Raw genomic sequence first — 57,417 nt, 5'->3', positions numbered from 1 at the left:
CCCACGTCGTCGCACGGCAGCTCTCGATCGGAACCGCCTTCGGAGCCTCCTCCGGAGCCTGGTCCTACGCCGTGAGCGCCTTCTCCGCGGGCCGGCTTACACCGCTCGAACTCCTCACGCACGAGCTGGGCATCGACGAGTTCGAGCGGGCCATGGAGCTCACGGGCGGTGGCGATCCCCGAGTCGGGCGGGTTCTGCTCCGGCCTTAGAGGGCGCGACCAGCCCGACGATGCCGACAAGGCCTGCGGCTCCGCTCGCGGAACTCAGCGCGCCGAGATCGCGTTCGCGCCGATGGTTTCGGCGTACCAACCGGCGCTCGCCTTCGGAGTGCGCAGCTGGGTGGCGTAGTCGACGTGGACCGCGCCGAAGCGCTTCTCGTACCCGTACGCCCACTCGAAGTTGTCCAGCAGGGACCAGAGGAAGTACCCGCGCACGTCGGCTCCGTCGGCGATGGCCCGGTGGACGGCGGCGAGGTGTCCGTGGAGGTAGTCGATCCGGTCGCGGTCGTGGATCCGGCCGTCCGCCGTGGGGACGTCGGGGAAGGCGCCGCCGTTCTCGGTGATCGCCAGCGGGAGCCCGGGATGGGCGCGGGATACGGCCATGAGGAGGTCGTACAGGCCGGTGGGGTCGATGGCCCAGCCCATCTCGGTGGTGTCGCCGGACGGGAGGTGGAAGTTGACGTCCTCGGAGCCGGGCCACGGGGAGTGGTCGCTCTCGCCGTGGGCGTGGTTGACCGCGGCGGCTCCGGGAGTGGGGGCGGAGACGACGGTCGGGGTGTAGTAGTTGATCCCCAGAAGGTCGACGGGTGCGCCGATGGCGGCCTCGTCCCCGGGCCCGACGAGGGCGTCCCAGTCGACGAGGTGGGCGGTGTCGGCGATCAGGTCGGCCGGGTAGCCGCCGGAGAGCATCGGCCCTGTGAAGATCCGGTTGCCGACGGCGTCGATGCGCCGGGCCGCGTCGAGGTCGGCGTGGTCGGAGGTCAGCGCGCGGACCTGGTGGAGGTTGAGGGTGACGGCGACCTGGGCGTCGGCGGGCAGTGCCGCACGGAGCGCGGCGGTGGCGCGTCCGTGGGCGAGGTTCAGGTGGTGGGCGGCGCGGAGCGCGAGCGCGGGGTCGGCGTGGCCGGGGGCGTGGACGCCGGAACCGTAGCCGAGGAAGGCCGAGCACCAGGGTTCGTTGAGGGTGGTCCACAGGGCGACCCGGTCGCCGAGTGCCTCGGCGGCCAGGGTCGCGTACTCGCCGAAGCGTTCGGCGGTCTCGCGCTCGGCCCAGCCTCCCTTGTCCTCCAGGGCCTGGGGGAGGTCCCAGTGGTACAGGGTGGCGACGGGCTGGATCCCGGCGTCGAGGAGTTCGTCGACGAGCCGGCGGTAGAAGTCGAGGCCGGCGGGGTTGGCGGAGCCCTGGCCGTCGGGCTGGACGCGGGGCCAGGACAGGGAGAAGCGGTAGGCCTGGAGGCCGAGCTCGGACATCAGAGCGACGTCGGACCGGTACCGGTGGTAGTGGTCGCAGGCGATGTCTCCGGTGTCGCCGGCCGCGACCTTGCCGGGGGTACGGGAGAAGGTGTCCCAGATGGAGGGGGTGCGGCCGCCCTCGGAAACGGCGCCCTCGATCTGGTAGGCGGCGGTGGCCGCGCCCCACAGGAAGCCGGGCGGGAAGTGCAGTCGGTCGACGGCTGCGGGGATTCCGGCGTTGACGGGCGTTGCGGGCATGACGAGGTGTCCCTTCGTTCGATTCGTTCGATTCGTTCGACAGAGGGTGTGAGGTGGTGGGGAGAGGAGGAGGTCAGCCCTTGACCGCGCCCTGGGTGATGCCGCCGACGATGTGACGGCCGAAGAGGGCGAAGACCAGGAGGAGGGGCAGGGTGCCCATGAGCGCTCCGGCGGTGATCACGGACCAGTCGGTGGACCAGCCGGTTCCCAGTCCGGCGAGGGCGACCTGGACGGTGGGGTTGGTGGAGCCGTTCATGACGATGATCGGCCACAGGAAGTCGTTCCAGGACTGGACGAAGGTCAGCATGCCCAGCACCGCCATCGCCGGGCGGGCGACGGGGAAGACGACGTGCCAGATGACGCGCAGGGAGTTGGCGCCGTCGACACGGGCGGCTTCCAGGAGTTCGGTGGGCAGCGCCTGCGAGAGGAACTGGCGCATGAAGAAGACGCCGAAGGCGGTGACAAGCACGGGCAGGATCAGCGCCCCGAGGTGATTGCCAAGACCCAGGTTCCTGGTGAGGATGAACAGGGGTACGACGCTGAGCTGCGCGGGTACGGCGAGGGTGGACAGGACCAGGCCGAGCATGACCTTCTTTCCGCGGAAGCGGAGTTTGGCGAAGGCGAAACCCGCGAGGACGGAGAAGGTCACCGTGCTGACGGTGACGGCCGCCGCGACGAGCGTGGAGTTGAGCAGGGCGACGCCCATGCCCCGGCCGCCGGCGTTGTCCCACACGTAGGCGAGATTCTTGAACAGGTTGCCGCCGGGCAGCATCGGCGGCGGGCTGGAGACCACCGCGTGGCTGTCGGTGGACGCCGCGACCAGCGTCCAGTACAGCGGGAACAGCGAGGCCAGCGCCGCGAGTCCGAGGACGACGTGGGCGATCGGCCCGGCCCGGTGCTGGCCGCCGGCCTTGCCGGCACGGGCGGGTGGGCGCGGCACGGCCCGGTGGGATCGGCCGGAAACGGGTGTGGTGGTGGTCATGAAGTACTCCACGTCACTGGGAGGCGCGCAGGCGGCGGGTGATCAGCGCGTTGACGAGGCCGATGAGCAGCAGCAGGGCGAACATGATCCAGGCGACCGCGCTGGCGCGCCCGAGCATGCTCGAATGGAAGCCCTGGTCGTACATGAGGATGCCGAGGGTCTCGTACTGGTGGTCGGCGCCGCCCTGGTGACCGCTCTGGCCGCCGAACAGGTACGGCTCGCCGAAGAGTTGGGTGGCTCCGATGGTCGAGACGATCACCGTGAAGAGGATCGTGGGGCGCAGGGCGGGGACCGTGACGTGCAGGAACTGCTGCCAGCGGCTGGCGCCGTCCAGTGCGGCGGCCTCGTACAGCTCGCGCGGCACGGCCTGCATGGCGGCGAGGTAGATCAGGGCGTTGTAGCCGGTCCAGCGCCAGGTGACGATCACGGAGATCGCGAACTGCGAGGTCCAGCGGCCGGCCTCCCACTGCACGGGGCCGGCGCCGAACAGGCCGAGGAGCCAGTTGGCCATGCCGCCCTCGGGGCTGAAGATCAGGGCGAAGACGAGCGTGGCGGCGGCGACGGAGGTGGCGTACGGGGCGAGGAGTGCCGTGCGCAGGAATCCACGGGCGCGCAGCCGGTAGTTGAGCAGGTGGGCGAGGCCCAGCGCCATGAGCAGCTGCGGGATGGTGGCCAGGGCTCCGAGGGTGACGGTGTTGAGGAGCGCGTTCCAGAAGTAGTGGGCGACCTGGCCGGTGAAGAGGTCGGTGTAGTTGCGCAGGCCGACCCATTCGGCTCGGTCGACGTTGTACAGGCTCACCCGGTGCAAGGAGAGCCATCCCGTGTACAGCAGCGGGAAGAGGCCGAAGGCGGCGAAGACGAGGAAGAACGGGGCGACGAGGGCGTACGGCGTGCCCTTGGTGTCCCAGCGGTGCAGGCGACTGCGCCAGGCGGAGGACCCGGAAGGGCGGGCCGGGGGCGGTGGGGTGTCCTGCGGGCCTGTGGGGCCGGTGCGGCTGGGTGCGGTCGTGGAGGCCACGGGCGGTTCCTTCGGTGGTCACGGCCGGTCGCGACGGCGGGGAGAGGGGCGGCCGGCTCCCCGGTGACCGGCCGCCCCCTCCCCCACGGCGGCGGCCGGGGAGAGGCGGGGCGGGGAGCGTTACTGGATGGTGCTGTCGATCTGGCGCACGGTGGCGTTCCACGCCTCTTCCGGGCTCTTGCCGTTCTGCTCCATGAGCAGGACGCCGGTGCCGAAGGCCCCGGTCAGGTCGCCCGCTCGCGGGCCGGTCTCGGCGGGCTTGATGGCCTTGGCCGCGGTGGAGAAGATCAGGCCGGTGGCGGCGTCCGGGCCGATGTAGGCGTTCTTGTAGTCGACGACGCCGGGAAGGTCGTAGGCGGCCTGGTTGGCCGGGATGTTGCCGACCTTCTGGAAGACCTTCGCCTGCTGCTCGGGCGCGGTGAGCCAGGCGACGAGCTTCCTGGCCTCGTCGACGTTCTTGCCGGAGGACGGCACGGCCAGGAAGGACCCGCCCCAGTTACCGGCGGCCGGGGGCTGGGCGATGTTCCACTTGCCCTTGTTGGCCGGGCCGGAGAACTGCTGGATGTTGGCCTGCTGCCAGGAGGGGCAGACGGTGGTGGCGAAGGTGGACTTGGAGAACGCGGTCTGCCAGGGGGTGTCGAACATCTTCAAGCCCTGGCTCGTCTTGCCCTGTACGGCCTTGGCGGCCAGGTCCCAGGCGTTCTTGACGCTCGGCGAGTCCTTGTAGGCGAGCTTGCCGTCCTTGTAGTACTGGACGGCACTGCTGGAGACGACGGCGTTGAACAGCCCACTGGCGCTGTCCATGAAGAAGGTGCCCTCGGGCGCCTTGGCCTGGTACCGCTGGGCCACCTCGACGAACTTCGCCCAGTCGCCGGCCCACAGCTTGCCGACCGATTCCGGGTCGGAGGGCAGGCCCGCTGCCTTGAACAGGTCCTGGCGGTAGCAGATGGCCATCGGGCCGACGTCGGTGCCGAGGCCGATCGTCCTCCCGTCGGCGGTGGTGGCCTGGTCCCACTTCCAGGGGAGGTAGGCCTTCTTGTCGACACCGGGGGCGTCGGAGAGGTCGACGAAGGCGTCGGCCAGGTCCTCGGAGGTGGCCAGGGATATACGGCCGACCTCAAGGGCCTGGACGTCGTCGAGGCCGCCGCCGGAGAGCCGGGTCTGCAGGGCGGTCCAGTAGTTGCCCTCGACGGTCGTCGGGTTCTCCTTGATGGTGATGCCGGGGTTCTGCTTCATGTACGCGTCGTACAGCCCGGCCTCCTGGTACCCGAAGGTCCCGAAGGTGCCGACGGTCAGGGTGGTCTTCCCGTCGGCGGAGGGGGAGCCGCCGTCGCCGGAGGACGAGCAGCCGGTCAGGACGAGCGCCGACGCGAGGGCCGCGGAGGCGAGTACGCCGGAGCGGGTACGGACGCGCGGCAGGGACGGACGGGGCATGGCATCTCCTCGATGCGTCAGGGGGAAAGGCGCGGAGTGCGGAGTGAGAGGTGCGCCGGGCAGGGCCTCGCCTCGGGGGCGGATCGGCGCGGGGGGGCTACGGAGGCCGGGGGGCCTTCGGAAGCCGGGGGGAGGGCGGCACACCCGGAGTCATCCCGATTTGGGAGCGCTCCCAACTGGTGGCATCCGGAACCCTGCCGCCCCTTCGACCGCCTGTCAAGCTCGACGGGCGGGGGCGGCCGGGCGCGGCCCACGGGGGTCCCCGAGGGCATGCCGTCCCGTCACGCGCTGGCGCGGACGACCAGGCGTGTGGGCAGGATCAGCGGAGTGGGGTCCTGTCCGTCGATGAGCGCGACCAGCATGCGCGCCATCTCCCGGCCGAGACCCTCTATGGGCTGGTTCACCGTGGTCAGCGGCGGATCGGCGATCCGGGCCACGTCGAGGTCGTCGAACCCGACCACGGCGACGTCGCCGGGGACCGTCCGGCCGGCTGCGCGCAGCGCGCGCAGCGCGCCGACCCCCATGTTGTCGCTGGCGGCGAACACCCCGTCCAGGTCCGGCTGCCGCGCCAGCAGGGCGGCCATGGCGGCGGCTCCGCCGGCCTCCGTGAAGTCACCGGCCTCCGGCGGGTACGGATCGAGACCCGCCGCCAGCATGGCGTCCCGGTGACCGCGGTACCGGGCGCGCCCGACCTCGGTGTCGAGCAGCCCGCAGATGGTGGCCACCCGGGTCCGCCCGGCCGCGAGCAGGTGCTCGGTCGCCGCGCGCGCTCCGCCGACGTTGTCGACGTCCACATACCACCGGGGGTCTAAACCGACGGGCCGCCCGCCGAACACGACGGGCATGTCCGCCTCCTGGGCCATGCGGGCCAGCGGATCGTCCTCGCGCAGCGCCATCAGCATCACCCCGTCGGCCCCCTTGGACCGAAGAAGCTGTTCCACGCGTTTTCGGCCGCGGTCGGAGGCGGCCAGGCACAGCATCAGGTGGAGATCGGCCTCGTCCAGGGCCGCCGAGGCCCCCACGATCACCTGGGCGAAGAACGGATCCGCGAAGATCGACGGGTCCTCCCCCGAGACGACCAAGGCGGCCGCGCCCGTCTGACGGGTCGCCAGCGCGCGGGCGGTCGGGTTCGGCACGTAGCCGAGCCGGTGGACGGCCCGTTCGACCGCCTCGCGTTTGGCGCGGCTGACGTGGGGCGCGTTGTTGAGTACGCGGGAGGCCACCGACCTCGACACACCGGCCAGTTCGGCCACTTCGTCGAGCGTCGACTGCCGGCGCGGCACACCTTCCGCCATGTTCTGCCTTCCTGTGACGAGCAGTACGCGAAAAAACTGGAAGCGCTTCCAGTTTCAGGACTGTAAAGCTTTCCGGCCATTGTGTGAAGTGCTGGTCAAGAAGCGCTACTTGACAGGCGGGCAAGCGCGTCACACGATACCGGCCACACCCCGAGGCCGCCGGAGAGTCGACTGGGACCGCTTCCAGTGGGAGCGCTTCCACGGACTCCGCAGGTCCAAGGGCACCCCGTACCACCGCACTTCCTCAGTGCGCCGCCCCCTCAGGACGAGAGTGGGCGGCGCGTCCGCCGTCAGGAAACCGAGGTACCGTCATGCGCCGCCGAATCCGCGCCCTCGCCGCAGCCTTCCTCGCGCTGCCGCTGGCACTCACCGCCGCCCCGTCCGCCCACGCGGCCGACCCGACCACCATGACCAGCGGGTTCTACGTGGACCCGAACTCCTCCGCCAAGCAGTGGGTCGCCGCCAACCCTGGCGACGGCCGGACGCCCGCGATCAACGGGTCCCTCGCCAACACCCCCCAGGCCCGCTGGTTCGGCGCGTGGAGCGGCACCATCGGCACAGCGACGGGCGCGTACGTGGGGGCGGCCGACCACGCGGACAAGCTGCCCATCCTCGTCGCCTACAACATCCCCCTCCGCGACTCCTGCGGCGGGCACTCCGGAGGCGGTGCCTCCTCGCCGTCCGCGTACGCGAGCTGGATCGCACAGTTCGCCGGCGGGATCGCCAACCGCCCGGCCGTCGTCATCCTCGAACCGGACGCCCTCGCGGACTCCGGCTGCCTGAACCCGACCCAGATCCGCGAACGACAGACCATGATCAGCGGCGCCGTCTCCGAGTTCAACCGCCAGGCACCCAACGCCTGGCTCTACCTCGACGCCGGCAACCCCGGCTGGGTGAGCCCGGCGGACATGGCCCAGCGCCTCCACGCCGGCGGCCTCCGGCAGGCCCACGGCTTCTCCCTCAACGTCTCGAACTACTACACCACCGCCCAGAACACCGCCTACGGCAACGCCGTCAACGGCGAACTGGGCGCCCGCTACGGCTACACCAAGCCGTTCGTCGTCGACACCAGCCGGAACGGCAACGGCTCCAACGGCGAGTGGTGCAACGCGGCGGGCCGCCGCATCGGCACGCCCACCCGGCTGGGCGGCGGCGCCGAGATGCTCCTGTGGATCAAGGCACCGGGCGAGTCCGACGGCAACTGCGGCGTCGGAGCGGGATCCTCGGCCGGACAGTTCCTCCCCGAGGCCGCCTACAAGATGATCTACGGCTACTGAGCCGCGGCGCACCCACCCACCCCCCATCCATCGACCAGGAGCCTCCATGAAGCCACGCACCCTACGGCGTCGCGTGACCGCCGCACTCGCGGCGGCCGCCGCCTGTGCCGCCCTGACCGTGACGCAGGGGCAGGCGCAGGCCGCACCCACGCGGGACGGTGTGCTCACCCCGGCCACGAAGTTCTACGTGGACCCGCTCAGCAAGGCGGCCAAGCAGGCTGTCGTCGACGCCAGGAACGGCGACTTCGCGAACGCCGCGAACATGGCCAAGCTCGCGAGCCACCCGCAGGCCGAGTGGTTCACCGAGGGCACCCCCGACGAGGTCCGCGCGAAGGTCGACGGGCTCGTCCGCAAGGCCCGAGTGGTCGGCAGGACCCCCCTCCTGGTCGCCTACAACGTGCCGGGCCGCGACTGCTCGCAGTACTCCAGCGGCGGAGCCGCGTCCTCCGCCGCGTACCGGAAGTGGATCGACGCCTTCGCCGCAGGGATCGGCGACCGCAAGGCGGTGGTCGTCGTCGAACCCGACGGCCTGGCCCTCCTCCCCCGGGACTGCGGGCCCGCCGTGGACCCGACCGGTGAGCTCACGGCGACCCGTACCGCCGACCTCGCGTACGCCGTCAGAACGCTCAAGTCCAAGCCCCGCACAGCGGTCTACCTCGACGCGGGCAACGTCCTGTGGCGACCCGTCGGTGACATGGCCCAGCGACTCCTCGACGCCGGCGTCCGGTACAGCGACGGCTTCTCCCTCAACGTCTCCAACACCCACCCCACCGACCACAACACCAGGTACGGCACCTGGATCGCGAAATGCATGTGGCTCGCCACCGAAGGACCCGACTGGGCCCGCGGCCACACCGACTGGTGCGCCACGCAGTACTACTCGCCCGCCGCGCCCAACGACGGCACCCCCGGCAACGCCGTCGACTCCGCCGACCCCACCACCTGGCGCTGGACCGACGCCTGGTTCGACCAGAACGCGGGCACCCCGCCCACCGACGCACTGCACCATTTCGTCATCGACACCAGCCGCAACGGACTGGGCGCCTGGACCCCGGAGCCCGGCAAGTACAGCGGCGACCCGGAGATCTGGTGCAACGCGCCCGGCCGCGGCCTCGGCCCGCGCCCCACCGCCGACACCGGTGCACCGCTCGTCGACGCCTACCTCTGGATCAAGATCCCCGGCGAGTCCGACGGCAGCTGCACCCGCAACACCGGCGGCACCATCGACCCCGAGTACGGCATCGTCGACCCGCCGGCCGGCGCCTGGTGGCCGGCCCAGGTCCACTCCCTGGCCCGTAACGCGGCACCGCGGCTGACGTTCAACCGCTGAGCTCCGTCCACGCCCGCCCCCGCCCGGCCACGAGAAGGCGCTCACTCGTGGCCGGGCGCGACTCGCACGCCGGGTCGGGAAGTGTCGCGACTGGCCTTTGTCACTTCTCCCGGTACTTCTCGTCGGCCACGAGCACCGAGGTGAAGTGGACCGGCAGGCCGCTCTCGTCCCGCGGGACCTCCTGGGAGGTGTCCCGGGTGAAGGCCAGGGTGACGCCGGGGATGTAGGGCGCTCGCGGGTCGTCGTTGTTGACCTGCCAGCCCTTCCGGACGGCGTGGGCCAGGATCTCGTCGGCGGGCGTACGGAAGACGTCGAGGCCGTCGAGGAGGACCTGGACGTCGGGGTCCTCGTCCTCGTCGGGGCCCCAGACGGTGACGGCGGTGACCCGGTGGTCGTGTTCGAGGGCCGCCTGGAAGCCGATGCCGTCGTACTCGGCGGAGACCAGGTCGAAGTCGCGCACCGCGTCGGCCGGGTACACCCGGGGCGCGCCCCAGGCCGAGACCGCGGCGACCGTTTCGTCGAGCGTCATGCCCAGCTGGACGGGGGCCACGCCGCGGGGCGGGTCGAGGACGAACTGCATGAGGGGGCCTTTCTGGTGGGTTGCGGTCATTTCAGTATGTCGTAGTCGATCGTCCAGCCCCGGCTCTCCAGCATCGCCTGGAACTTCCTGTTGTCCTTGAGGCTTTGGACCATGTCCGTGATGTGCTGGTCGTACTTGTCGCCGTACTTGGCGCGGACCTCGTCGATGTCCATCTTCATGGCCAGGTCCCAGCGTCCGGCGTCGATGTGGGCGCGCTGGTCGGCGCGCCACTGGACGGAGTGGGCCCACGAGCCGGTCGAGGACATGTCCCGGTGGTCGGCCCTCTCCATGCGGATCGCGGGGCCCATCCCGGCGTCGTTGATGAAGCCCTCCTCGTCGAGGTGCGCGTAGGAGGCCTTGGCCGGGATGTGGTTGATCTCCATCTTGACCGGGTACTTCGGGTCGCCGTTCTCGTCCTTGAGGTTGGCCGGGGTCATGCCTCCGTACCAGCCGCCGTCCTCGGTGCACCCCTTGGCGATGAGGCCCAGGGGGTCGGTGAGGGTCCAGGGGTTGGTCACGTAGGCGAGGGGGTTCGCCGCGGGTGCCAGGCCCAGGGGGTCGGGGCTCGCGTACCGGGCCGTCTCCGGGTCGTAGTGACGCAGGTAGTTGTAGTGCAGGCCCGTCTCGGGGTCCTCGTACTGGCCGGGGAGGCGCAGCGGGGTGTGGGCCGTCGCCGTGCGGTTCCACCGGGTGCTGCCCCAGGTGGTCCTGCGGGACTGCCACGCCACTTCGCCGGCCTCGTCGACCAGTTCGGTGGGGGCGCCGACCAGGTCGGTGACGATGGCGAAGAACCGGGTGTCGTAGGCGTCCTGCTCGGTGCCGGCCGAGCGTCGTTCGAGCTGGCTGAGGGGGCGGTGGTCGTGGGCGTCGTACTCCCAGGTGACCGTGGTGGCGGTGGCGGTGTCCGTCTGTTCGGCCAGCCGGGTGCCGTCCCAGGTGAAGTACACCGACTGCGCGACGCTGCTCCCGTCGGGCGCCATGCGGTGTTTGGCGGTGCGCCGGCCGAGCGGGTCGTACGTGTAGCGCCAGGTGACGCCGTCGGGGGTCCGGCAGGCGGTGAGCCGGTTCTCCCCGTCCCAGGTGTAGTGCCAGGTGTCGGGCTTGCGGGAGAGACGGGTCCGCTGCCGCAGCACCATGCGGCCCGCCGTGTCGTACTGGTAGCGGAACCGGCCGGCGCGGAGCAGGCGGTTCCCTTCGTAGGCGCGCTCGCCCCGGGCGTCGTCCCTGAGCGCGCGGTCCGGCCAGTCGGCCTGGGCCTGGTTGCCGACGGCGTCGTACGCGTACGTCTCGTTCCAGTCCTCGGCCGTGACCCGTAGCGGCCGTCCGACCGGGTCGAGGTGGAACGTGACGTCGGTGTCGGCGAGCCGGTCGGTGATCCGTTCGAGGTGGCCGTCCGCGCGGTAGCCGTAGCCGCGGGAACGCACGACCCGCTCCCCCGCGGTCACGGTGCGGGAGGAGAGCCGGCCCATGCGGTCCCAGGCCGACGCCAGCGTGACGGAGGCCGGGTCGTCGCCCAGCGCGCGGGCCACTTCGCGGCCCCGCTCGTCGCGGGTGACGAGCATGTCGTACCCGTCCGACGTGAGCCGGGTACGGCGCCCCGCCGCGTCGTGCGTGTAGCGGGACCGCGCTCCGCTCGGCGTGGTCCGGGACACCAGGGCTCCGGCCGGGTCGTACGCGTACCTGGTGGTGCGGCCGTCGACGGTCTCGGCGAGCAGCAGTCCCACCGCGTCCCGTTCGAGGACGACACTCGACGTCGGGGACGTGAGCGAGACCGGCCGGCCGGCCGGGTCGTAGCCGTACCGGGTGATCTCACCGCCACAGTTCTTCTCCACGACCCGGTCCATCAGGTCGTAGGCGGTGGTGATGCGCTCCCCGAGCGCGGTCGTACGCGCGGTCGCGCGTCCGGCGGCGTCGAGCTCGTAGTGGACGGTGCGGCCGTCGAAGTCGGTCTCGGCGACCAGCCGGCCGGCCGCGTCGTAGGTGTAGGTCCAGGTCAGGCCCTGGGGGCCGGTCACGGAGGTCAGCCTGAGTTCCTTGTCGTAACGGAACTCGTAGCGAGCGCCGTCCGCGCCCGTCCGGGCGGCCAGCTTCCCGAAGTGCGTGTACTCGAACCGGGTGGTCGCACCCGTGGGGTCCGTGTGGGAGGTCCTGTTGCCCTCGGCGTCCCACGTCCAGGTCTCCGTGCCGCCGTCCGGGCGCGTGGCGCGGGTGGCCCAGCCTTCGGTGTTCCACTCCGTGGTGTGTTCCGCGCCCAGCGGGTCGGTGCCGCGGACGGGCCGGCCGAAGGCGTCACGCGTGAGGCGGTAGGTGTGGCCCAGCGGATCGGAGTGGCTGAGGGTGAGGCCCGCCGCGTTGTGCGTCATGTGGTGCGTGGCACCCGAGGGGTCCGTGCGCGAGGTGAGAGCGCCACGGTCGTTGTAGGTGGAGCGGGTGGTGGCGCCGTCGGGGGCGATGACGGCGGTGCGGTTGCCCCGCGCGTCGTACTCCTGCCGCCAGACGCTGCCGTCGGGGCCGGTGACGGTGACGGGCAGGTCGAGTGCGTTGTACGAGGTCAGGGTCCGGGTCCCGTCGGGGCGGACGACGGACGTCAGGTTGTTGCGCTCGTCCCAGGTGAACGCCGCGGTGCGGCCCAGCTGGTCGGTCCGCGAGAGCAGGTTGTCGTACGCGTCCCACTGCCGGTACACGGTGTGTCCGAGCGGGTCGGTCTCCGCGACGACCTGCCCGAGTTCGTTGAACCGGGTGGTCGTGACCGCTCCGGTGGCGTCGGTGAAACGGGTGACGCGCTCGGCGGCGTCGTAGGAGAAGCGGGAGGAGAGGAAGCCGTCGGGGCCCACGGTCTCCACGACGCGGCCGTCCGGGTCGTAGACGTAGCGGTACGTGGAGCCCAGGCGGTCGGTCCACGAGGTGACCCGGCCCGCGTCGTCGTAGGTGAAGCGCAGTTCGGCGGCCTCGCCGTCGCTGCCCCGGGCGTCGGAGACGGCGGTGAGCCGGTCCTCGGAGTCGTAGGTGAACTCGCTGAGCTTCTGGGGGCCTTCGGCGGTCCGCAGGGCGAGTCCGGTCACACGTCCTTGCTCGTCGGAGGTGACGTCGACCCGGTAGCCACCGCTGTGCACGACGTTGACGGGTATCCCGTCGGCGTCCCGCTGGATGCCGATGCTGTTGCCGTTGCGGTCCTCGATACGGCTCAGCCAGTAGAAGCGGTCGCCGTGGTACGGGTTCCCTTCGAACAGCCGTGTCTGGCCGGTGTGCGGCTCTTCCAGCGCGTAGGTGACCTGCCCGAGGCCGTCCCGGGCGCGCAGGCCGAGGGTGGCCGTACGGTTCGCGGTGCTCGGCAGCAGGGTCTCGTCGCCGTCGGGGAGCCGGGGGTAGAGGAGGAGGGAGCCGTCCTCGCGGGCCCAGGCCGCCGTTCCCGCGGCGTCGAGGGAGATCTCGAGGCGCTCGTCGAGCGTGGACGCCCAGCCCGCTCCGAAGCACCGTCCGTAGTGGTACCCCGAGACGTGGGTGCGCCGCAGGACGAGGGGCAGGGTGCCGGGGAGCGTCAGGTCGGTCTGGGGGAGCAGCATCTCGCCGCTGGCGATGTCCACGGGGTCGGTCTTGCAGCGACGCTTGTCGAGGCTGACGCCCTTGCCCCGCGGATCGCCGAGGACCTCCCGGGTCGAGTCGGGGGTCCGGCTCCCGTTCCCGCCCTTGCCGCGCCCCTGGCCGGTGTTGCCGCCGTTCCCGCTGCCGCCGTCGCTGTCGTGGTCGCCCTTGCGCTGGCGGGCGATGCGGGCCGCCGTGTCGTCGTCGTTGTTCTTGTGGTCCTTGGAGATCTGCCTGACGGCCTTGGGGAGGGTCTCGCCGATGTGGTCGCCCATGGTTTTGGCGGACTTCACCAACGCGCCCATGGCCTTCTCGATGACCGGGTCCAGGGCGTCGGCGATGTCGTCCCGGCCCTTGTTGCGTCCCTGGTGACCCTTGGCCTTGGTCAGCTTTCCGGCGGTCTTGCCGTGGATGCCGGCGCTGACACCGTTCAGCCTGGTGGTGGCCTGCTCGTGCTCGTCGTGCTCGATGTGGAAGCCCTTGCCCTTGCCGCCCCCGCCGCCTCCGCCCCCTGCCGAGGCCAGGTTCAGGCCCTCCTTGCCGGCCTGCTTGGTCTGGTCGAGGTTCACACCGTTCTGGACGCCCAGCGCGTCCATGCTCACCTGGACGACGAGGTCCGCCGCCATGTTCTCCAGCGCGGCCACGACCGGCTCGGTCATCACCGCGACGACGTGACCGACGGCCTCCTCCATCGCGCTGGTGATGAGCTTCAGGAGCTGCTTCTTGGTGAGGGCGATCGCGCCCGCCCCGAGGAGCGCGGACAGGCCTCCGGTGACCGGGATGAGCGCGAGGGCGAGGCCGGTCTGGCCCGCCAGGATCCCCAGTTCCGCGACGGCCTTCCACTTCATGGCCTCGATCGCGCCCGCCGCGAGGTCCAGCGCGTCCGCGATGGTACGGGCCGCGGACACCATGTCCTTGAGGTGCTTGTCCTTGACCTTGGCCCAGTGCTCGTTGAGCGCGTCCATCGCCTCGCCGTGGCCCGAGGACAGCAGGCGCTGCACATGGTTGTTGGCGAGCTGACCGTCGTCGGCGAGGTCGTCCGCGAACTCCCGGAGCGCGTCGGCCATGTCGCGGTAGGCGTCCTCGTCGACGTTGGGCCAGTTCACCCCCACGAGGTCCAGCAGCGAGTCCGCCCAGTCCGGCACCGTGACAGCCACGATTCGTATCCCCCGTTGACATAGATCGATGAGCCCGAACAGTCCTACCACGGCGGTCGACTGACAGGTAATCCGCGCGCTCGGAGCCGGCGGGGCCCGTCCGTCAGGCCCGTACGCGACGCAGGGCGCCGTCGGCGCGGAGGTCGGCGAGGTTGGGGTAGCCGTCGACGGCCATGATCAGGTCGGCCTCGGCGAGGAGCGAGCGGAGGACGTGGACGACGCCGTCCGTACCGCCGAGGGCGAGGCCGTACGCGTACGGGCGGCCGACGCCCACCGCCGTGGCCCCGAGGGCGAGGGCCTTGACGACGTCGGCGCCGGTACGGACGCCGGAGTCGAAGAGCACGGGGAGGCCTTCGGCGGCGGCGACCACCTCCGGCAGTGCGTCCAGGGCGGGCAGGCCGCCGTTGGCCTGGCGGCCGCCGTGGTTGGAGCAGTAGACGCCGTCCACACCGCCGTCCCGTGCGCGGCGGACGTCCTCGGGGTGGCAGATGCCCTTGAGGACGATCGGCAGGTCGGTGAGCGAGCGCAGCCAGGGCAGGTCGTCCCAGACCAGCGGTTTGCCGAAGACGCCCGCCCACTCCAGGACGGCGGCGCGCGGGTCCTCCTCGGGGGGCTTGGCGAGGCGGGCCCTGAAGACGGGGTCGGAGGTGTAGTTCGCGAGGGCGTGGCCGCGCAGCTGGGGGAAGTTGCTGGTGGCGAGGTCGCGGGGGCGCCAGCCGGTGATCCAGGTGTCGAGGGTGACGACGATGCCCCGGAATCCGGCCGACTCGGCCCGGTGCACGAGGCTTTCGGCGAGGTCGCGGTCGGTGGGCGTGTAGAGCTGGAAGAAGCCCGGTGTGTCGCCGCACGCGGCGGCGACCTCCTCCATCGGGTCCTCGGAGAGGGTGGAGGCGATCATCGGCACGCCGGTGCGGGCGGCGGCGCGGGCGGTCGCCAGGTCGCCGTGGCGGTCCTGGGCGCAGAGCCCGATGACCCCGACGGGGGCCATGAACAGCGGGGACGGCAGTGTCAGCCCGAACAGGTCGACGGACGGGTCGCGTCGGGCGGCGCCGACCATCATGCGCGGCACGAGGCCCCAGTTGCGGAAGGCGGTGACGTTGGCCTCCTGGGTGTACTCGTCGCCCGCGCCGCCGGCCACGTACGACCAGAGCGAGGGCGGGAGCGCCGCCCTCGCCTTCGTCTCCAGTTCGGCGAAGGTCATCGGGAGCGTGGGGAGCACCCCGAAGAGCCCGTCGAAGTAGATCTCGTGCTGGTAGTCGCCGTAGTGCTGGGGCATGGGGAGGCTCGTCCCTTCCGATTGCTGTCGGCTGCCTCGGCGCGTGCTCGTCTTCCCGCCGTGGTGGCCCCCCATCGTGCCCGCCACGCGTGCGCGTGGCCATGCCCCGGCCCCTCTCGGCCGGCCCCGGTCCACGGGACGGTGACTACGAACGCGTCGCGGTCCTGCAGCCGTCGCCGCCGGTGTCTCTTCCCTCGAAGATCGCCGTACTGCGGTCGTACGGGTCGACGGTCTCGCCGTCGGTCGCGCCGGTGCCCGTGCCGTTCGTGCCGAACTCAGGGGTGAAGTAGCCGGTGTTGTTGTCGCAGCCGCCGTTGGTCATGTCGACCTTGTACGAGACGAGGGAGAAGGTGCCCCGCTCGGTGATGATCTTCGAGGGGTCGTCCCAGTTGAGGACCACTTCGCGCCGCACGATGGTGCGCACGACCTCGTCGCCGCCGCCCGCCGGTGCGACCGGGTACACGTAGGTGACGTCGGTGGTGACCTGGAGGGCGCCGCGCTCCCCCTCCCGGTAGGTGATCCGGCCCCGGGTCTTGACCACGTCGCCGACCAGGCGCGCGCGTGAGGACTCGAAGCGGCTGAACAGCAGCAGCGGGTCGTTCTCCTCGCTGGGCGTGCGGAACGCGGCGGCCAGATAGTCCTTGACGTCCCGCTGGTGCGGGTTGATCAGGGCGATGGCCTTCGTGGGGCGCTCGCCGCCGAGGACGGCCGGGTTCAGGTTGGACGCGACGAGGAAGTCGCGGGTCTGCCGCAGTGCCTGCTCCACCTGTGCCTTGCTCATCCAGCCGGTGGCGCGGGCGGCCGGGACGGTGATCCCGGCCGTTCCGTCCGCCCAGCGCGCCGCGGGCGAGCCCTTGAACGGCTCGGCGAGCGTGGGGCGCCGGGCCGGCTCCACGGGCGGTGCCTGCGTCGGCCGCTCCGCCTCCTGGGCGAGCGGCGCCCCCGACGCGCCGTTCCCGTCGGAGGTGCCGATCATCTGCCACGGGTCGAGAACCGCCACGACGAGCAGCGCCACCGCGGCCAGCAGCCCGACCACGTACCAGCCCTTCGTCCGCCGCGGCCGGGGCGGCGTGTACGTACGCCATCCCTCGGCCGCCCGGGGCTCGTCACGCAGCCGGTCCGCTACGACCCGGGCGCGCGCCGACGGTTCCTTGGGGGCGTCCGCCACGCCTGCCACCGAGTCGCGCAGGAACTGCTCCCACACGTCGTCCGGCACCGACGAACCGTCCCGTTCCCCACCCGCGTTCACACCGCTCTCCTCGCGTCACACACCGATTCGGCCCCTCCCCTGGGGCCCCCGCATGATCGCACAGCGGCTCCGTGAGCCGTCCGCCCAGGTCAGGCCCCATTCACGGCCGGGTGGCGGTCAACTCGTGGTCGGTGTCCAGCCGTCGAGCCAGTGCGCGGTGTCCTGGGTGGCGGCCTGAGTGGGCGTCAGGTGGGGGCGGTCCGGGTGGGACGGGCCGGAGCCGGGGCCGGTGTTGCGGTACTCGGCGAAGCGGTCGGCCTTCCAGGAGAAGCCGCCCATGTCCGTCCAGGGCGTGGTCCTGACGGCGCCGCTGAGGACGCTGTCGCGGACGGTCGCCTGCGGGGAGAGGGTCGCGTCGCCGCCCGCGTGCCAGGGGCGCCCGAGGAAGAAGCTGCCCGGGGTGACGTCGCCGTTCACGGTGGAGCGCGTGATGAGGAAGCCCTTGCGGCCCGCGGGGGTGCTCGGCGCCGTCACGTATCCGGCGGACGTGCCGTCCCAGCGCTTCTTCAGGGTGAGGACGGACCTGTCGATCACCGCGGTGGCGCGGCCGAAGACGAAGTCGACATTGCCGATCACATAGGAGCCGGTCATGTAGACCCGGCCGGTCCTGTCCTTGGCGGCGGTGTCGAGGAGGAGGGTGTCCTGGTCTCCGCTGACGATGACGCCGTCGAGGACGATGCGGTCGGCGGCGGTGCGCAGGGCGACGGCCTGGTGCCCGTTCAGGTTCCGGTTCGCGGCCTCGTCGAAGTCGTTGGAGACGGTGAGGTTGCGTGCCCGGAAGTCGTCGGCCTCGACCGCGACGGTGGCGCTGCCGCCCGTCCCGTACGTCCCTGAGCCGTCCGGCCTTGTCATGCCGGATGCGTGGCCCTCGACGATGACGGTGTCCTTGCGGCTGCCGCCGGTGCCTTCGAGGGTGATGTGGGGTTTGTTCGCGGGGACCTTGACCGTCTCGCGGTAGACGCCGGGCGCGATCCGGATCACCACGGGGGCGGTGTTGCCCGCCGGGACGGCGTCGACGGCCTTCTGGACGCTGGTGAACCTGCCGCTGCCGTCCTTCGCCACGGTCAGGGTGGTGGCGGCGGGTGCGACCGCGGCCGGGCTCGTGCCGAGGGAGGAGCGTGGGCCGGCGCCGGACTTCACCAGGGCGGGCACCGCGGCCGTCGGGTCGAGGGTGTACGGGTAGTAGGCCTTCGGGTCGAAGGCCGTTCCGCCGCTCTCGTTGCGGCCGGTGGTGCCGGAGAAGACGTTGCCGCGCTGCACGAGGGCGGCGGTGGCGTCCTTGATGACCGGGTTGTTCACGCCCTGGAAGTAGCTGTTCTCGAGGACCATGCGGGTCCCGCCGCGGGCGTAGTTGCCGTAGGACGACGTGATGTTCGTGCCCGGGTCGTCCTGGAGCAGGTTGTTGTAGAGGTGCGCGTGGGCGACGTTGTCGGTGGACGGGTTGCGCTGCTCGGTCTCGCGGAACCAGTTGTGGTGGAGGGTGAGGTCGGCGGTGACGTTCTCCGTCCAGCCGATGCCGAAGGTCTTGTTGTTGGTGCCGAGCCGGTTCCAGGACACCGTGACGTACGTCGTGTCCTTGCGGCTGTCGATGAGGCCGTCGGCCATGTGCCGCAGGTCGTTGTGGTCGATCCACACGTGGTGCGCGCCGTCCATCTGCACGGCGTCGAAGTCGTGTTCCTTGTCGTTCCAGACGCCCTGGTACGTGTCCCGGATCGTCAGGTTCCGGATGATCACGTTGTGGACGCCCGGGCCGAGGAAGAAGCCGCCTCCGACGATGTGGCCCGAGGTGCCCGAGCCGATGATGGTCTTGTCGGAGGCGACCTTGATCTCCTTGCCCGTGGGGTTCACGGTGATCGTCCCGGCCACGACGATGACGTACGGCTCCGGGGCGGTCGCGTACTTCTCGAGGTCGGCGAGGCTCCGGACGGTGACCGTCCTCCCGTCGCGCCCGCCGTACGTCCCCTTCTGCCCGAGCGCGTCGACCGACGCGAAGCCGTCGGCGGCGTCACGCGCCCACGCGGGGGCGGCCGCGGCCTCCGCCTCCGGCCGGGCGTCCGCGCCGAACACGCCGAAGGCGGTGCCGTACGCCAGGACCCCTGCCACGGCGACCGCCGCCGGGACACCGATCACCAGAGCCTTTCCGCGCCTGCGGTGTCTCGCCCTGCCTCGGGTCTCGGTCATGTCGTACGTCCTTCCGTCCGTGGGGGGTGCCCGCCGGGAAAGGGCGGACGGAAGGTGGTCGCCGCCGCGGCGGAAAAGGTTGCCGCCGTACGGACTTCGGTCAGGCGTACGGGTCGAACGAAACGCCGGCGGGCTTGGCCTTGGCCAGGTGGGAGGCGAAGTTGCCGTCCTTCAGGCCGAACACCGCGCTGCCGAAGTCGGCCGCGCTGAGCTTGTCGCGCAGGCCGGCCGGGTAGCCGTTCCAGCCGACCAGGCTCGGGAACTGCCAGGTGTGCTGGTGGTTCTCGGGCGGTTCGTCGTTGGTGTTCGCCGGGCGGAAGCAGTGCGTGCCGATGCCGTCCTTGTGGTAGACGACCTTGGGGTGGGTGCCGTCCCAGCGGATCCGGTCCCGGCCGTGGATGTCGAAGTTGCCGTGGGCGGACGTGGAGACGTACTGCGCCTGGTTGTTCTGCACCCACACGACGACGTGTTCCCAGTCGTGCCGGTGTCCCCCGAGGCTGCTGCCGGCCACGGCCTGGTCCTTCTCGAAGTACAGGCCGTAGAGGATGGCGCACCAGCCGTTGTTGCACTTCGCGCGGGCGTATCCGTTGGTCTGGGTGAGGTCCCAGGAGTCCCGGCACTGGCCGTTGACGGCGCCGGAGGGGTTGAGTCCGCCGTTGACGGTGCCGTCGGGCCCGATCGCGGGGGTGGGGTAGCAGCCGTCGGTGTCGTAGTCGTAGGCCGGCTGGAAGGTCTGCTCAAGACCGTCGGCGTTCGCGGGCAGCGCGGGGGGCGGGGCGGCGAAAGCGCTGCCGGGCAGGGCGATGATCAACGTGAGGGCGCCGGCGAGGGCGAGGGCGCCCCTGGCGGCGTACGCCTGTGTCTTCACTGTCTCCCCTGGGTCGGGCGGCATGATGCGAGAGGCGTCATCTTGGCATGCACAGCTCATGAATGGAGGAACCGCGCGTGAACTCGACACGTCGGGACATCGAGTAGACGATACGTATCGTCTCGCATACAGTGGTCGGCATGACCACCACCGCGTCCCCCGCGCACGTCGCCATGTTCTCCATCGCCGCCCACGGCCACGTGAACCCCAGCCTCGAGGTCATCCGTGAGCTCGTCGCCCGCGGCCACCGCGTCAGCTACGCCGTCCCCGCCTCCTTCGCGGAGAAGGTGGCGGAGACCGGGGCGACGCCCATCGTCTACACCTCGACGCTCCCGACCGACGACGACCCCGACGCGTGGGGAACGGAACTCATCGACAACCTCGAACCGTTCCTGAGCGACGCCGTCCAGGCACTGCCCCAGCTCGCCGAGGCCTTCGACGCGGACCGGCCCGACCTCGTGCTCCACGACATCACCGCCTACCCGGCCCGCGTCCTCGCCCACACCTGGGGCGTCCCTGCCGTCTCGCTGTGGCCGAACCTCGTGCCCTGGGAGGGGTACGAGGAGGAGGTCGCCGAGCCGATGTTCGCCGAGCTCAAGGCCTCACCGCGCGGCAAGGCGTACTACGCCCGGTTCGAGGCCTGGCTCGCGGAGCACGGCCTCGACACCGACCCCGACAGGTTCGTCGCCCGCCCGCGCCGCGCGCTCGTGCTCATCCCGAAGGCGCTCCAGCCGCACGCCGAGCGGGTCGACGAGTCCGTCTACACCTTCGTCGGCGCCTGCCAGGGCGAGCGCGCCACACAGGGCGAGTGGCGGCGGCCGGCGGACGCCGAGAAGGTCGTCCTGGTCTCGCTCGGCTCCTCCTTCACCAAGCAGCCCGGCTTCTACCGGGACTGCGTCGAGGCGTTCGCCGGGCTCCCGGGCTGGCACGTGGTCCTGCAGATCGGGAAGTTCGTCGACCCGGCCGAGCTCGGTGACGTCCCGTCCAACGTCGAAGTGCACTCCTGGGTGCCCCAGTTGGCGATCCTGCGACAGGCCGACGCGTTCGTCACCCACGCGGGCGCCGGTGGCAGCCAGGAGGGCCTGGCCACCGCCACCCCCATGGTGGCCGTCCCGCAGGCCGTCGACCAGTTCGGGAACGCCGACATGCTCCAGTCCCTGGGCGTGGCGCGACACCTGCCGAGGGAGGAGGTCACCCCCGAGCGCCTGCGGAAGGACATGCTCGCCCTGCTCGACGACCCCGAAGTGGCGCGCCGCGCACGGGAGATCCAGGAGTCGATGGCCCGCGAGGGCGGAACGCGCCGGGCCGCCGACCTGATCGAGGCCGAACTCCCGGGAGCCTGACCGGGACGGCGGGCGGCCGTGCGGCGTCCGGCCGAGGGCCCGCCGTGCGGCGTACGGGCGACGGGCCGCCCTCCGGGGTACGGAAAGCGGCCCGCCGCCCGGCGTACGGAAGGCAGCCCGCCACCCGGCGTACGGAAAGCGGCCCGCCGCCCGATCCGTACGACCTCTTCCGCACGGATCGGGTGACGGGCCGCCGCGGCGCGAGGTCAGACCACGGCGCCCGAGCGGTCCCGGCCGGCGTCGGCGCTCCGCCGTGGCCCGGCGCCGCCCCCGGAGACGGCTGCCGGGGCCGGGCTACGGGTCTCCAGTGCCACGGCCAGGGGCATCGCGGTGAACACCGTGGACGCCATGCCCAGGACCACTCCCGCGAGGAGCGCGACGGAGAAGTCGGTGAGCGAGTCGCCGCCCAGGACCGCGAGCGCCACCAGGACGAAGAGCGCCCCCATACCGGTGTTGACCGTGCGGGGCAGGGTCTGCGCGACGGCCCGGTCCGCGAGGTCCGGGAGCGGGACTCCCCCGCCGCGCCGCCTGAGTTCCCGCAGTCGGTCGAGGACGACCACGGAGTCGTTGACCGAGTAGCCGACGACGGTCAGGAGCGCGGCCAGGAAGACGCTGTCCACCGGCTTGCCCAGCCAGGCGAACAGGCCGACCACGAGCAGGACGTCCTGCGTCATCGCCGCCACCGCGGCCGTCGCGTACGTCCAGCGGAACCGCACCGTCAGATACAGGAGCTGGGCCGCCACCGCGAGGCCAAGCGCGAGCAGCGCGTGGGTGCGCAGCTCCCCTCCCAGACTCGGTCCGATCAGGTCGTCGCGCTCCACCTCCACCGGGCCGGCGACCCGGGTGAGCGCGTCCCGGATCTCGCTCTGCTCGCCGTCGCCGGTCTCCCGTACGCGTACCGACACATCGCCACCGTCGGACGCGCCGCCCTCCCCACCGCCGGTCGCCTGGACGACGGCGTCGGGGAAGCCCGCCGCCGCGATCGCCGCGCGGGCCGCGTCGGCGTCGACGGGCCGTTCGGCCGTGTACTGGACGACCCGGCCGCCGGTGAACTCGACGCCGAACTCCAGTCCTCGGACGCCGATTCCGGCGAGCGCCACCATCAGGAGCCCGGCGCAGGACATCAGCCAGCGGCGCCGGTGGGCCATCAGACGCGGGACGCGCCGGGTCAGCCGGGTCCGCAGCCGGCCGAGGCCCGCCATGCCAGTGACCGCAGGCCGTCGGCGCACCACGGGCAGGCGGAGCGTCAGGTCGGCGAGGAGCCGGGTGATCACCATGGCGGTGAGGAGGGAGGTCACGACGCCGATCGCGAGGGTCACGCCGAAGCCCTTGACCGGGCCCGTGGCGAAGACGAACAGCAGGCCGGCCGCGAGCAGGGTGGTGACGTGGGAGTCCGCGACCGCGCTCCACACCTTGCCGAACGCCGTCGCCAGCGGGCGCCGTGGGTCGCGGGCGGTGGACCGGCCGAGGGCCGCGTACTCCTCCCTCGCCCGTTCGAAGACGAGGACGTTCGCGTCGACGGCGATGCCGATGGCCAGGACGAAACCGGCGAGGCCGGGCAGCGTGAGCGTGGCGCCCAGGGCGACCACGGCGGCGTACGAGATCAGCCCGTACAGGAGGAGGGCGGCCGTCGCGAGGATCCCGAGGAGCCGGTAGACCAGCATGACGAAGACGCCGGTGCAGGCGAGGCCGATGACCGCGGCCAGGGCGCTCGCCCGGATCGCCTCCGCGCCGAGGGTTGGTCCCACGGTGCTCTGCTCGACCGTCGTCACCGGGACCGGCAGCGCGCCGCCCTCCACGAGCGCCGCGAGATCGCGCGCCTCCGGCGCGGAGAACCCTCCGGTGATCTGCGCGGAGCCGCCGCCGATGCCCGCGCCGCACGGCACGCCGGCCTGCATGCCGGGGGCGGAGACGACGCTGCCGTCGAGCACGATCGCGACCCTGCGCGCCGGGTCCGCGGGCGCCGCGCACGCCGCGTCGCCGGTCAGCCGGGCCCAGGTGGGGGCGGCGCTGTCGCGGAAGGACAGGTCGACGGTCCAGCCCCGGCCGTTGGTGGTGTCGAGGACGGCGTCGGCGCTCTCGACGCCTTCGCCGGTGAGCGCGGGCGCGGCCAGGGCGAGGAAGCTGCCGGGCGCGTCGGGGTCGGCGAGGACGCGGGTCCCGTTCGGCTCTGCGGGGCCGGCGGGGCCCTGTGCCGTTCCGGTGACGGCGTGGAAGGTGAGCTGCGCCGTACGGCCGATGACCTCGGCCGCCTGGCGTGGGTCGCGCAGTCCGGGGAGTTCGACGACGATGCGCCGTTCTCCGGAGCGGGCGAGGGAGGGTTCCGCGACGCCGAGCCCGTCGACTCGCTTGCGCAGTACCTCGAGGGCGCGGTCGGTGGCGGCGGCGTCGGCACGTACGGCGGGTCCGTCCTCGGTCTGGAGGACGATGCGGGTCCCGCCGCGGAGGTCGAGTCCGAGGCGGGGCGGGGTGGTCAGGGTGATCCAGAGGGAGAGCGCGACGACGGCGAGCGCGAGCAGCGCGCGCCAGAGCGCGGAACGAGAGGACATGGGTGCTCCACAGGCAGCACACGGCGACGGCGCGCGTCCACACGGAGGGTGAGGACGTGCGTCGGCCGTGCCGGACGTACGGTCGGATACGCGTCGGGGACCGGTCCGAGGGCATGCCGAGGACCCGGAGGGCGACGCGGGAGAACGTCAGCTGTGCCGGGTGGAGGGAGGGCCGCGCGGGGCGCGTGGGCCGTGGGCGGCGCTGGGCGGCGCACGCTCCCGGCGGGGGTCGCCCACGAGCACGCCACGCACGGGGACGCGCGGTTCGGGAGGAACCGTGCCGAGGGTCGCGGGGGTTCCCGGGATCCGTACGGGGTTCTCGACGCCGGCCGGGAGTCGTACGACGGCGGTGGGCGCGAAGTGCGGCTCGGGCGACGAGACGCGCGGCGGGCCGTGGTGGGGGCTGGAGGGGGCCGGGCCGGAGGCCGGCGACGGGGCCGGGGCCGGTACGGCAAGCGTGTGGGCCGTGGGGCTCAGGGCCTGCGCCGCCGGTGCCGGGAGTACGAGGAGGGACCACACCGCGCAGAGGATCGCGGGCAGGAGCGTGGCGAGCCGTCGGAGGGTCGCGAGCCGTCGGAGGGTCGCGAGCCGTCGGAGGGTCGCGGGGCGTCGCGTGGGAGATGTCACCGTGTCGCCCCTCCCCTGGTGCTCGTCGGCCCGTCGTCACTTCGGCCCGTGCGGGAGGCACGAACCGCCTCCGACCTGCCGGGGCCCAGCGTAGACCGGACGAGACCGTCCGAGGCCACCGGGGCCCGCGCGGGCCGACGTTGGGTACGACAGCTGAGTACGCGTGCTCATGTGGGGTGCGGGGCGCGGACCGCACGATGAGGGGGTCAGCGCTTCGTCCTCGGACCCAGGGGGCGCGCCCGTGCTCAGCCGTCTCGCCGCCCATGTCGTGCCGTTCTTCGGTCGACTGACCGTCACCACCGACCCGGAGGCCCGGATCGAACCCGGCAGCATCCTCGTCGTGAACCACACGTCGACGGCCGACCCGGCGCTCGTCCTCGCCGCGCTCCGCAAGCGGCTGGCCGTCGAGCCCGTCCTGCTCGCCACCTCCGGGCTCTGGCGGATCCCGCTGCTCGGCCGGGCCCTGACCCGCGAGGGCCATGTGCCCGTCCACCGCAACTCGGCGCGCGCCGCCGCCGCCCTCGACCACGCCGCCGTCGCGCTCGCCTCGGGACGGCACGTCATGCTGTACGCGGAGGGCCGCATCCCGCCGCGCCCCGACTCCGCCGAGAACCCGCCGGAGCCCTTCCGTACCGGGCTCGCCCGGCTGGCCGGGGTCACCGGGGCGCCGGTCGTGCCGATCGGCCAGGCCGGTGCCCGCCGGATCACCTCCGGCGGGCGTGTGAAGCAGATCGCGGGTGTGCTCACTGCGCCCGTCCGCAGGCCCGGCCTGCACGTCCACATCGGGACGCCGCTCCGGCTGCCCGCCGACGTGGCCGCGGCGACGGCGCTGGCCCACGGGGCCGTCACGGAGGCGTGGCGGACGGCCGCCGGGGCGCTCGGTGAGCCGGCGGCCCGCAGCTGACCGGTCTCGACTCCGGGTCGCCCCGTCCGGAGACGCCGGGCGTTCACCCCAGGGCCGCGCTGGAGTCGCGCCGAGGTCTCCCGTTGTTCCCGAACGGCGTTCTACCATGCGGTGGTTGGGCGTGAGTACGCCCGACGGGCGTCAGGGGGAGGCGCGATGGCGGAGCGATCCGTACGAGCGAAGCACCGGATACCGGAGGACCTGCCGGGCGGGGTGCCGCGGGACCTGCCCGGCGGAGTCGAGCTGTACCACCTGAGGCCCGACGGCGGCATCCTGCTCGCCGACCGGGAGGGGCATCGGGAGCTCGGACCCGAGCGGGAGTTCCTGCGGTTCATCGACGACGGGCAGTTCGCCCACTACCTGGTGGGCGACGCGGCCACCTCACCCGAGCGGCCGTCCAACGCCACCGTGAAACTCGGGGTCGTGGGCCCGCGCAGCGCCTTCACCCCGCACGCGCACGGCGGCGAGCACTTCGTCCTCAGCCTCGGCCATGCCGCCTGCGGGCTCTACGACGAGGCCAGGGCGCGTGTCGTCGACGTCCCGCTCGTACCGGGCATGCTGATCCGGATCCCGGAGATGATGCCGCACTCCTTCGCCAACCGCGCCGACGTGCCGCTGACCATCCTCGCCGCGAACACCGGTTACGGAATCGACCACGAGGACTACGCGATCACCGCGGCCGAGGCCGAGCGGCGGGCCGAGGTATCCGTCGCCGGGCCGGGCGGCCGCACCGCCCCGGCCGCGGGTGCGCTCACCGTCCCCATGGCCCTGGCCGGCGGAGCCCGCACCGACCACAGGGCCCTGGCCGCCGCGCTCCGCGACATCGAGCGCGCCCAGCGGGTCCACGGCATCGCCGCCACGACGGTACGGGAACGGCTGGCCGCCCGGCTGCGCCGGATGGCCGCCGCGCTGGAGGTGCCCCGGTGATCTGCCCGCACTGCGAACACAACCTGCTCCGCAGGGAACGCACCGGCAACCGCTGCTCCCGCTGCTCCAAGCAGTACGCGCTGGACCCCAAGACCAATCCACTCGGCCTCAACGACCTCCGGGTACGCCGGATCACCGCCGCCCTCACCGACGAGGGCCGGATCGGGATCGTCCCGGACCAGCTGTGGTACGCCCTCTCCCGCAAGCGCATCAGGGACAGCACATTCGCGCAGGGCTGCCTGGGCATGGCGGCCGTCGTCGGCGTCGCGGCCATTGTCGCGGCCGTCGTCGGCGAGATCCCGCATCCGCTGATCGTCACCGCCGCCATGCTGATCGCCGCCGTGGCCATCGGCGCGGCCCGGTCCGCGGGCGTGGGCAAGGGCGTCCCGCCCGTCTCCCGCGAGGCCTTCCCCGGGCAGGTGCTCGCCGAATGGCGGAAGGTGTACGGAGCGCTGCCGCCCGGCGTGCTCGACACCAAGGCGGTCCCTGGCGGTACGGCCACGGGCGGTACGGCCCCCGGGACGGGCGGGGACGTCACGAACGGGGTGCTGGTCTGCCCCGACCCCGCCGTCGTCGCCTTCCTCGTCGCCGCCGGCCTGCCCGCCCGGTACGGCCTCGTCCCCGCCCGGAGCCCCGAGGAGGCCCGGGCGGTGCCGTCGGGCGGCCCGGTGCTTGTGCTCCACGACACCGACGCGTCCGGCGAACTCCTGGTCCGGCGGGTCCGGGACGCCCTGCCGGGCCGTACCGTCGTCGATGCGGGACCGCCGCTGCGCACGGTACGGGCCCTGCCGCAGGCCGTCGCCTACCGGGATCCGGGGCGCAAGCCCGGGCCGGAGCAGTTGCGGCTCCTCGCCGGACTCGGCACGTTCACCCCGGAGGAACTCAAGTGGCTCGGGAAGGGCTGGCGGTTCCCTCTCGTCGGGCTGCCTCCGGCCAGGTTGCTCGCCGTGGTCGACCGGGTCGCGGCACAGGTCACGCGCGGGGTCGACACCGACCTGCGACACGCCGCCGACCTGGGCTTCCTGACCTGGCCGGAGGCGGCGGGTCCTGACCCGGTGGGTGGCCGGTGATCTGCCCGCACTGCGCCACGGGGCTGACGGCCAAGGAGCGGACCGGGCTTGTCTGTTCGCGCTGCGACCGCCCCTTCGCGCTCGACCCGAGAAGCCACGGCCGGGGCATGAACGACCTCCGGATCCGAAGGATCGCCTCACACGCCACCGACGACGGCCGTCTGAAGATGACCGTCACCCAACTCTGGTATCTCAGCCGCACGTTCAGCGGCGCCTGGGGGCCGTCCCCCGCACGCGGGATCCGGCCCCTCGTCCGGTGGCTGGTCGCCCTGCCCCTCGCGCTCCCCCTCTTCTGCCTTTCCGCCCGCACCGACGGAGCGTGGTCGACGCTCAGCGGTGCCGCCGCCCTCGCTCTCGTCGCGGCGGCCACGCTGAGGAAACGGACGCCCGCGCGGCCGGGCGGTTCGCTGATCACTCCGTACGAAACCCGGTTCCGGGAGCTGATGGAGGACCGCTGGCAGACCACGTACGGGCAACTGCCTCCGGGTGTGGTCGACGACGGACCGCGCGCCCCGGCACCCCGGGAGTCCCCCGTGGGCCACCCCACCACCGTCCTGCTCTGCACCGATCACGCGGTCGCCGTCTTCCTCCGGGCCAACGGCCTCCCCGCCCGCCTGAAGGCACTCCTCGTCGAGGCCGGACCGGCTGTCGCCCACGACGCGCTGGCGGATGTTCCCGGCGGGCTCCCGGTGGTGGTCCTGCACGACGCGAGCGCCCTGGGGGCGTTGCTCGCCCCGCTGCTCCGCCTCGCCCACCCGGACCGGGTGGTGCTGGACGCCGGCCTCCCGGTCGGAGCGGTCCGGCACCGGCGGGGCGCCGTGCACCGGGTCGCTCCCCCACGCGCCGTCGTCGCCGACGATCTCCGTTCCGTCGCCGGACTGTCCGAGGAGGACGCCGTGTGGCTGGCAGAGGGTTTCTGGAGCCCCCTCGCCGCCGTCCCCCCGCCCCGCCTGGAGTCCGTCGTCACGGAGGCGGTGGCACGGGCGTCGGCCGCCGGACCCTCCGATCCCCGAGCCGCTCACGGATTCCTGACCTGGCCGGCAGGTGAGCCGACGCCGACCGGTGAGCCGTCCGCCGGTACGACGAATACCGGTACGACGAATGCCGGTACGACGAATGCCGGTACGCCGAATGCCGGTACGCCGTCTGCCGGTACGCCGTCCCGAACGAAAGGCGACCAGGCCGGATGAGCCAGCGACACCTCCCGCCCCCGCTCAAGGGCGCGACCGCCCGTCCGGGCCACCGCCCCGGCCCCGGAATCGCCGCCCGCGTGTCGGCCGGGGTGACCGGCCGGGCGATCGGCGTGGCCGCCGCCCGCGCCGCCGCGCCCGGCGGGCTGCGTTTCACCGAGCGCCAGCTCTACTACGAGACCTGCCGCGTCCTGAGCCCCGGCGCGGCCCTCCTCGGCCGGGTCCCCGGCACCCCCGCCCCGGCCCTGCGCCTGCCCGCCTTCACCCGCGCCCTGGACGCGCGCGGCCGGGAGACCGTACCGGGCCTCCTCCCGCCGCCGGTCGCGCCACCCGCCCCGTACCTCCCGGGCACGGGCGAACCGTCGGAGCCGGACCTCTACGACTACGGTCTGCCCCGGCTGCTGCTCTGCCAGGACCGCTCGATCGCCGGGATGCTGCTCGCCAACCACGTCCATCTGGAGGCGGCGTGCCCGATCCTGGCCGCCTCCGACGCCCTGCCGCTCGACCCGCGGCTGCTCGCCGCCCTGGAACGGGCCGGCGGCGCCACCGTGCACGTCCTGCACGACGCGAGTCCGTCCGGGGTCGCGCTCCCGGCCCGGGTCCGGGCCGGACTGGGGCCGGTTCCCGGCGTCCGGGTCGTCTCCCTCGGCCTGGTGCCCCGGCACGCCGCCTCCCTGCGCCTGCCCTCGGGGCGCGGTCCTGCGCCCGGCCCCGCCGCCCTCGCGGCCCGGCCCGCCGCCCTGCGCCCCCGGGAGACCGACTGGCTGGCGGGCGGGCGGTTCGCCCAGGTGGCGGCCGTGCCCCCGGCCCGGCTCGTACGGACGGTACTGCGGCTGACCCGGGGACCACGACCACCCCGCGACTCCCTGTGGAGCGGCCTGCGCGGACTGCGCGGAACCGGCTTCATGACCTGGCCCGCCGCGTGACCCGTCCCGGCGCTCCCTCCCACAGACCCGAGGTACGCACACCATGATCCGTCCCGAAGAGATCGGCTACGCGGACGAACTGCTCGCCGACGGCACCGTCCACCGCACCTACGAGGACGGCCTCGAGGAGTGGCGGCGCCGCACGCCCGGCCGGCCGCACCTCGTGCGGTGGCACGACAGCCGCGGCGCCTCCGGCACCGACGAGCTGCTCGGCGACCGCATCATCAAGCGCGCCCTCGCCGACGGCACCGTCACCTACGCCCGGGACATCGGCTACGGCCGCACCCTGTGGGCGCGCGGCGAGAAGGTCCTGATCAACCGCAGTTCGTTCGGCGGCCGGATGGGCGTCCTGCTGACCGGACTCGGGGTGGCGACCCTCGCGATATCCGCCTCCCAGCTGCCGCCGCTGAGTCTGTCCCCCGAGCAGGAGGAGGCGCTGCGGCAGCAGCAGGCGCAGGCCGGCCAGTCCTCCGGCGGCGGGGGTGACAGCTCCGGCGGTGACAGCGCTGACGACGGGGGCGGCGACGGGAACGACTGGGACGCGAACTGGGACGGCGACGAGGACGCCTGGAGCGACGACGACTTCGGCTGAGCCCGGCCACCCCAGACCGTCACCCGAGAGCACGAGAAGAAGGAGTCGTACGTGGCACGTCTGTGCGCCTGCCTGGCCGCCACCACCGGGCAGGCCCGCGCCCATCTCGACGCGATGGGCGCCCTCGGGCCCGACCACGTCCCGGCCGAGGTCCCCGGCGCCGAGCTGTCCCTGCTCACCGGTGAGACCGGCCGCGCCGAGGGCCCGTTCACCGCGTACGGCCGTACGGCGGTCGGTGAGGTCACCCTGCACAACCGGCCGGTGCTGCTCGCCGCCCTCGCGGAGCGGGCCGCTCCACCGCCGTCCGGCTGTCCGGACGGTGAACTGCTCCTTCGCTGCTGGGCGTTGCTCGGCGAGACGGGGGTGGCGCTGGCCGAGGGGATGTTCGTGCTCGCCGTGCTCGACGGCCGGGACCTGGTCCTGATCCGCGACCACGTGGGCGCCCGCACCCTCTTCTACGCGCGGGCCGACGGCGCCTGGGCCGCCTCCACCTCCTTGCGCGCCCTGCGCCGCTGGCCCGCGCTCGGCACCTCGATGGACCTGTCCGCGGTCCGCTCCTTCCTCACCTTCGCCTATCTGCCCGGGGAGGAGACCCTGCTGACCGGCGTACGGGAGCTGCTGCCCGGACGGGTGCTGCGGCTGCGCCGGGACGGGACGTCCACCGAGACCGTCCACTGGGAGCCCCGGGAGCGGTTCGAGCAACCGCCGCCGCAGGACCCGGCCGGCCATGTCCTGGAGCTGCGCGGTCTGTTGGAGCGGGCGACGGCGAGCCGGCTGCCCGCCGCCGAGCCTGCCGCCGTGCTTCTCTCCGGCGGGATCGACAGCTCCCTGGTCACGGCCCTGGCGGCGAAGCTCCACGGTCACCCGGTGCACACCTACTCCATCAGTTTCGGCGACGACCTGCCGAACGAGCTGGGGTACTCGGGCCTGGTGGCCGCGCACTGCCACACCCGCCACCGGGTCCTGAACGTCTCGGGCGAGACCGTGGCCGCCCGGCTGGCCGAGGCGGCCGCGCTGCTCGACAGCCCCGTCGGCGATCCGCTGACGGTGCCGAACCTGTTGCTCGCCGAGGCCGTGGCCGCCGACGGCGCCTCCGTCGTCCTCAACGGCGAGGGCGGTGACCCCGTCTTCGGCGGGCCGAAGAACCTCCCCATGCTGGTGCAGGAGATGCACCGGATGCCGGGCGCGCCCTGGGACGAGGACCGGGCGACCGCGTACCTGCGTGCGTACCGCAAGTGCTGGACGGACCTTCCGGACCTCCTCACGGCCCCGGCACTCGACGCCCTGCGGGACGCCCCGCCGCTCGAGCGGCACGTGGCGCCGTACCTGACGGCGGACGGAGGCGGCCCGTACCGGATGGGGCACCTCCTCAACCAGCTGCTCCACTGCAACCTGCGGACCAAGGGCGCCCACCACATCCTCACGAAGGTGGAACGGCTGACCTCCTCGCAGGGGGTGGAGGGCCGTTCGCCGCTCTTCGACCGGTCGGTGGTCGACCACGCCTTCGCGACCCCGCCCTCCTTCAAGCTCCGTGGTACGGCGGAGAAGTGGATCCTCAAGGAGGCCGTGCGGGACCTGCTCCCGGGCACGGTGGTCGACCGGCCCAAGAGCGGGATGCGGGTGCCGGTACAGGAGTGGCTGACGGGACCGCTCCGCGACCTCGGCCAGGACCTCCTCCTCGGGCCCGCGTCCCGGCGGCGCGGGCTGTTCCGGCCGGAGACCGTCCGGGCCTGGCTGCGGGGCGAGGGAGCCCTGCTGCCCCGGCAGGGCGGCAAGTTGTGGCTGGTGCTCACGCTGGAGCTCTGGCTGCGGTCGTACGACGTGTGAACCCGGACCGCCCCGACGAACCGGGCCGCCCCGGCGGGCCCCGGACCGCCCCGAACCGCGAGAGGCCCTCATGAGCACCAGCTTCCCGACTCCCCCCGTCGAGCTGACCGACCCGCGTACGGGGGCTCCGCGCGGCTCGGCGGCCCGGTCCCGGCTGCCCGAGGTCCGCGCCGCCGTGTCCGCCGCACGCGCCGCGCTCCCCGGCTGGAGCGCGCTGACTCCCAAGGAGCGCGGGCGGCGGCTGGACCGGCTCGCGGGCCTGGTCGAGGAGCACGCGGCGGAGTACGCGGCCCGTGAGCGGGCCGGAACCGGGAAGCCCGGGGCGGAGGTGGCGGGCGAGATCGAGCAGGTCGCGGACCTGTTCCGGTTCTTCGCGACGGCGGCCAGGACCCGTACCGCACCGGCCGCGGGCCGCCTCGTGGCGGGCCACGAGAGCTGGGTGCGCTGGGAGCCGGTCGGTGTGGTGGGGGCGGTGGTGCCCTGGAACTATCCGTTGCTCATGGCGGCCTGGCGCTGCGCACCGGCCCTGGCGGCCGGGAACACGGTGGTGGCGAAACCGGCCGAGACGACCCCCGACAGCCTCCGGTTGCTCGCCGAACACGCCGGGGCGGCGCTCGGCGCGGATGTGCTCCGGTGCGTCACGGGTGACCGGGAGACGGGGCGGCTGCTCGTGGAATCCGCGGTGGACATGGTGGCGTTCACCGGCAGCGGGCGGGCCGGCGCGGACGTGGCGGTACGCGCGGGGACCCGACGGGTCAGTCTGGAGCTGGGCGGCAACGCCCCGGCGATCGTCCTGCCCGACGCGCCCGCCGACACCTGGGCGTCCCTCGCGGAGGCCGTCACGTACAACGCGGGGCAGAGCTGTGCCGCGCCCGCGCGGGTCATCACCCTCTCGGAGAACTACGAGGCCGCCGTCGAGGGGCTCGCGGCGGCCCTGGGCTCCCGGGTGGCCGGGCGTGACTTCGGGCCGCTGAACAACCCGGACCAGGCCGAGCGGTACGACCGTCTGGTCGCCTCCACGGGAGCCGAGCGCAACCTCGTGTCGGGCATCGCCCCGGCGCCGGGCGAGGAGGCGGGGCACTGGCGGCCGGCCCGCCTGCTCGCGGACGTCCCGGACGACGACCCGGCCGTCACCGAGGAGGTGTTCGGCCCGCTCCTCACCGTGCAGCGGGCCGAAGGGGTGGCGGCCGCCCTCGCCCTGGCGAACAGCGTCCCGCAGGCGCTGGCGGCGAGCGTCTGGACCACCGACCTGGCGACCGGCCTTGAGCTGGCCGCCGCCCTGGACGCGGGCGAGGCCTGGCTCAACTGCCATCTCGTCCAGACCGCGGAACTCCCGCACGGCGGCCGCGGCGCCTCCGGTCACGGCACCGATCTGAGCACCCTGGCCCTCCAGGAGTACCAGCGGCCGAAGACGGTCACGGTCCGGCTGGGGCCCGGGGCCGGGCGGTAGCGGGCGAGCGTGCTCAGGCGCCGCCAAGGCCGAGGTCGCCGCCGGGCGGCGGGGTGAAGAAGCGGGCGACGGCCTCGTCCGTGACCTCGGGGAGCGTCGGCGGGGTCCAGCGGGGGTTGCGGTCCTTGTCCACGACCTGGGCGCGGATGCCCTCGGCGAGGTCGGGGGTGGTGAGGGCGGCGCAGGACACCCGGAACTCCAGGTCCAGGACCTCTTCCAGGGTGGCGAGGGCGCGGGAGCGGCGCAGGGTGGCCAGGGTCGCCTTGAGGGCGGTCGGCGACTTCGTGAGGAGGGTGGTGGCCGCCTCCTTGGCGGCGGGCACGCCGGTGTCGAAGAGGTGCTCGACGACTGTCTCGACGGTCTCGGCCCGGTAGCAGGTGTCGATCCACTCCCGCTGCTCGGCGAGGACGCCGGGCGGCGCGGTGGCGGTGTGGCGGGCGACGGCCTCCGCGGCGGGCAGCAGGGTCAGGTCGCGGGCCAGGGCGGGCAGTTCGGCGGAGGGGACGAAGTGGTCGGCGAGACCGGTGAGGATCGCGTCGGCGGCGCCGACGTGGCCGCCGGTGAGGGCGAGGTGGGTGCCGAGTTCGCCGGGGGCGCGGCCGAGGAGGTGGGTGCCGCCGACGTCGGGGACGAATCCGATGCCGGTCTCCGGCATGGCGACCCGGGAGCGTTCGGTGACGACGCGGACGGAGCCGTGTGCGGAGACGCCGACGCCGCCGCCCATGACGATGCCGTCCATGAGGGCGACGTACGGCTTCGGGTAGCGGGCGATCCGGGCGTTGAGGCGGTACTCGTCGCGCCAGAAGGCCTCGGACGCGGAGCCGCCGGCGCGCGCGCCGTCGAGGATGGCGCGGATGTCGCCGCCGGCGCAGAGTCCGCGCTCACCGGCGCCTTCGATGACGACGGTGGTGACGGCCGGGTCGTGCTCCCAGGCGGTCAGGGCCGCGTCGACGGCGAGGACCATGGCGTGGGTGAGGGCGTTGATGGCGCGAGGGCGGTTCAGGGTGATGAATCCGGCCCGGCCCTCCGTCCGCAGGAGTACGTCGGCGGTTCCGGTCGGCACGATCACTCGGTCCCTTCGGGTGGCGCGGCTCGCTGTCGCGATCACCGTACCGGGAGGGCCGGGACGTGCACGAGGGGGTTCCGGCCGTCACTGGGCGGGCGGGTGTCGGAGGGGCTGAGGACCACCGCTCCGGCGGGGGCGCGAGCGCCCGCCGGAGCGGTGACGGGGGGGGGCGCGAGCGCCCGCCGGAGCGGTGACGGGGGGGGTCAGGCCGGGAGCAGGTCCTGCGGGACGCGCACCTGGCGGGGGGTGGACAGGCGGAGTTCGACGATGTCGCGGACGGTCGGCCATTCCTCGTCGAGGATCGAGTAGAAGGCCGTGTCGCGGACGGCTCCGTCGAGGCCCCGTGAGTGGGCGCGACGCACGCCTTCGCAGCTCGCTCCGAGGCGCTCGATGGCGATTCTGGAGCGGGTGTTGCGGGCGTCGGCGCGCATCGTGATGCGGCGGACGCCCCAGGTTTCGAAAGCGTGCCGGAGCATGAGGTACTTCGCCTCGGTGTTGATGCCCGTGCCCCGGGCGTCGCGGCCGATCCAGGTGTTGCCGATCTCGGCGGCGTCCGGCACGGCGGTCAGCGGATCTCCGTGGGGCATGCCGGGGACGGGCGGCCAGGTCAGCGGCCCCCGCCAGTAGTCGAGTTCGAGGAACCGGGTCGAGCCGATGACTCGCTCGTCGGCCGTACTGACCAGGGCGAAGGGCAGGGAGCGTCCTGCCGCCTGATCTGTCAGGGCGCGGGCGATGTAGTCGAGGGCCGATTCGAAGCCGTCGGGTACGGGGGTGAAGGCGTAGGCCGATCGGTCCACCCCGCCGGCCCGCGCGAGGGCTTCGGCGTGCCGCATCGCCAGCGGCTCCAGGCGCACGGAGCGCCCGGTCAGGAGAACAGGTACTGGCACGGATCCTCGGGTCTTTCACGGGCAGGGAAGGCTTCCGCCGAGGGGTGACCGCGGCAGCAGCAAGGGGGAGGTTCTCGCCGGTGCCGACCATGTCGTGAGAACGACAAAACAGCAGGTAAAACGGTTCGTCACCGGTGCGAGGAGGACAGTATGCAGCCACAAGCGCTCGGAGAACAGAACCCTCGGCGAACCCGGATACACGCGTGGGTGAAGGCTCACGCGCGCCCGGGTCGGCCGGTCTCAAGCAACGGACGGAGCCGCCCGCCAGTCGGACGGCGGACGGGTCATACGCAGGCGGGATGGCCCCAGCCGTCGGGGTTCTTGGCGATGGTCTCGCCCTTGTCGTAGGCCTTGCCGCAGCGGCAGCGGCCGGCGAATCTCGCCTTGAGCGTGCCGCCGGCCGGGCGTGTCCGACGCGCGGTCGCGCCACCGGCGGAGCCGGACGGCGCTGAGGAGCGCGCGCGGGGCGCGGAGGCGCGCGTCGGGGCTTCCGGCGGGGGCAGCGGGGCGCCGGCGGCGGAGCCCGTGGGCTCCTGCGTACGGGCGCTGTGGCTGGCCGCGCGGTCGGCCGCGTCGTTGAGGGGGTCTCCGTCGACCTGGTGCGCGGGTACGTAGACGAAGTCGACGTCCCGGCCGGTGAGGAGCGCGTCGATGCGGACGACGAGTTCCTTGTTGGCGACGGGGCTGCCGGAGGAGGTCTTCCAGCCCTTGCGGCGCCAGCCGGGGAGCCAGGTCGTGACGGCCTTCATGGCGTACTGGGAGTCCATGCGGACCTCGGCCGGTACCCCGGGGTCGAGCGCTTCGAGGAGCCGCTCCAGGGCCGTGAGTTCGGCCACGTTGTTCGTCGCCCGGCCGAGCGGGCCCGCCTCCCAGCGGTCGATCGCTCCGTCGGCCCTGCCGATGACCCATGCCCAGGCCGCGGGGCCGGGGTTTCCCTTCGACGCGCCGTCGCACGCCGCGATGATCTTTTCCACCATCCCACGATCCTGACACGGCCGCGGGGGTGGGTCGCCCCACCCCCGCCTCCGGTCGGGATGATCGGCTCAGAAGGCGCCGTAGTTGACCTGCCAGGTGGGCAGACCCATGCGGCGCCAGAGCGCGACGACGCGGTCACGGTCGTCGAGCGAGACGCGGACGGCGTAGCGGTGGCGTACGTGGGCGTCGAAGAGCTCCGCCTTCACGAGGTCGTCGCCGCGGCCGTCGCCGGAGGCCCGCATCCACAGTTCGTCGTACGGCACCTCGTGGCGGGCGAGCCAGCTCTCGGTGAGCGCGCGGTGGTCCTCGCTCCGGCCGGACAGGAGGACGATCCGGTCCTGCTCCGCGTGGCGGAAGGCACGCAGGGCGTCCCGTACGGAGACGTTGAGCAGGTCGCGGTCGCAGCGCGTGAAGTCGTACGGGCCGCGGTCGACGCGCAGGGCGAGGGTGCCGTCGATGTCGCACATGACGGCGGTGGGGAGGCTCGGGTCGGCGACGTAGGGCTCGACGGCCGCCTGGTCGTTGAGCCAGTCCGCGGTGAGCCGCCAGCCGCCCCGGGTGGCCTTGGCGTGCTTGTCGGCGAGGATGCGGATGATCTCCTCGCCGACGGGCCGCTCGCGGACCGCGTCGCGGCGGACGCACTCGTCGACGGGCACGGAGGTGAAGTCGTGGACGGCGAAGGTGGCCAGGCCCGCGACGGCGGCCTTCAGCCGCTTCGGGACGTGCGGGGTCAGATGGGTGTTGTCGACGACCACGTCGAAGCCGTCGTCGACGGCCGCGCGGACGGCGGCGTCCTGGATACCGAGGACGGTCTGCTCATGGGTGCGGGAGCGGCCGCGGTCCGTCGCGGGGAGGTCGAGCATGGCGCGGAGGTCGTCGAGGTTGACGCGGCGTACGCGTCCCTCGGCGGCGGCCTGGAGGGCGCGGGCGGCCGTCGTCTTCCCGGAGGCCGGGAGGCCGGTCATGACGTGAACGACAGGCACGGTCAGTTCTCCTGGTCGGTGGCGAAGGGGTCGGTGGCCTCGGGGCGGAGCTGTCGCCACACGAGGAGGTCGGTGGGGCGTCCGTCGAGACGCAGGAAAAGCGCGGCGCGCAGGCCCCGGTCGGACACGCCCGCGGCGGCGCGGGCGAAGGCGCCGCGGTCGCCGGCGAGGTGGGCCAAGTGGGCGTACGCCTCGTCGACGGCCCGCTCGCGGTCGGTGGCGGCCTCTTCGAGGCGGGCGATCACCTGGCGCACCCAGGCGTCGAACTCGTCCGGCACCTGCTCGAGAAGGGCGTCGAGGGGCTTGCCGCCGGAGGCCTCGACATCGGTGACGGGGCAGCCGAGGCCCTTGGCGAGCTCGGCGGCCGGCAGGGCGGCGAACCGCTGGATGCCGTGACCGCGCCAGATGTCGCGCTCGGTGACACCGGTGAGCACCTTGTGGAGGCGTACGTACTCGGCGATCTTGGCCTTGGCGCGCAGGCCGGACGCGAAGCGCAGGACGAAGCCCTCGGCGTCGGTGCCGGTGGCCCGCCCGCCGCCCGGGAGGGTGTTGGACTCGGTGAGGGCGACGAGCTCGCCGACGCTCATGGCGGGCCAGGTGCGGACGATCGACCCGACGGGATCCCATCCGACGGCGGCCTCGGCGAGCGGGATCTCCGTGCCGTCCCGGCCGAACGCGGCGAGCAGGACGAGGTCGCGGCGCTCGCCGTAGTTCACGACGACGCGGTTGCCCGGGTAGAGGATCTCCGCGAGGTACGTGACACCCGGCGTCAGGCCCGTGGAGTCGGCGGCGTCGAGCCGACGCTGTGCCCAGGTCGCCTGGGCGCTGGTGAAGGAGCCCTTGGAGGCGACGTGCCAGCGGCCGTCGTAGTGGAAGACGACGGCGAGGCTGCCGTCGACCTTGTCGTACACCTCGAACGGCTCGTCGGGCAGCGGCGGCGCGTAGGGGCGGCCGGAGGCGTGCTCGGACACGTTGAAGAACTTGGGGAGGGGGAGCGCGACGATCCGCCCGGTGGCGTCGTCGGCGACGAGTCCGCGGCAGCGTGTGGTCGCCCGGTTCCAGTGCCGGCTGTACTGGCACGCGCGCGTGTACGTGTAGATCGACAGCGGCAGCTCGGGGTGGCGCTTGCGCGTGACGTGCCCGTCCGCGAGTGCGGAGGCGAGCTCGTCGGACGGCATCAGGTCGTGCAGAGTCAGGGTCGCCTGGCTCATGGGGTCCCTCCCGGGTGTTCGGTGATCCATTCTCGGCCGGTGGGGCCTCGGGGAACAGCGAATATCCGGCCCGGGGGCCCGGAGGGGGCGGTGCGCGGGCTCCCGAACCCGGGCGTGTCGGTGGTGCCCCGTAGACTCGCCGTCTCCCCGTCGGTGACGTAACCGGCGCAGACGAAGGAAGCGAGCCCCATGAATCACGCGGACGGCACGGCACCGATCTACGCCGAGCTCATACGGGAGCGGGGGGATGTTCCGGGTGACGTCCGCCAGGTCGCCGAGGAGGTTCTGCGGGACCTGAGCCGGGTCATCCAGGTGCCGCCGCAGGGTGTCGCCGGGCCGCAGGGGCACGGCCAGCACCCCGGTGCCGGTCACCCCGGTGCCGGTGGTCAGATGGGCGTCGGTGGGCAGATGGGAGCCGGGGGCCAGATGGGGGGCGGCGGTCCGATGGGTGCCGGTGGGCAGATGGGGGCCGGGGGTCCGATGGGTTCCGGTGGCCAGATGGGGGTCACCGGTCCGATGGGCGTCGTGGGCCAGGCGGGCGCCGTCCTGCCGCACCGGCCGCTGCGCTAGCCGTCGCGTCCTCTCCCCGCTCCGGGCCCGGTTCCACGGGATCCGGGCGTTGTCAGTGCCGTCGGCCATGATGTGTCCCGGACGGCCTGTGCCGCGGTGGGGCGGGCTGCGAACGGTGATCAGGGGATGACGACATGGCCGAGGTTCTGCTGTTCCACCACACGCTCGGGCTGACGGAGGGCGTCGGCGCGTTCGCCGACGAACTGCGGCGGGCCGGCCACACGGTGCACGTGCCCGACCTGTACGAGGGGCGTACGTTCACCGACCTGGAGGCCGGCGCCGGGTACGCCCAGGAGATAGGTTTCGAGGCGCTCGTGGCGCGGGGCGAGCGCGCCGCCGAGGGCCTGCCGGCGGAGATCGTGCTCGCCGGGTTCTCGCTCGGTGTGCTGCCCGCGCAGAAGCTGGCGCAGACCAGGCCGGGGGCGCTCGGCGCCCTGCTGTTCAGCGCCTGTGTGCCGGTGGCGGAGTTCGGCGGGGCCTGGCCGGAGGGCGTCCCCGCGCAGGTGCACGGGATGGACGCCGATCCGTTCTTCGTCGACGAGGGCGATCTGGCGGCGGCCCGTGCGCTGGTCGCGGACGCGCCGGACCGGAGGCTGTTCCTTTATCCCGGGACCACGCACCTGTTCGCGGAGCGCGGCACGCCGTCCCATGCGCCGGAGGCGGCGGCGCTCTGTCTGGAGCGGGTGCTGTGTTTCCTGGGCGGCCTTGAGCACTGAGGGTCGGTGTGGGAGGGCCGGGCGGGTCAACCGTTCGGCCGACCCCGGTGTCGTCCGTCCCGCTGCCGGTGGAGGGCCGGCTGTCGGACCGTACGGGGTCGGGTGCGGGCGGAGTATCGGAGCAGGGTGCGGGGCTGTCTCCCGACGGCGCCGCCCGTGTCCACCGCACCGAGGAGTCCGCCATGCCGAAGATCCGCCGCGCGTCCCGCGCCACCCGCGTGCTCGTGCCCGCCGTGCTGGGCGTCGCCGTGCTCGCAGGGTGCGCCCAGGGGTCCGGAGGGGCGGCCTCCGCGTCGGCGACGAAGCCGTCGGCCGGGGTGTCCCCCGGCTCCGCGGCGCCCACGGCCGGTTCCTCCGCCACCGTGACGCCCGCCCCGGCCGGCGGGCCGGCGCCGGGCACGCTCCTGGTCTCCGACTTCGGCTCCGACACGGTCACGTTCGTCGACCCCGAGCGAGGTGCCACGGGCTCCGTGGAGGTCGGCACCGCGCCGTACGGCCTGGCCGTCGGTGAGGACGGGCGGGCCTGGGTGGCGACCGCCGAGGGGGTGGCGGTCGTGGACACGGCGACCCGGCAACGGCTCGCGCTGATCCCGTACGAGACGGACGCCGGGCCCGTGACCACGGGCGAGTACCGGGGTGGCGGCATGGGCATCGCGCTCGCCCCGGACGGCCGACGGGCGTACGTGGGGGTCAACGTGCCCGACGGGAACGGGGCCCTGGAGGTGATCGACACGGCGACGCTGCGCGTCACGGACACCGTGCCGGTGGGCCGGCGCCCGTTCGACGTGGACGTGTCGCGGAACGGCGCCGAGGTGTACGCGACGAACCACGACTCCTTCGACGTCACGGTCGTCACGGCGGGGACGCTGGAGCCGCGCCGGGTGGAGGTCGCCCCGTACGGCACGGAGGGCGGGCTCGGTTCCTGGCTCAAGCCGCACTACACGGCCGTACGGCCCTCGGACGGAAAGCTGCTGCTGCCCTTCGAGGGCGAGCGGCTCGCGGTCGTCGACCCCCGGACGGGCCGGACGACGATCGAGCCGATGACGGCGAACACCCATCAGCACGGCGCCACGGTGACCGCCGACGGGACGCTCCTGACGGTGGGCACGGGGCCGATCGACCCGGACGTGGACCGTGGGCCCTCGCTTACGGTCCGGTCGCCCGGCGGGGCCGAGCGGGTCTATCCCCTGGAGGGACCGCACGAGAGCGTGGCCGTGTCGGAGGACGGGCGGACCGCGTATGCGACCGGCGGGTTCACCCGGGACGGGTATTGGGACGGCCTCAGCGTCGTCGACCTGGACTCGGGCGAGACCCGTCGCCTCGCCGCGGGCTCGCGGCCGCTGGCGATCGTGGTCCTCTGACAGGCCCTTCGGCGGGGCGGGGCGGTGGAACGGCCGCGAGGGGGTAGCCGAACGGCGTGCCGGTGCCCGCGCGGCCGCCGTCGAGCCAGGGCGGACCAAGCCGAAGGGCGATCCGGACGCAATAGGGATAAAAAGGGTGAACCACGGATAGTCAGCCACAGATTGCCCCCTGGGGCTGGCACGCTCCAACGGAAGGGCGGACAGCGTGACGCGACCGAGGATTCTCGTGGTGGGCGCCGGATTCGCCGGCGTGGCCTGCGTACGGCGGCTCGAACGGCGGCTCGCGGAGCGGGAGGCGCAGATCGCGCTGCTCTCGCCGTTCTCGTACCAGCTGTACCTGCCACTGCTCCCCCAGGTGGCGGCGGGGGTGCTGACCCCGCAGTCGGTCGCGCTGTCGTTGCGGCGCAGCGAGCGGCACCGTACCCGGATCGTGCCCGGTGGCGTGGTCGGGGTGGACACGGCGGCGAAGGTCTGTGTGGTGCGGACGATCTCCGGTGAGTACGTGACCGAGCCGTACGACCATCTCGTCCTTGCGCCCGGCAGCGTGACCCGCAGCTTCGACATCCCGGGGCTCGCCGAGCACGCGCGCGGGATGAAGACGCTCGCGGAGGCCGTGTACATCCGCGACCACGTCATCGCCCAGCTGGACCTGGCGGACGCGAGCACCGACGAGGAGGAACGAGCCGCGCGGCTGCGGTTCGTGGTCGTCGGCGGCGGTTACGCGGGCACCGAGACAGCGGCCTGCCTCCAGCAGCTCACCTGTAACGCGGTGAAGCGGTACCCCCGGATCGACCCGAAGCTGATCAAGTGGCATCTGGTGGACATCGCGCCGAAGCTGATGCCCGAGCTGGGCGACAAGCTGGGCGCCGCCGCGATGAACATCCTGACCAAGCGCGGCATCGAGGTGTCGCTCGGGGTGTCGGTGGGCTCGGTGGACGAGAAGACGGTGACCCTCACGGACGGGCGGGTGCTGCCGAGCCGGACACTGATCTGGACGGCCGGGGTGGCGGCGAGTCCGCTGATCGGCACGCTGGGCGTGGAGACCCTGCGGGGCCGGGCCGTCGTCTCGGCGGAGATGGCGGTGCCGGGGCTCGACGGGGTGTGGGCGCTGGGTGACGCGGCGGCCGTGCCGGACCTGGCCAAGGGCGAGGCGGGTGCGATCTGTCCGCCGACCGCGCAGCACGCGATGCGGCAGGGGAAGGCCGTCGCGGACAATCTGGTCTCGACGCTGCGCGGCGAGGCGACCCACCCGTACCGGCACAAGGACCTGGGGCTCGTGGTGGACCTCGGCGGCATGGACGGGGTCTCGAAGCCGCTCGGTGTGGAACTGCACGGGATGCCGGCGCAGGCCGTGGCCCGGGCCTACCACTGGGGGGCCCTGCGGACCAATGTGGCCAAGACCCGGGTGATGACGAACTGGCTGCTGAACGCGGTGGCCGGGGACGACTTCGTACGGACGGGGTTCCTGGCGTCGAAGGCGGGCACCCTGCGGGACTTCGAGTACACCGACGCGTATCTGACGCCGGAGCAGGTCCGGGAGCACACGGCATCGTTCCGTGGGGCTGTCGGAACGGGCGGGCGTTGAGGCCCGGATCGGAGCGCGACGCCCCCGGCTCCGGGCACTGAGGCCGCATCAGGCCCGGCGCCCCCGGGACCGGGCGCTGAGGCGCGCGTCAGGCCCGGCGCCCCCGCACCGGAGCGACGGCCCCCGCACGGGGCCCGACGCCCCGGCACAGGAGCCGAGGCCCCGGATCGGGGGCCCGCCGCCCCGGGGTCCGGGCGCTCAGCGCCCGAGCGCGGGGGCCGGGCCCATGACGACGACGGGTTCCCTGGACGGGTCGAGGGCGCGCAGCAGTTCGCGCAGATCCTCGCGTTCCAGCGCCACGCACGCCTGGGTGGGTCCGCCGTGGTCGACGTGGATCCAGACCCCGCCACCCTTCCCCGGCCCGAGCGGGCGTTCCTTGTCGAGCGGGGTACGGCCGGGTACGCGGTTGTAGTCGATGGCGATCACGTGGTCGAAGGAGCCTTCGAGGGATTCGCCGGAGAAGCCGGTGCCGCTGATGGCGAACTCCCTGTCCTGGTCGTACGGGATACGGGCGCCGGGATCGGGCAGTCGGCCGCCGGCGTCGCCGATCCGGAAGACCCCGATCGGGGTGCGCAGGTCGCCGGCGACGTGGTCCTCGGTCCAGCCCCGGAGCGCGTTGTGGGCGGGCCACGGTCCGGCGGCCGCGGTCCAGCGGCCGCCGGGGGCCCGTTCGTACAGCGTCGCGGTGGCCGTGTTGTCGTCGGCGGTGGTGCCGGTGACGACGAGGGCCTGGGTGGTGCCGTCGGGGACGAGGGCGTGGGTGGCGGGGCCGATACCGGGGATCCGGGGCGCGGGGGCCGGGGCGGAGGAGGGGCTGCTCGCCGACTGCCCCGGACCGCCCACCTCGCCGGCCGCTCGGGGTGGCGCGCCCGCGGGGCGGGAGTCACCGACGGCGGGCGGGGCCGAGGTGGGCGGCCCGGCGGGCGCGGGGTCGGACGGCGCGGTACTCGCGCAGCCGGTGAGCAACAGGGCCGCGCACAGCGTGCCGGCGCTCAGCAGGGCGGGTGCGCCCTTGCGGACGGACATGGACGGATCCTCCTGGCCGGGGGCAGTGCTGCGATCCGTACCCGTTCGGCGGGCGGCACTACGGCCCCACCGACGCCCTCACCCGTACGGCGGCGTCTGGTTGTCCGACCGGGCGACACGGTGCCGTTCGTGACACTGTCGCTGACCCGGACCCAGGTGATCTGACGAGCCGTCAGATTATTGGGTCGCGGGTCTGGGAACCTTCGGGGCCCGGCGTTACCCTCCGCGCATGATTCGGACGGTGGTGTGGGGTACCGGAAATGTGGGGCGTGCGGCGATCCGTGCCGTGGACGCGCATCCAGGGCTTGAGCTCGTGGCCGTGCTCGTCTCCGATCCGGCGAAGGTCGGGCGGGACGCGGGGTGGCTCGCGGGGCTCGGTCGCGATCTCGGGGTGGTGGCCGTCGACGACGTCGGTGCGGTGCTCGGCGGGCGGCCCGGGGCGGTGGTGTACGCGGCTTCCGGCGACACCCGGCCCGACGGGGCGCTCGACGACGTGGCGCGTGCGGTGCGGGCGGGCGCGGTGGTCGTGACGCCGGCGCTCTATCCGCTGTACGACCAGCGCAACGCGCCGCCCGAGTTCCGGAATCCGGTGCTCGCGGCCGTCGCCGAGGGGGGCGGTTCGCTGTTCGTTTCGGGCGTCGACCCCGGCTGGGGCAACGACGTGCTGCCGCTGCTCGTGAGCGGGCTCGGCAGCACCGTGGACGTGATCCGCTGTCAGGAGATCTTCGACTACTCGACGTACGAGCAGGAGGAGTCGGTCCGGGACCTCATCGGGATGGGCCGGCCGATGGCGTACGAGCCGCCGATGCTGCTGCCGTCGGTGCCGACGATGGTGTGGGGCGGGCAGATACGCCTGATGGCCCGCGCGCTCGGCGCCGAGCTCGACGAGATCCGCGAGACGGTGGACCGGCGTCCGCTGGAGTCGACCGTGAAGACCCGCACGATGGGCCTCTTCGAGGCGGGCACGCAGGGCGCGATCCGCTTCGAGGTGCAGGGGATCGTCGACGGGGTGCCGCGGATCGTGATCGAGCACGTGACCCGCATCCATCCGTCCTGCGCGCCGGACTGGCCGGTCCCGCCGGACGGGGCGGGGGCGCACCGCGTGATCGTCGAGGGCAGCCCCCGGATCGAGGTGACGGTGGCCGCGACCGCCGAGGGCGAGAACCGGTCGGCGGGCGGGAACGCCACGGCGGTGGGTCGGCTCGTGGGGGCGATCGACTGGCTGGTGGCGGCGGAGCCGGGACTGTACGACGCGCTGGACGTGCCGTTGCGGCCGGCGGTCGGGAAGCTGGGAAGGAGACCACGGTGATCATCGACATTCCCGAGGACCAGGAGCCGATCGGGTACGTGTGGGGCGACATGGTCCCGGAGATCGGCACGGCGGCGGCGAACTTCTCGCTGTCGGTGTACGCCCATACGACCCTGGGGCTGCGCGAGTTCGAGGCGGCGAGGCTGCGGATCGCGCAGATCAACGGCTGCGGCTTCTGTCTGGACTGGCGTACCGACCGGGACGGCGAGAAGGTCGAGGACGGCTTCGACGCGGTCGTCGCCGCGTGGCGGGAGACGGAGGTCTCGGAGGCCTTCGACGAGCGGACCCGGCTCGCGGCCGAGTACGCCGAGCGGTACGCGCTCGACCACCACGGTCTGGACGAGGAGTTCTGGGACCGGATGACGACGCGGTACAGCCAGGCGGAGATCGTGGAGCTGACCATGAGCCTGGGCTCGTGGCTGGCGTTCGGGCGGCTCAACCGGGTGCTGGGGCTCGACACCGTGTGCGTACTGCCGACGCACTGAGGGCACGGGCGCGGGCCTGAGTGTGGGGATCGGGCCGGCCGGGAGAACCCGGCCGGCCCGCCCCGCCCCCGTCGGCCGGCAGAAGTCGTCACCCGTCAGAAGTCCTCGGCGACGATCCGTTCGATGTTGCGTTCGGCGAGGGCCGTGATGGTGACGAACGGGTTGACGCTGGCGTTGCCGGGGACGAGGGCGCCGTCGATGACGTACAGGCCGGTGTAGCCGTGGAGCCGCCCGTGGTTGTCGGTCGCGCGGCCCAGGACCGCGCCGCCGAGCGGGTGGTACGTGAGGTGGTCGCCCCAGATCTTGTACGCGCCGAAGAGGTCGGTGCGGTAGATCGTGCCCTCCTTGGCATTGATCTTGTCGAAGATGGTCTTCGCGGCGTCGATGGAGGTCTGCTTCCAGGCCCGGTCCCAGCTCAGGTCGACCTTGCCGGTGGCCGCGTTCCAGGTGAACTCGGCCCGGTGGGGGGTCTTGGTGATGGAGAGGTAGAAGGAGGCGTAGGTCTCGATGCCGGTGGGCAGCGGGGCGACCTCGGCGAAGGCGCCGCCGGCGTCCCAGTTGTCGATGCCTGCGGTGGGCATCGCCGACTGGAGTTTGCCGGTCGCGTCCCACATGTGGTTGGCGCGGCCGCACATGACGTTGCCGTTGTCGCCCCAGCCCTTGCCGATCTGGTCGTTGAGGGCGGGGAGCGCGCCGGTGGCCTTGAGGCGGGTGAGGAGCTTGCTCGTCCCGACGCTTCCGGCGGCGAAGAAGACCTTGTCGGCGGTGACGGTCTTGCTCGCGAGGGTGGCGCCTGTGGTGTCGATCTGGTCGACGGTGACGGTGTAGCCGCCGCCGGGCGCGGGGGTGACGGAGGTGACCTTGTGCAGCGCGGAGACGGTGACGCGGCCGGTGGCGGCGGCCTGGGCGAGGTAGGTCTTCTGGAGCGTCTTCTTGCCGGCGTTGTTGCCGTAGATGACCTCGCCGTCGAGGGCCGACTTCGGTACGGCTCCGGCGGCCTCCCGCTTCATGTACTCCCAGTCGTAGACGTTCGGGACGAAGACGAAGGGGAAGCCGGAGCGTTGGGCGTGCTTGCGGCCGACGCGGGCGTACTGGTAGCAGGCGGTGCCCTCCCACCATGCCTCGTCCACGGCGGTGACGCCGAGACCGGCGTTGGCGCGCGGGTAGTAGGTCGAGTACATCTCCCCCGCGTCGACGGTGGGCAGGATGGCGGCGAAGTTCTCGCGGCGGGGGGTGACGGCCATGCCGCCGTTCACGAGGGAGCCGCCGCCGACGCCACGGCCCTGGTAGACGGTGATGCCGGCGAAGTCCTCGGCGTCGAGGATGCCGGTGTGGCGGGGGACGTCCTTGTCGAGGGGGAAGCCGAGGAAGTTGCTCAGGGGCTGCTTGGTGCGGGTCCGCAGCCAGAAGGAGCGGTAGTCGGGCCGGGTGGTGTTGGCGAAGATCTTGCCGTCGGATCCGGGAGTGTCCCAGGCCATGCCCATCTCGACCATGTGGACGGGGACGCCCGCACGGGCCAGCCGGAGGGCGGCGACGGAGCCGCCGTACCCGGTGCCGATGACGAGGGCGCGGACGTGCGCGCCGGTGGGGAGGGGGGTGCTGGGGATGGCGGTGAGGCCGGTGTCGGCGTGGGCGGGGGCGGCGTGGGCGGCGAGGGCCGCGGCGCCGAGAAGGGAACCTGTTCCTGTGAGGAACCGGCGACGGTTGACGCCGCCGGTTCCCAGGGCAGGCAGGGAGCGTTCACTCATGTGACGTTCCTCACTCGTGAGCGAATGGGAACATGTTCTACTGTCGGCGACCGGGGAAGTCACGAGAAACCGACGGGTAACTTCATCGGGGTGTCAAGGCCCCGGGGGCGCCGGTGAGGCGTTCGGGGGTGAGCAGCTCGGCGAGCCGGGAGGCAGGCAGCAGGCCCTTCTCCAGGGTGAGTTCGACGACCCCGCGGCCGGTGGCGAGGGCTTCTTGCGCGATGGCCGTGGCGGCGGTGTAGCCCAGGTGCGGGTTGAGCGCGGTGGCGAGGCCGATGGAGTTCTCGACGGCGGCCCTGAGCGCCTCGGTGTTGGCGGTGATGCCGCTGACACAGCGTTCGGCGAGGGTCAGGCAGGCGGCGCGCAGGGAGAGGAGGCTCTTCGAGAGCGCGTGGAAGATGACCGGTTCGAAGGCGTTGAGCTGGAGCTGGCCCGCCTCGGCGGCCATGGTGATGGTGATGTCGTTGCCGATCACCTCGAAGGCGACCTGGTTGACGACCTCGGGGATCACCGGGTTGACCTTGCCGGGCATGATGCTGGAACCGGCCTGGACCGGCGGCAGGTTGATCTCGTTGAGGCCCGCGCGCGGCCCGGAGGAGAGCAGCCGCAGGTCGTTGCAGGTCTTCGAGAGCTTCACCGCGATGCGCTTGAGGACGCCGGAGAGCTGGACGAAGGCGCCGCAGTCCTGGGTGGCCTCGATCAGGTTGACGGAGGTCACGAGCGGCAGGCCGGTCAGTTCGGCGAGGTTGCGGCGGGCGGTCTCGGCGTAGCCGGGGGCGGCGTTGAGGCCGGTGCCGATGGCGGTGGCCCCGAGGTTGATCTCGTGGATGAGTTCGACGGCCTCGGCGAGCCGGCAGCGGTCCTCCTCCAGCATCACGGCGTACGTGGAGAACTCCTGGCCCAGCGTCATGGGCACCGCGTCCTGGAGCTGGGTGCGGCCCATCTTCACGACCTCGCGGAACTCCAGGGCCTTGGCGGCGAAGGCGTCCTGGAGTACGGCCATGGCCTTGAGCAGTTCGCGGGCCGCGCCGATCGCCGCGATGCGGATCGCGGTCGGGTAGACGTCGTTGGTCGACTGGCCGAGGTTGACGTCCTCGTTGGGGTGGAGACGGTCGTAGTCGCCCTTGGTGTGACCGAGGAGTTCGAGGGCGCGGTTGGCGACGACCTCGTTGGCGTTCATGTTGGTGGAGGTCCCGGCGCCGCCCTGGACGACGTCGACGACGAACTGGTCGTGGAGGTGTCCCGTACGGATCTCCCGGCAGGCGCCGGCGATGGCGCCGGCCTTGTCGGCGGGGAGGAGCCCGAGCTCCTCGTTGGCGCGGGCCGCGGCCTCCTTGACGGCGGCGAGCGCGTCGATGAGCAGCGGGTAGACGGAGATCGGGGTGCCGGTGACGGTGAAGTTCTCGGTGGCGCGCAGGGTGTGGACGCCCCAGTAGGCGTCGGCGGGCACGTCCCGGTCCCCGAGCAGATCATGCTCACGACGGACGGGAGCGGGGTGCGGGGCGGGGGCGGGGAGCATGGTTGCCGTCCTTGGGGCGTGGGGCGCGAGGGGCTGTCGCGGCGAAGGAGGGAGGAGTGCCGCCGGGGGCACGGGGGCCGGGGCCGTCACGTTCCGAGCGCACGACAGCCCGTGGCACACGTACGCGCGTGTACGTCGACGTGCGGGCGCGCGAGGCTGCCCGGGCGGGCTCGGGACCGTACGGCAGTGGCAGCAGGATTCCGACAGCTGGGGTTGGCTCCGGCTCGCGGGCGGGCGGGGGGGGGTGCGCCGCCCGCGAGCCGGGGTTCTGGGGTGCCGGTCAGGGTCTGTCAGGCCCTGGCGCGGCGGACACGTCCTACGCGCGTGCGGCGACTGCCGAGGCCGAGCGGGAGGCGCCGGTGGCGAGTGCCGGTTCCACGCGGACCGGCCCTTCGAGGAGGCGGCGCAGGAGGGCGGTGCCGCGGGCCGGGTCGCCCGCGGCGCCGTCGGCGAGGAGCGTGGCGAGGACGGCGATCCGGGCCTGGGCGGCGCGGAGCGTGCCGGTGAGCAGCGCTCCGGCGGCGACGAGGTCGACGGCGCCGCCGCCGGTGTAGATCTCGGCGAGCGGGCCCGCGGGGACCCGGGTGGTCACGGCGACGAGGACGCCCTCGGCGACCGCGTCGGCCACGGCGGCGACGATCTCGGGGGTGGCGTTGCCCGCGCCGGTCGCTTCGAGGACGATGCCCCGGGCGCCGGCGGCGACGGCCGCGTTCAGCAGGAACGGGTCGCCGTCGGAGTGGTGGGTGACGATGTCGACGCGGGGCAGCGGGGCGGGCCCGGGGGCGCCGGGGGTCGCCGTGTGCGCGGCGGCGGGGAGCGGCAGCGGCGTGGGGCGCTCAGGCTGTCGCTCGATGTCGACGCGGGAGAACCCGACGCGGCCCAGGCGTTCGGCCGACGGGTCGGAGAAGGCGTCGGCGGCGAGCGTCTGGCTCTTGACGGTGCCTCGGGCGGCGTGGACCCGGCCGTCGAAGACGACGAGGACGCCGAGGTCGCTGACGGTGCAGGCGACCTGGAGCGCGTCGTACAGGTTGCCGGGGCCGTCACCGTCGCCGGTGCCGAAGGGGCGCTGGGCTCCGGTGAGGACGACCGGGCGGACGTCGGTGTGGTGGAGGTCCAGGAGGAAGGCGGTCTCCTCCAGGGTGTCGGTGCCGTGGGTGACCACGATGCCGTCGACGCCGGGGTCGGCGAGGGTCTCGTGCACGGTGCGCAGGAGGGCCAGCTGGTGGGCCGCGGTCATACGGGAGCTGTTGACGTTGAACAGGTCGACGATCTCGACGGTGACGCCCTCGGGGAGGGGGGCGGTGGCCATGACGTCACTGCCGGAGGCGTCGGCGGCGTAGCCGGTGCCCTGCCAGCGGCTCGCGATCGTGCCGCCGGTGCTGATGACGACGATCCGGCGCGCTCCCCCGTCGTTCGTCCGCTTCATGCCTGCCGTCCTTACTCGTACCGAAATCGCCGTGCGCCGCAACGATAGGGCAGAAGGCGCGCAAGACGATTGCGAAATCGGCCGACGGAAGGTTTCAGCGTGGTAGATAATTGCGCCATGGACCGAATCGATCTCCATATCTTGCGCGAGCTCCAGAACGACGGCCGGCTGAGCAACCAGGAGCTGGCCCAGCGGGTGGGCCTCAGCCCCTCGCCCTGTCTGCGCCGGGTGCGCCAGCTGGAGCAGGACGGGGTGATCCAGGGCTACCGGGCGATCATCGACCCGGACGCGGTGGGGCGCGGGTTCGAGGTCCTCGTCTCGGTCGAGGTGCGGCGGGACCGGGAGACGGTCGAGGCCTTCGAGGCGGCACTGCAGGACGTGCCGGACGTCATCGAGGCGTACCGGCTGTTCGGGAGCCCGGGGTGCCTCCTCCGGATCGCGGTGGCCGACCTCGCGGCGTACGAACGGCTGTGGATCGAGCGACTGACGACGCTCGCCGGGGTCACCGAGGTCAACTCGCAGATCATCATGAAGCGCATCAAGGAGCCGAAGGGGATGCCGGTGGACGTTCGGGGCGCCTGACCCGCCCGGACGGAGACGGCGCACGTCCCGCTTCCGGGCGCGGCTCCCGCGTATGCGAGAACGTCACAGAAAATCCTCCTCCCGGTTACACGGCCGGTCCCCTCGCCGTGTCACGCTCCCGGCTGACAAGAAGTCAACACGCGTAGAACCCGGAGCCGTTGAGCGGGCCCCGTGTACCTTCGCGTGACGTCCCCGGGAAAGGGCACCCCCCATGTCCGTTGCACAGACCGGCCGCTGGAAGGCGTGGACGGCATCCATAGCCGCCGCCCTCGTCACCCTCACCCTTCCGACGGTCACCGCGACTCCCGCGAGCGCCACGACCACCGCGTACGACAGCACGTACTACAAGAACGCGATCGGCAAGACCGGCACGAGCCTCAAGTCCTCGCTGCACACGATCATCAGCAGCCAGACCAAGATCTCGTACGACGCGGTCTGGAACGCCCTGAAGGTCACCGACCAGGACCCCGGCAACGCCAACAACGTGACCCTGCTCTACAGCGGTGTCTCGCGCAGCAAGTCCCTCAACGGCGGTGACGTGGGCGACTGGAACCGCGAGCACGTGTGGGCGCAGTCCCACGGGAGCTTCGGCACCTCCGCCGGCCCCGGCACCGACCTGCACCACCTGCGCGCCTGCGACGTCCAGGTCAACAGCATCCGCGGCAACAAGGACTGGGACACCGGCGGCAGCCCGGTCAGCGGCGCCTCCGGCAGCTACACGGACAGCAACTCGTTCGAGCCGCGCAACGCCGACAAGGGCGACGTGGCCCGGATGATCCTCTACATGGCCGTCCGCTACGAGGGCGACGACGCCTGGGCCGACCTGGAGCCCAACGAGTCGACCAGCAACGGCAGCGTCCCCTGGCACGGCCGCCTCTCGATCCTGAAGCAGTGGAACGAGCAGGACCCGCCGAGCGCCTTCGAGGAGCGTCGCAACGACCTGATCTTCCACACCTACCAGGGCAACCGGAACCCGTTCATCGACCACCCGGAGTGGGTCGAGGCGATCTGGTAGCCCGACCACGTCGGAACCGAACGGAGCCGGGCCGGGCTCGCCGCACCCGGCCCGGCTCCGTGCATGTCGGCCGTGCATGTCGGCCGTGGATGTCGACCCGCGCATGTCGACCCGTACGCCTGACCGCTTCCGGCGCCTTCAAACGCCAAACGGCGGATGTTCTCACGCTCTTCGAGTAGACGTAGGACACACCTCAGAGGCGTTATGCATACGTTATAAACGGTGACTTTGACCCGTTTTGCGCGCCTTTGCCGTGTGGCGAAGTAGTCATTCCAGCCACTTGAATCGCCAGAGCATCTATCACGTTCCGTCGCCCGGAACAAGCCCTCAGCCCCAGGAAGTTCCGAGGCTCACTCGGTAGCTTCGGCGCCCATGACCACAGCTCACATGACAGCCCAGGTCGACGGCCTCCGCATCGGCCCCGCCGGGATCGACGACGGCGCCGCACTCTGGCGGATCGCACGCGGCTCGGGGGAACTGGACCTCAACTCGCCCTACAGCTATCTGCTGTGGTGCCGCGATTTCGCCGACACGACCGCCGTCGCCCGTGCCGCCTCCGGACGCCCGGTCGGCTTCGTCACCGGCTACCTGCGGCCGGAGTCGCCCGAGACGCTCTTCGTCTGGCAGGTCGCCGTGGAGGGTTCGCACCGCGGAAGCGGGGTAGCCGGGTCCCTGCTCGACGCCCTGACCACTCGGGTCGCGGCCGAGCACGGAGTCAGCCGAGTCGAGGCCACCGTCACCCCGGGGAACCTCGCCTCCGACCGGCTGTTCCGGTCCTACGCGCGTCGGCACGGCGCGGACCTGACGCAGGAGGTGCTGTTCCCTTCGGCCGCCTTCCCCGCGGCAGGACACGAGTCCGAGGTGCTGTACCGCATCGGCCCCCTCGGCCCCTCGGCGTCCTGAGCCGGTCTCCCGGCACCCTCCGCCGTCGTCCGCACGCACCACGCACCCGAACCACACCTGGAGAAGAGACTCCGTGACCCTGATCGACATCGCCGCCCCTTCCGTCTTCGAGGCCCTCGAATCCGAGGTCCGCAGCTACTGCCGCGCCTGGCCCGTCGTCTTCGAACGTGCCAGTGGCAGCCGGCTGTACGACGAGCACGGGCGTCCGTACCTCGACTTCTTCGCCGGCGCGGGCTCACTCAACTACGGCCACAACAACCCCGTCCTCAAGCGGGCCCTCCTGGACTACCTCGCCGACGACGGGATCACCCACGGTCTCGACATGTCGACGACCGCCAAACGCGACTTCCTCGAGACCTTCCACGAGACGGTCCTCGAACCCCGCGCCCTGCCCTACAAGGTGATGTTCCCCGGCCCCACCGGCACCAACGCCGTGGAGGCCGCCCTGAAGCTCGCCCGCAAGGTCACCGGGCGCCAGACCGTCGTCTCCTTCACCAACGCCTTCCACGGGATGTCGCTCGGCTCGCTGGCCGTCACCGGCAACGCCGCCAAGCGCGCCGGAGCGGGCGTCCCGCTGCACCACGCCATCCGGATGCCCTTCGACGACTACCTCGACGGTCAGGTCCCCGACTTCCTCTGGTTCGAGCGGCTCCTCGGCGACGCCGGCTCCGGCCTCGACCACCCGGCGGCCGTGATCGTCGAGACGGTCCAGGGCGAGGGCGGCATCAACGTCGCACGGGCCGAGTGGCTGCGCGGGCTCGCGGAGCTCTGCCGCCGGCACGACATGCTCCTGATCGTCGACGACATCCAGATGGGCTGCGGGCGCACCGGCGACTTCTTCTCCTTCGAGGAGGCCGGCATCACGCCGGACATCGTCACCCTGTCCAAGTCGATCAGCGGCTACGGCCTCCCGATGGCCCTCTGCCTGTTCCGGCAGGAGCTCGACGTGTGGGAGCCCGGCGAGCACAACGGGACCTTCCGCGGCAACAACCCCGCCTTCGTCACCGCCACGGCCGCTCTCGACGCCCACTGGCGCGACGGCGCCCTGCGCGAGCGCACCCTGAGCCGGGCCGGCCGGGTGGAGAGCGCCCTCCTCGACCTGTGCGGGGACGGCGGGCGCATGGGCGTCTCGGTCCGCGGGCGCGGAATGGTGTGGGGTCTGGAGTTCGCCGACGGGGACCGCGCCGCGGCGGTGTGCCGGCGCGCCTTCGAGACCGGGCTGCTCGTCGAGACCTCGGGTCCGAGCGGCGAGGTGGTCAAACTGCTGCCGCCGCTGACCGCCACGGACGAGGACCTCGACGAGGGTCTCGGCATCCTGGCCCGTTCGGTCCGCCACACCGCCTGACCCCACCGGACCCGCCCCGCACACGCGACAAGCAGCACGCACCGAGCACGCACCGAAAGGCAGCACCCCATGATCGTCCGTTCCTTCGACGAGCTGGAGAACACCGAGCGGCACGTGAGGGCCGCCTCGGGCACGTGGGAGAGCAAGCGCATCCTCCTGGCCCGCGAGCGGGTCGGCTTCTCCCTCCACGAGACGGTGCTGTACGCAGGCACCGAGACGTCCATGTGGTACGCGCACCACGTCGAGGCCGTCGTCTGCACAGAGGGCGAGGCCGAGCTCACCGACCACGAGACGGGCCGCACGTACACGATCGTGCCCGGAACGATGTACCTGCTCGACGGGCACGAGCGCCACACCCTCAAGGTCAAGCGGGACTTCCGCTGCCTCTGCGTCTTCAACCCGCCCGTCACAGGACGCGAGGACCACGACGAGAACGGTGTCTACCCCCTGCTCACCGAGCCGGACGAGTCCGTCCGCGAAGAGAGCTGAGCCACGGCGCGGCACCCGACGACCGAACGACCCCGTACAGGAAGGAAGGCACGCTCCCTCATGACCTCCGCACCCACCCGCCCCGTCGACCTCTACCCCACCCGTGGCCCCAAGGAGCAGCTGATCGGCCGCAAGGACCCGGTCGTGTGGTCCGAGCCCGGCACGGCGGGGCCGTTCTGGGCCCGTGAACTGGAGGAGTACGACCGCGACGGCTTCGTCACGGTGGACGAACTCGTGGCCCCGCACGAGGTCGACGAGCTCCGGGCGGAGCTGAACCGGCTCGTGACCGATCCCGCCGTACGAACGGACGAACGGGCGATCGTCGAGCCCCGTTCCCAGGAGATACGTTCCGTCTTCGAGGTCCACCGCATCAGCGAGGTCTTCGCCAAGCTGGCCGAGGACCCGCGGATCGTGGGGCGCGCCCGGCAGATCCTCGGCTCGGACGTCTACGTCCACCAGTCGCGGGTCAACGTCAAGCCCGGCTTCGGCGCCAGCGGCTTCTACTGGCACTCCGACTTCGAGACCTGGCACGCAGAGGACGGCCTGCCGAGGATGCGGACCGTGTCGGTGTCGATCGCGCTCACCCCGAACCACACCACCAACGGCAGTCTGATGATCATGCCGGGTTCGCACCGCACCTTCCTCGGCTGCGAGGGTGCCACGCCCCAGGACAACTACAAGAAGTCGCTGCGGATGCAGGACGCCGGCATCCCGTCCGACGAGGCGCTGACCACCTTCGCCGACGCCTGCGGCATCCGCCACTTCACCGGCCCCGCGGGGTCCGCCACCTGGTTCGACTGCAACGCGCTGCACGGGTCGGGCGACAACATCACCCCGTACCCCCGGAGCAATGTGTTCCTCGTCTTCAACAGCGTCGAGAACCAGCCCGAGGCGCCGTTCGCCGCACCGGTCCGGCGGCCCTCCTTCATCGCCACGCGCCCGTGAGAACGGCCGCCCGGGAGCGCACCCGCACGTTCCCGAGCCGGATCCGACGACAGTTCCGATGACAGTCGGGATCCGATGACAGCCGAGAGGGGTGTACGGCTCAGCCGTACACCCCTCGGTCGTTCCTCCGTGGCCTTTCAGTCGTCCGTGCCCGGCTCGACCAGCCCTTCCCTGAGCCGGTTCAGGCTCCGGGCCAGAAGTCGCGAGACGTGCATCTGCGAGACGCCGAGCCGCTCGCCGATCTGCGTCTGGGTCAGCTCCTCGACGAAGCGGAGATGCAGCAGCACCCGGTCGCGTTCCTCGAGGGCCTCCACGAGCGGGGCGAGGGTGTGGAAGTCCTCGAACAGCTCGATCGCCGGGTCCTCCTGGCCGATGAGGTCGGCCAGGGCCGCGTCGTCGTCCTCGCTGTCGGGGCCGCCGATCGTGGCGTCGAGGGACGTGGAGTTGTAGCCGTTGGCGGCCACCTGGGCCTCGACGACCTCGTCCTCGGACAGCTCCATGAGCGGCGCCAGCTCCGCGACGCTGGGGGCCCGGCCGAGCCGCGAACTCAGCTCGTCGGTCGCCTTCGCCAGCTCCACCCGCGCCTCCTGGAGCCGGCGGGGCACGTGCACCGCCCAGGTGGTGTCACGGAAGAACCGCTTGATCTCACCCACGATGTACGGCACGGCGAAGGTGGCGAACTCCACCTCGCGCGACAGGTCGAAGCGGTCGATCGCCTTGATCAGGCCGACCATGCCGACCTGGACGATGTCCTCCATCTCGTCGCCCCGCGCGCGGAACCGCCCGGCCGCGTACCGGACGAGCGACATGTTCATCTCGATCAGCGTGTTCCGTACGTACTGATGGCCTTCCGTGCCCTCCTCCCGTACCGCCAGTTCACGGAAGAACATCTTCGACAGGGCACGCGCGTCCTGGGGCGCGAGACGGTGGGGTGCGTCGAGAACCGGCAGGTCCTCACGCGTACCGTTCGTCACGTACGTCGTCGTCGCCTGGGCCGGCTGGGTCCGCACGGGATCAACCTCCTCCTGCTCGCGGTCAGTTCAGCGATCCTGGTTCTCGTACCCCCGACTGCCGTAGGCACTCCACTCCATTCGGGCCCTTTCCTCCTGGGGGGGCGGGAGGCATCAGGTGGTGAGGAACGGGCAGGCGAACCCTGTCACCTGATGACGAACCAGGAAGAAAGGGACTCGTGATGAAGATCCGGAGCGACATCCTGTCCCGGGCGACCGCCCCGCACGGCGCGGGGTACGGCGGATCGTCCCCGGTCCGTACACCGGCCCAGGCGCGGCAGCTCGTCCGCCACGCGCTCGCGGCTCTCGGCCCCCTGCATCCCTCCCAGGTGGAGGATCTGCTCCTCGTCACCTCGGAGCTGGTCACGAACTCGCTCCGCCACGGAGGCGGGGTCACCGGCTTCGGGATCAGGGTCGGGCCGGACCGTGTGACCGTGTCCGTGGCCGACGCCAGCGGGGTTCCCCCGGTCCCCCAGCCCCGCGAGGAACTGCGTCCCGGCGGCTACGGCTGGCCGATCGTGCTGCGGCTGTGCCGTGAGGTGTCCGTGGACACCCGCCCGGGTGGCAAGACCATCCACGCGACGGTGACGATCGACCGATGAGCGGGCCCGCCGCGGGAGAGCCGCGCGAGAGACGCGAAAGACGCGAAAGAGGGGTGGGGGCGGCCCGGGCGGGGGCCCCCCCCCCCCCCGGGCGCCCGCGCGGGGGGGGGGGGGGGCCCAGCCCAGTCAAAAAGTAACGCGCGCGGGTGTTTTTTTGTCGGGGGGGGGGGGGGGCCCCCCCCCGGGGGGGGGGGGCGGGGCCCCCGGGGGGGGGGGGGGGGGGGGGGGGGCGCGCGCCCCCGCCGGCGCGGTGACGGGGGGGGTCAGGCCGGGAGCAGGTCCTGCGGGACGCGCACCTGGCGGGGGGTGGACAGGC

At 72.6% G+C, this 57,417-nt stretch carries 48 protein-coding genes (1 of these 48 only partly in view); 25 read left to right on the top strand and 23 right to left on the bottom strand.

The features are described from left to right. Positions 1-209 carry the final stretch of a zinc-binding dehydrogenase gene (locus ACIRB7_RS29590; RefSeq protein WP_403604530.1) on the top strand. Its footprint begins 844 nt before the window's first position, so 209 of the gene's 1,053 nt are visible here — the last part of the coding sequence; the start codon falls outside the window, past its left edge; its stop codon occupies positions 207-209. 54 nt (positions 210-263) lie between these two features. Here the strand turns inward: ACIRB7_RS29590 and ACIRB7_RS29585 are convergent, their stop codons facing one another. From ACIRB7_RS29585 to ACIRB7_RS29565, 5 genes are all read right to left on the bottom strand, one after another. Then, the gene (locus ACIRB7_RS29585; protein ID WP_403604527.1) at positions 264-1,709 is read right to left on the bottom strand and encodes a GH1 family beta-glucosidase; all 1,446 of its coding nucleotides are present in this window, start codon (positions 1,707-1,709) and stop codon (positions 264-266) included. 73 nt (positions 1,710-1,782) lie between these two features. Beyond that, positions 1,783-2,691: a carbohydrate ABC transporter permease gene (locus ACIRB7_RS29580; protein ID WP_403604524.1), complete on the bottom strand. Its 909-nt coding sequence runs from the start codon at positions 2,689-2,691 to the stop codon at positions 1,783-1,785. Between the two features lie 13 nt (positions 2,692-2,704). Then, positions 2,705-3,709, bottom strand: a complete 1,005-nt coding sequence (locus ACIRB7_RS29575; protein ID WP_403604521.1) for a carbohydrate ABC transporter permease — start codon at positions 3,707-3,709, stop codon at positions 2,705-2,707. A 120-nt stretch (positions 3,710-3,829) separates the two neighbouring features. Beyond that, positions 3,830-5,143, bottom strand: coding sequence for an extracellular solute-binding protein (locus ACIRB7_RS29570; protein WP_403604518.1), 1,314 nt, complete (start codon positions 5,141-5,143; stop codon positions 3,830-3,832). A 281-nt stretch (positions 5,144-5,424) separates the two neighbouring features. Beyond that, positions 5,425-6,438 carry a LacI family DNA-binding transcriptional regulator gene (locus ACIRB7_RS29565; protein ID WP_403604515.1) on the bottom strand — a complete coding sequence of 338 codons (1,014 nt, stop codon included), beginning with the start codon at positions 6,436-6,438 and terminating at the stop codon, positions 5,425-5,427. Between the two features lie 311 nt (positions 6,439-6,749). Here ACIRB7_RS29565 and ACIRB7_RS29560 point away from each other — a divergent pair, with 311 nt between their 5' ends. Further along, a complete protein-coding gene (locus ACIRB7_RS29560; RefSeq protein ID WP_403604512.1) occupies positions 6,750-7,715 on the top strand; it encodes a glycoside hydrolase family 6 protein in 966 nt (321 codons plus the stop codon). A 46-nt stretch (positions 7,716-7,761) separates the two neighbouring features. Further along, positions 7,762-9,045 carry a glycoside hydrolase family 6 protein gene (locus ACIRB7_RS29555; protein WP_403604509.1) on the top strand — a complete coding sequence of 428 codons (1,284 nt, stop codon included), beginning with the start codon at positions 7,762-7,764 and terminating at the stop codon, positions 9,043-9,045. Positions 9,046-9,145: 100 nt separating this feature from the next. Here ACIRB7_RS29555 and ACIRB7_RS29550 read toward each other — a convergent pair whose 3' ends face one another. The 6 genes from ACIRB7_RS29550 to ACIRB7_RS29525 form a co-directional block, all read right to left on the bottom strand. Next, positions 9,146-9,655 (bottom strand): hypothetical protein, encoded by a 510-nt coding sequence (locus ACIRB7_RS29550; RefSeq protein WP_403604506.1) that lies wholly within the window; start codon positions 9,653-9,655, stop codon positions 9,146-9,148. Beyond that, positions 9,652-14,364, bottom strand: a complete 4,713-nt coding sequence (locus ACIRB7_RS29545) for a DUF6531 domain-containing protein (protein WP_403604503.1) — start codon at positions 14,362-14,364, stop codon at positions 9,652-9,654. Before ACIRB7_RS29545 ends, ACIRB7_RS29550 begins: the two co-directional genes overlap by 4 nt. Before the next feature lie 103 nt (positions 14,365-14,467). Continuing rightward, entirely contained in the window at positions 14,468-15,640 is a 1,173-nt protein-coding gene (locus ACIRB7_RS29540; protein WP_403604500.1) for an alpha-hydroxy-acid oxidizing protein, read from the bottom strand. A gap of 145 nt (positions 15,641-15,785) precedes the next feature. After that, positions 15,786-16,889 (bottom strand): hypothetical protein, encoded by a 1,104-nt coding sequence (locus tag ACIRB7_RS29535; protein WP_403604497.1) that lies wholly within the window; start codon positions 16,887-16,889, stop codon positions 15,786-15,788. Between the two features lie 117 nt (positions 16,890-17,006). After that, complete coding sequence (locus ACIRB7_RS29530; protein ID WP_403604494.1) at positions 17,007-19,070, bottom strand: pectinesterase family protein; 2,064 nt, start codon at positions 19,068-19,070, stop codon at positions 17,007-17,009. 100 nt (positions 19,071-19,170) lie between these two features. Further along, positions 19,171-19,938, bottom strand: coding sequence for an NPP1 family protein (locus tag ACIRB7_RS29525; protein ID WP_403604491.1), 768 nt, complete (start codon positions 19,936-19,938; stop codon positions 19,171-19,173). A 140-nt stretch (positions 19,939-20,078) separates the two neighbouring features. Here ACIRB7_RS29525 and mgt point away from each other — a divergent pair, with 140 nt between their 5' ends. Further along, a complete protein-coding gene (gene mgt / locus ACIRB7_RS29520) occupies positions 20,079-21,281 on the top strand; it encodes a macrolide-inactivating glycosyltransferase (RefSeq protein WP_403604488.1) in 1,203 nt (400 codons plus the stop codon). Between the two features lie 206 nt (positions 21,282-21,487). Here mgt and secD read toward each other — a convergent pair whose 3' ends face one another. Both secD and ACIRB7_RS29510 read right to left on the bottom strand, forming a co-directional pair. Then, the gene (gene secD, locus ACIRB7_RS29515) at positions 21,488-23,830 is read right to left on the bottom strand and encodes a protein translocase subunit SecD (protein ID WP_403604485.1); all 2,343 of its coding nucleotides are present in this window, start codon (positions 23,828-23,830) and stop codon (positions 21,488-21,490) included. Positions 23,831-23,977: 147 nt separating this feature from the next. Next, positions 23,978-24,457, bottom strand: coding sequence for a hypothetical protein (locus ACIRB7_RS29510; RefSeq protein WP_403604482.1), 480 nt, complete (start codon positions 24,455-24,457; stop codon positions 23,978-23,980). Positions 24,458-24,698: 241 nt separating this feature from the next. On the opposite strand from ACIRB7_RS29510, the gene ACIRB7_RS29505 reads away from it, so the two are divergent. The 8 genes from ACIRB7_RS29505 (at position 24,699) to ACIRB7_RS29470 (ending at position 33,343) form a co-directional block, all read left to right on the top strand. Then, the gene (locus ACIRB7_RS29505) at positions 24,699-25,361 is read left to right on the top strand and encodes a lysophospholipid acyltransferase family protein (protein ID WP_403604479.1); all 663 of its coding nucleotides are present in this window, start codon (positions 24,699-24,701) and stop codon (positions 25,359-25,361) included. A 156-nt stretch (positions 25,362-25,517) separates the two neighbouring features. Continuing rightward, the gene (locus tag ACIRB7_RS29500; RefSeq protein ID WP_403604476.1) at positions 25,518-26,288 is read left to right on the top strand and encodes a cupin domain-containing protein; all 771 of its coding nucleotides are present in this window, start codon (positions 25,518-25,520) and stop codon (positions 26,286-26,288) included. Beyond that, the gene (locus ACIRB7_RS29495) at positions 26,285-27,358 is read left to right on the top strand and encodes a hypothetical protein (protein ID WP_403604473.1); all 1,074 of its coding nucleotides are present in this window, start codon (positions 26,285-26,287) and stop codon (positions 27,356-27,358) included. The genes ACIRB7_RS29500 and ACIRB7_RS29495 overlap by 4 nt, the downstream gene beginning before the upstream one ends. A gap of 107 nt (positions 27,359-27,465) precedes the next feature. Continuing rightward, positions 27,466-28,548 (top strand): hypothetical protein, encoded by a 1,083-nt coding sequence (locus ACIRB7_RS29490; protein ID WP_403604470.1) that lies wholly within the window; start codon positions 27,466-27,468, stop codon positions 28,546-28,548. After that, positions 28,545-29,474 carry a hypothetical protein gene (locus tag ACIRB7_RS29485; protein ID WP_403604467.1) on the top strand — a complete coding sequence of 310 codons (930 nt, stop codon included), beginning with the start codon at positions 28,545-28,547 and terminating at the stop codon, positions 29,472-29,474. The genes ACIRB7_RS29490 and ACIRB7_RS29485 overlap by 4 nt, the downstream gene beginning before the upstream one ends. 43 nt (positions 29,475-29,517) lie before the next feature. Next, on the top strand, positions 29,518-30,066 hold the full coding sequence (locus ACIRB7_RS29480; RefSeq protein WP_403604465.1) for a hypothetical protein: 549 nt from the start codon (positions 29,518-29,520) through the stop codon (positions 30,064-30,066). Positions 30,067-30,117: 51 nt separating this feature from the next. Continuing rightward, positions 30,118-31,893 (top strand): asparagine synthetase B family protein, encoded by a 1,776-nt coding sequence (locus ACIRB7_RS29475; protein ID WP_403604462.1) that lies wholly within the window; start codon positions 30,118-30,120, stop codon positions 31,891-31,893. 70 nt (positions 31,894-31,963) lie between these two features. Further along, positions 31,964-33,343: an aldehyde dehydrogenase family protein gene (locus tag ACIRB7_RS29470; protein ID WP_403604459.1), complete on the top strand. Its 1,380-nt coding sequence runs from the start codon at positions 31,964-31,966 to the stop codon at positions 33,341-33,343. A 13-nt stretch (positions 33,344-33,356) separates the two neighbouring features. Here ACIRB7_RS29470 and ACIRB7_RS29465 read toward each other — a convergent pair whose 3' ends face one another. The 5 genes from ACIRB7_RS29465 to ACIRB7_RS29445 all read right to left on the bottom strand — a co-directional run bounded on the left by ACIRB7_RS29465 (position 33,357) and on the right by ACIRB7_RS29445 (position 38,465). After that, complete coding sequence (locus tag ACIRB7_RS29465; protein ID WP_403604456.1) at positions 33,357-34,406, bottom strand: enoyl-CoA hydratase/isomerase family protein; 1,050 nt, start codon at positions 34,404-34,406, stop codon at positions 33,357-33,359. 206 nt (positions 34,407-34,612) lie between these two features. After that, the gene (locus ACIRB7_RS29460) at positions 34,613-35,296 is read right to left on the bottom strand and encodes a GNAT family N-acetyltransferase (RefSeq protein WP_403604453.1); all 684 of its coding nucleotides are present in this window, start codon (positions 35,294-35,296) and stop codon (positions 34,613-34,615) included. A gap of 284 nt (positions 35,297-35,580) precedes the next feature. Beyond that, on the bottom strand, positions 35,581-36,273 hold the full coding sequence (locus ACIRB7_RS29455) for an RNase H family protein (protein ID WP_403604450.1): 693 nt from the start codon (positions 36,271-36,273) through the stop codon (positions 35,581-35,583). A 66-nt stretch (positions 36,274-36,339) separates the two neighbouring features. Beyond that, positions 36,340-37,254: an AAA family ATPase gene (locus tag ACIRB7_RS29450; RefSeq protein WP_403604447.1), complete on the bottom strand. Its 915-nt coding sequence runs from the start codon at positions 37,252-37,254 to the stop codon at positions 36,340-36,342. 2 nt (positions 37,255-37,256) lie between these two features. Further along, on the bottom strand, positions 37,257-38,465 hold the full coding sequence (locus ACIRB7_RS29445) for an RNA ligase (protein WP_403604444.1): 1,209 nt from the start codon (positions 38,463-38,465) through the stop codon (positions 37,257-37,259). 189 nt (positions 38,466-38,654) lie between these two features. Here ACIRB7_RS29445 and ACIRB7_RS29440 point away from each other — a divergent pair, with 189 nt between their 5' ends. The 4 genes from ACIRB7_RS29440 (at position 38,655) to ACIRB7_RS29425 (ending at position 42,697) form a co-directional block, all read left to right on the top strand. Beyond that, entirely contained in the window at positions 38,655-39,035 is a 381-nt protein-coding gene (locus ACIRB7_RS29440; protein WP_403604441.1) for a hypothetical protein, read from the top strand. 134 nt (positions 39,036-39,169) lie between these two features. Further along, a complete protein-coding gene (locus tag ACIRB7_RS29435) occupies positions 39,170-39,751 on the top strand; it encodes a dienelactone hydrolase family protein (RefSeq protein WP_403604438.1) in 582 nt (193 codons plus the stop codon). Positions 39,752-39,933: 182 nt separating this feature from the next. Further along, a complete protein-coding gene (locus ACIRB7_RS29430; protein ID WP_403604434.1) occupies positions 39,934-41,112 on the top strand; it encodes a YncE family protein in 1,179 nt (392 codons plus the stop codon). Between the two features lie 205 nt (positions 41,113-41,317). Continuing rightward, positions 41,318-42,697 (top strand): NAD(P)/FAD-dependent oxidoreductase, encoded by a 1,380-nt coding sequence (locus ACIRB7_RS29425; RefSeq protein WP_403604431.1) that lies wholly within the window; start codon positions 41,318-41,320, stop codon positions 42,695-42,697. A 198-nt stretch (positions 42,698-42,895) separates the two neighbouring features. Here ACIRB7_RS29425 and ACIRB7_RS29420 read toward each other — a convergent pair whose 3' ends face one another. Further along, positions 42,896-43,723 (bottom strand): L,D-transpeptidase family protein, encoded by an 828-nt coding sequence (locus ACIRB7_RS29420; RefSeq protein ID WP_403604428.1) that lies wholly within the window; start codon positions 43,721-43,723, stop codon positions 42,896-42,898. 229 nt (positions 43,724-43,952) lie between these two features. Here ACIRB7_RS29420 and ACIRB7_RS29415 point away from each other — a divergent pair, with 229 nt between their 5' ends. Both ACIRB7_RS29415 and ACIRB7_RS29410 read left to right on the top strand, forming a co-directional pair. After that, complete coding sequence (locus ACIRB7_RS29415; protein WP_403604425.1) at positions 43,953-45,032, top strand: dihydrodipicolinate reductase; 1,080 nt, start codon at positions 43,953-43,955, stop codon at positions 45,030-45,032. Then, positions 45,029-45,517, top strand: coding sequence for a carboxymuconolactone decarboxylase family protein (locus ACIRB7_RS29410; protein WP_403604422.1), 489 nt, complete (start codon positions 45,029-45,031; stop codon positions 45,515-45,517). Before ACIRB7_RS29415 ends, ACIRB7_RS29410 begins: the two co-directional genes overlap by 4 nt. A gap of 95 nt (positions 45,518-45,612) precedes the next feature. Here ACIRB7_RS29410 and ACIRB7_RS29405 read toward each other — a convergent pair whose 3' ends face one another. The 3 genes from ACIRB7_RS29405 to ACIRB7_RS29395 form a co-directional block, all read right to left on the bottom strand. Next, the gene (locus tag ACIRB7_RS29405; protein ID WP_403604419.1) at positions 45,613-47,265 is read right to left on the bottom strand and encodes a GMC oxidoreductase; all 1,653 of its coding nucleotides are present in this window, start codon (positions 47,263-47,265) and stop codon (positions 45,613-45,615) included. A gap of 82 nt (positions 47,266-47,347) precedes the next feature. Further along, positions 47,348-48,784 carry an aspartate ammonia-lyase gene (locus ACIRB7_RS29400; RefSeq protein ID WP_403604416.1) on the bottom strand — a complete coding sequence of 479 codons (1,437 nt, stop codon included), beginning with the start codon at positions 48,782-48,784 and terminating at the stop codon, positions 47,348-47,350. Between the two features lie 316 nt (positions 48,785-49,100). Beyond that, complete coding sequence (locus tag ACIRB7_RS29395; RefSeq protein WP_403604413.1) at positions 49,101-50,210, bottom strand: asparaginase; 1,110 nt, start codon at positions 50,208-50,210, stop codon at positions 49,101-49,103. Between the two features lie 117 nt (positions 50,211-50,327). On the opposite strand from ACIRB7_RS29395, the gene ACIRB7_RS29390 reads away from it, so the two are divergent. The 6 genes from ACIRB7_RS29390 (at position 50,328) to thpD (ending at position 55,489) form a co-directional block, all read left to right on the top strand. Beyond that, positions 50,328-50,792, top strand: a complete 465-nt coding sequence (locus tag ACIRB7_RS29390; RefSeq protein WP_403604410.1) for an Lrp/AsnC family transcriptional regulator — start codon at positions 50,328-50,330, stop codon at positions 50,790-50,792. 211 nt (positions 50,793-51,003) lie between these two features. Beyond that, positions 51,004-51,807 carry an endonuclease I family protein gene (locus ACIRB7_RS29385; RefSeq protein ID WP_403604407.1) on the top strand — a complete coding sequence of 268 codons (804 nt, stop codon included), beginning with the start codon at positions 51,004-51,006 and terminating at the stop codon, positions 51,805-51,807. Positions 51,808-52,179: 372 nt separating this feature from the next. Further along, a complete protein-coding gene (gene ectA, locus ACIRB7_RS29380; RefSeq protein WP_403604404.1) occupies positions 52,180-52,710 on the top strand; it encodes a diaminobutyrate acetyltransferase in 531 nt (176 codons plus the stop codon). 79 nt (positions 52,711-52,789) lie between these two features. Beyond that, positions 52,790-54,055, top strand: coding sequence for a diaminobutyrate--2-oxoglutarate transaminase (ectB, locus tag ACIRB7_RS29375; protein WP_403605037.1), 1,266 nt, complete (start codon positions 52,790-52,792; stop codon positions 54,053-54,055). Positions 54,056-54,124: 69 nt separating this feature from the next. Next, a complete protein-coding gene (locus ACIRB7_RS29370; protein WP_351214300.1) occupies positions 54,125-54,544 on the top strand; it encodes an ectoine synthase in 420 nt (139 codons plus the stop codon). Between the two features lie 60 nt (positions 54,545-54,604). After that, entirely contained in the window at positions 54,605-55,489 is an 885-nt protein-coding gene (gene thpD, locus ACIRB7_RS29365) for an ectoine hydroxylase (protein WP_403604401.1), read from the top strand. A 137-nt stretch (positions 55,490-55,626) separates the two neighbouring features. On the opposite strand, the gene ACIRB7_RS29360 is transcribed toward thpD, so the two are convergent. Beyond that, positions 55,627-56,463: an RNA polymerase sigma factor SigF gene (locus ACIRB7_RS29360; RefSeq protein WP_403605034.1), complete on the bottom strand. Its 837-nt coding sequence runs from the start codon at positions 56,461-56,463 to the stop codon at positions 55,627-55,629. 218 nt (positions 56,464-56,681) lie between these two features. Here ACIRB7_RS29360 and ACIRB7_RS29355 point away from each other — a divergent pair, with 218 nt between their 5' ends. After that, the gene (locus ACIRB7_RS29355) at positions 56,682-57,101 is read left to right on the top strand and encodes an ATP-binding protein (RefSeq protein ID WP_403604398.1); all 420 of its coding nucleotides are present in this window, start codon (positions 56,682-56,684) and stop codon (positions 57,099-57,101) included. Positions 57,102-57,417: the final 316 nt, after the last annotated feature.

It is taken from the genome of Streptomyces sp. NPDC093795 (genome assembly GCF_044764665.1).
Taxonomy (GTDB): Bacteria; Actinomycetota; Actinomycetes; order Streptomycetales; family Streptomycetaceae; genus Streptomyces.
Note: the sequence above shows the minus strand (reverse complement) of the source record. Positions and strands in the feature narration are given on the sequence as shown.

Coding starts and splice junctions, on each gene's coding strand:
- ACIRB7_RS29540 (WP_403604500.1), bottom strand. CDS start 15,640: ATGCCCCAGCACTACGGCGACTACCAGCACGAGATCTACTTCGACGGG.
- ectA (WP_403604404.1), top strand. CDS start 52,180: ATGACCACAGCTCACATGACAGCCCAGGTCGACGGCCTCCGCATCGGC.
- ACIRB7_RS29570 (WP_403604518.1), bottom strand. CDS start 5,143: ATGCCCCGTCCGTCCCTGCCGCGCGTCCGTACCCGCTCCGGCGTACTC.
- ACIRB7_RS29565 (WP_403604515.1), bottom strand. CDS start 6,438: ATGGCGGAAGGTGTGCCGCGCCGGCAGTCGACGCTCGACGAAGTGGCC.
- ACIRB7_RS29385 (WP_403604407.1), top strand. CDS start 51,004: ATGTCCGTTGCACAGACCGGCCGCTGGAAGGCGTGGACGGCATCCATA.
- ACIRB7_RS29415 (WP_403604425.1), top strand. CDS start 43,953: ATGATTCGGACGGTGGTGTGGGGTACCGGAAATGTGGGGCGTGCGGCG.
- ACIRB7_RS29355 (WP_403604398.1), top strand. CDS start 56,682: ATGAAGATCCGGAGCGACATCCTGTCCCGGGCGACCGCCCCGCACGGC.
- ACIRB7_RS29420 (WP_403604428.1), bottom strand. CDS start 43,723: ATGTCCGTCCGCAAGGGCGCACCCGCCCTGCTGAGCGCCGGCACGCTG.
- ACIRB7_RS29500 (WP_403604476.1), top strand. CDS start 25,518: ATGGCGGAGCGATCCGTACGAGCGAAGCACCGGATACCGGAGGACCTG.
- ACIRB7_RS29470 (WP_403604459.1), top strand. CDS start 31,964: ATGAGCACCAGCTTCCCGACTCCCCCCGTCGAGCTGACCGACCCGCGT.
- ACIRB7_RS29430 (WP_403604434.1), top strand. CDS start 39,934: ATGCCGAAGATCCGCCGCGCGTCCCGCGCCACCCGCGTGCTCGTGCCC.
- ACIRB7_RS29390 (WP_403604410.1), top strand. CDS start 50,328: ATGGACCGAATCGATCTCCATATCTTGCGCGAGCTCCAGAACGACGGC.
- ACIRB7_RS29405 (WP_403604419.1), bottom strand. CDS start 47,265: ATGAGTGAACGCTCCCTGCCTGCCCTGGGAACCGGCGGCGTCAACCGT.
- ACIRB7_RS29455 (WP_403604450.1), bottom strand. CDS start 36,273: ATGGTGGAAAAGATCATCGCGGCGTGCGACGGCGCGTCGAAGGGAAAC.
- ACIRB7_RS29485 (WP_403604467.1), top strand. CDS start 28,545: ATGAGCCAGCGACACCTCCCGCCCCCGCTCAAGGGCGCGACCGCCCGT.
- ACIRB7_RS29560 (WP_403604512.1), top strand. CDS start 6,750: ATGCGCCGCCGAATCCGCGCCCTCGCCGCAGCCTTCCTCGCGCTGCCG.
- ACIRB7_RS29480 (WP_403604465.1), top strand. CDS start 29,518: ATGATCCGTCCCGAAGAGATCGGCTACGCGGACGAACTGCTCGCCGAC.
- ACIRB7_RS29585 (WP_403604527.1), bottom strand. CDS start 1,709: ATGCCCGCAACGCCCGTCAACGCCGGAATCCCCGCAGCCGTCGACCGA.
- ACIRB7_RS29580 (WP_403604524.1), bottom strand. CDS start 2,691: ATGACCACCACCACACCCGTTTCCGGCCGATCCCACCGGGCCGTGCCG.
- secD (WP_403604485.1), bottom strand. CDS start 23,830: ATGTCCTCTCGTTCCGCGCTCTGGCGCGCGCTGCTCGCGCTCGCCGTC.
- ACIRB7_RS29400 (WP_403604416.1), bottom strand. CDS start 48,784: ATGCTCCCCGCCCCCGCCCCGCACCCCGCTCCCGTCCGTCGTGAGCAT.
- ACIRB7_RS29440 (WP_403604441.1), top strand. CDS start 38,655: ATGAATCACGCGGACGGCACGGCACCGATCTACGCCGAGCTCATACGG.
- ACIRB7_RS29490 (WP_403604470.1), top strand. CDS start 27,466: ATGAACGACCTCCGGATCCGAAGGATCGCCTCACACGCCACCGACGAC.
- mgt (WP_403604488.1), top strand. CDS start 20,079: ATGACCACCACCGCGTCCCCCGCGCACGTCGCCATGTTCTCCATCGCC.
- ACIRB7_RS29395 (WP_403604413.1), bottom strand. CDS start 50,210: ATGAAGCGGACGAACGACGGGGGAGCGCGCCGGATCGTCGTCATCAGC.
- ACIRB7_RS29435 (WP_403604438.1), top strand. CDS start 39,170: ATGGCCGAGGTTCTGCTGTTCCACCACACGCTCGGGCTGACGGAGGGC.
- thpD (WP_403604401.1), top strand. CDS start 54,605: ATGACCTCCGCACCCACCCGCCCCGTCGACCTCTACCCCACCCGTGGC.
- ACIRB7_RS29370 (WP_351214300.1), top strand. CDS start 54,125: ATGATCGTCCGTTCCTTCGACGAGCTGGAGAACACCGAGCGGCACGTG.
- ACIRB7_RS29530 (WP_403604494.1), bottom strand. CDS start 19,070: ATGACCGAGACCCGAGGCAGGGCGAGACACCGCAGGCGCGGAAAGGCT.
- ACIRB7_RS29550 (WP_403604506.1), bottom strand. CDS start 9,655: ATGACCGCAACCCACCAGAAAGGCCCCCTCATGCAGTTCGTCCTCGAC.
- ACIRB7_RS29445 (WP_403604444.1), bottom strand. CDS start 38,465: ATGAGCCAGGCGACCCTGACTCTGCACGACCTGATGCCGTCCGACGAG.
- ACIRB7_RS29555 (WP_403604509.1), top strand. CDS start 7,762: ATGAAGCCACGCACCCTACGGCGTCGCGTGACCGCCGCACTCGCGGCG.